A 57,671-nucleotide genomic window follows, 5' to 3' on the forward strand; every position below is an offset into this window, starting at 1 on the left:
TGCGGATGATCGTCGCCAGCTACCTGACCAAGCACATGCGCATGCACTGGGAGCACGGCGCGCGCTGGTTCTGGGACACCCTGGTCGACGCCGACCTGGCCAACAACACGCAGGGCTGGCAGTGGACCGCCGGCACCGGCGCCGACGCCGCGCCGTACTTCCGCGTGTTCAACCCGGTGTCGCAGGCGGAGAAGTTCGACGCGGACGGCGCCTACATCGCGCGCTGGGTGCCGGAGCTCGCGCCGCTGCCGGTGCCGGCCCGGTTCGCGCCGTGGGAGCACCCGGACCTGCTGCGCCGCCATGCGCCCGACTACCCGGGCAAGCCGCTGGTCGATCTCGCCGCCGGGCGCGAGGGGGCGCTGGCCGCGTACTCGAAGGTGTCGGGCCCGCACTGAGACGCGCGCCGGAGCGGCGCCGGCGCGTTGACGCTGTGCACCCGCGATGCTTCACTCGGGCCTCAGCCTGGGAGGGCGCATGGCCACTGCAAAACCCCGCGGCAACGCGCGTCGTGCGCCCCGCGCGCCGCGGCGCGAGCCGATGTCCAAGGTCGACACCGCGTGGCTGCGGATGGAGCGGCCGACCAATCCGATGATGATCACCGGCGTGCTGATGTTCGCCGAGCCGATGTCGATCGACCGCCTGCGCCGCGTCATCAAGGACCGCTTCCTCGCGTACCGGCGGTTCCGGCAGAAGGCGGTCGACACGGCAGCCGGGGCGTCGTGGCAGACCGATGAGCATTTCGACCTCGACTGGCACGTGCAGGAGGCCGCGCTGCCCGGTCGCGGCGGCAAGCGCGCGCTGGAGCGGCACGTCAGCCAGCTCGCGTCGACGCCGCTGAACCACAGCCGCCCGCTGTGGCAGTTCCAGCTGGTCGAGCGATACGGCAGCGGTTCGGCGTTGATCGCGCGCATCCACCACAGCTACGCCGACGGCATGGCGCTGGTGCAGGTGCTGCTGTCGCTGACCGACACGGAACGCAATCCCGCCCGCGACGCCGACCTGGCCAAGACTTGGCTCAAGCACGAGCATGCCCACGTTGCCCGGCGGGTGGGCGCGGTCGACCGCTACATGAAGCTCGGCAGCAAGGTCGTCGAGAAGGGCATGGAGATGTACCGCGACCCGAGCCTGGCGGGCGTGCTGGCGAAGGAAGGCGGCGAGATCGCCCGCGAGCTGCTGCACGCGCTCGCCCTGCCCGACGACCCGCCGTCGCTGCTGCGCGGCAAGCTCGGCGTCAGCAAGCGGGTGGCCTGGGCCGAGCCGCTCGACCTCGAGGAGGTCAAGGCGGTTGGACGCGCGTGCGACTGCACGGTCAACGACATCCTGATGGCGACGGCCGCCGGCGCGCTGCGCGACTACATGATCGAACGCGGCGATGCGGTCGACGGACTGACCCTGCGCGCGACGGTGCCGGTCAACCTGCGGCCGCTCGAGCACGCCCGGCAGCTCGGCAACCATTTCGGGCTGGTGTTCCTCGAGCTGCCGATCGGCGAGGACAACCCGATCCGCCGCGTCGAGCGCGTGGCCGAATGCATGCAGCAGCTGAAGGGCTCGCGCCAGGCGATCGTCGCGTTCGGCCTGCTCGCCGCGCTCGGCATGGCGCCGTCGCCGGTGCAGGGTCTGGCGCTGGAGCTGTTCAGCCGCAAGGCCAGCGCCGTGGCCACCAACGTGCCTGGCCCGCAGCAGCCGCTGTTCATGGCCGGCTGCGAAGTGCGCGAAATGATGTTCTGGGTGCCGCAGACCGGGTCGATCGGGCTGGGCATCTCGATCCTCAGCTACAACGGGCGCGTGCACTTCGGCCTGATCGCCGACGCCAAGCTGATTCCGGATCCGGACGCGGTGATCCGCCGCTTCGGCAGCGAGTTCGACAAACTGCTGTACCTGGCGCTGATGGGTAACTGGGACCACCGGCTCGACGCACGCGGGGCCGCCGCGCTGGTTCCGGCCGCGATGCCTGCCGGAAGCTGAATAGGCCGGCGACCCCGTCACCCGGCCGCGACGGACGCGTGCTTAGCTTGGCGCCACCGCATTCAGCCCGGCTCCAAAAAGCGGGTGGATCGCCCCCAACGAGGAACGCCATGAAGACCCAGATCAAGCTCGCACTCGCCGCCGCCGTCACCTCCGCCATGCTCGTCGGCTGCGCGACCACCGGTGGCTACGGCCAGCAGTACCCGTCCAACCAGGACCCGAACCAGCAGGGCATGAGCAAGACCAGCCGCGGCGCCCTGATCGGCGCGGCCGTCGGCGCAGTGGCCGGCCTGCTCAGCGGCGATGACGCCACCGAGCGCCGCCAGCGCGCGCTGGTCGGCGCCGGCGTCGGCGGCCTTGCCGGCGGCGCGATCGGCAACTACCAGGACCGCCAGGAGCGTGCGCTGCGCGAAAGCATGGCCGGCACCGGCGTCGAGGTCGTGCGGCAGGGCGACAACATCACCCTGAACATGCCGAGCAACATCACCTTCGGCTTCGACAGCGCGCAGCTGCAGCCGCAGTTCTACCCGGTGCTCGACAACGTCGCGCGCACCCTCAACGAGTACAACCAGACGATCGTCGAGGTGGCCGGCCACACCGACAGCGTCGGCACGGATGCCTACAACCAGCGCCTGTCCGAGCAGCGCGCCAACGCGGTCAGCAGCTACCTCGGCTCGAAGGGTCTGATGCGCGACCGCTTCATCGTGGTCGGAGCCGGCGAGAGCCGTCCAGTCGCGAGCAATGAAACCGAATCGGGCCGCGCGCAGAACCGCCGCGTCGAGATCACGCTGGTCCCGATCCGTTCGTAACGGCGGCTGGATCGTCGCGGCGCAGCCGCGACGGTCCGAGGCGCTGCACTACGACGCAATAGACCGAAGGCGAGGCGGGCAACCGCCTCGCCTTCTTCGTTGGCGCGTTCGTCGGAGCGGCCGTGCTGCGTCCGTCACGCGCGCTGTCGCGTAATGCAAGCATGCCCGATGCAAGCCCGCGACCCTGCCGATGCCCGCGCGTTCCGACCTGATCGTGTTGCGCCGCGAGGGTCTCTACTGCCCCGCGGGTGACTTCCACATCGATCCCTGGCTGCCGGTGCCGCGCGCCGTGATCACCCACGGCCACGCCGATCATGCCCGAACCGGAATGGGCGAATACCACGCCAGCGCCGCGTCTCTGCCGATCCTGCGCTGGCGCCTCGGCGACCAGACCGTAAGCGCCCACGAGTACGGGCAGCCGTTCGAACTCGGTGGCGCGCGTGTGTCGCTGCATTCGGCCGGTCACGTGCTCGGCTCGGCGCAAGTGCGCATCGAAGCCGACGGCCAGGTCTGGGTCGCGTCCGGCGACTACAAGCGGCAGCACGACCCGACCTGTGACCCGTTCGAGGTGGTGCCGTGCGACACGTTTATCACCGAAGCCACGTTCGCGCTGCCGGTCTACCGCTGGCCGGACATGCGCGACGTGGTGGGCGAGGTCGCCGTGTGGCGTGAGGAGTGCGCGGCGCGTGGCGACGCGGCGGTGATCTTCTGCTACGCGCTCGGCAAGGCGCAGCGGCTGCTGGCCGAACTGGCGCCCGTGCTCGACGCGCCGGTGCTGCTGCACGGCGCGATCGCGACCGGCGTCGAGGTGTACCGGCAGGCGGGCATCGCGCTGCCGCCGACCGAAACGCTGGCCGAGGCCGGCAAGGCCGCCGACCACGCGGGCCGGCTCGTGCTGGCTCCGCCGTCCGCCGCGGGCAGCGCGTGGATGCGCCGCTTCCGGCGCGCGCAGACCGGGTTCGCGTCCGGGTGGATGCGGGTGCGCGGCAACCGCCGCCGACGTAACGTCGACCGCGGCTTCATCGTCTCCGACCACGCGGACTGGCCGGCGCTGCTGGCGACCGTACGCGATACCGGCGCCTCGCGGGTCATCGCCACGCATGGCAACACCGACGCGATCCTGCGCGCGCTCAACGAGCAGGGCGTCGCTGCGGAGGCGTTCCGCACCGACTACGGCGGCGAGGACTGATGCGCCGTTTTGCCGCCCTGTTCGAGGCGCTCGACCGGAGCACCGCGACGCTGGACAAGCGCGCGGCCCTCGTCGCCTATTTCCGCGACGCGCCGCCGGAGGACGCGGTGTGGGGCCTGTGGCTGCTGTCCGGCGGCAAGCTGGCGCGCATCGCGAACAGCACCGAGCTGCGCGACTGGATCGTCGAGGCCAGCGGCCTGCCGCTGTGGCTGGTCGAGGACAACTACGCGCACGTTGGCGACCTGGCCGAGACGCTCGCGCTGCTGCTCGAGGATCCGGCGACGGCGCCGGTCGACCGGCCGCTGCACGAGTGGGTGGCGCGGCTCCGCGCCGTGGCCGGGGAGGCCGCCGACGTGCGGCGCGACGTGGTCGTCGACGCGTGGCGGACGCTGCCGTACGCGCAGCGGCTGGTGTTCAACAAGCTGATGACCGGCGCGCTGCGCGTCGGCGTGTCGACGCGGGTCGTGCAGCAGGCGCTGGCCGAGTTCTCGGGCCTCGACATCGCACGGATCGCGCAGCGCATGTTCGGCCGCTGGGAGCCGTCGCCGGAATTCCTGCGCGACCTGCTGCATCCCGACGAGCTGCCGTCCGACCGCCAGCAGCCGTACCCGTTTTTCCTGGCGTCGCCGATCGATGGCGAACCGGCCGCGCTCGGTGCGATCGACGACTGGCTGCTCGAGTGGAAGTGGGACGGCATCCGCCTGCAGCTGATCCGCCGCGCCGGCGAAACCGCGCTGTGGTCGCGGGGCGAGGAGCGCCTCGACGGGCGCTTCCCGGAAATCGAACGCGCCGCGCTGCGACTGGCGCGCGACGCGGTCATCGACGGCGAGCTGATGGCGTGGCGCGCAGGCGAAGCGCAGCCGCTGCCGTTCACCGCGCTGCAGACGCGGATCCAGCGGCGCAAGCCCGGGCCGAAGTCGCTGGCCGACGCGCCGGCGAGGGTGCTGGCGTATGACCTGCTCGAGCTGGACGGCGTCGACCTGCGCGAGCGCCCGCTGGACGCGCGGCGCACGGCGCTGGCCGAACTCGTGGACGCGCTGGACGATCCGGCCATCGCGCTGTCGCCGACGGTCCGCGCCGACGACTGGGCGCACGCGGCGCAGCTGCGTGAGGCTTCGCGCGAGCGGGGCGTCGAAGGGCTGATGCTCAAGCGTCGCGCGTCGCCGTACCAGATGGGCCGCAAGCGCGGCGACTGGTGGAAGTGGAAGGTCGACCCGCTGACGATCGACGCCGTGCTGGTCTACGCGCAGTCCGGCCACGGCCGCCGCAGCACGCTGTACACCGACTACACGTTCGCGCTGTGGGACGGCGACGCGCTGGTGCCGGTCGCCAAGGCGTACTCGGGCCTCGACGACAAGGAGATCGCCACGCTCGACCGCTGGATCCGCGCCCACACGCGCGAGCGCTTCGGCCCGGTGCGCTCGGTCGATGCGGTGCAGGTGTTCGAACTCGGATTCGAAGGCGTCAACCGTTCGCCCCGGCACAAGTCCGGGATCGCAGTGCGCTTCCCGCGGATCCTGCGCTGGCGGCACGACAAGCCCGCCGCCGAGGCCGACCGGCTCGAGACCCTGCGGGCGCTGGCGTCGTGAAGGCCGACGCGCCGCCCGTGCGGGCGAGCCGCCGCGGCGTCACCGCGGCCAACGCCACGATGCGGGCGTGGTTCGCCGATCGCGGCTGGAAGCCGCTGGGGTTCCAGCGCGAGGTCTGGCGACGCTACCTCGCCGGCGAATCGGGACTGCTGCACACGCCGACGGGCAGCGGCAAGACGCTCGCGGCGATCGGCGGTCCGCTGATCGAGGCGCTGGCGGCGCCCGGCAAGCCCGGCGTCACGCGTGTGCTGTGGGTCACGCCGCTGCGCGCGCTCGCCAACGACACCGCGCGTGCGCTGCAGGAACCGCTCGACGGGCTCGGGCTCGGCTGGCGCGTCGGCCTGCGCACCGGCGACGCGAGCGCGCGCGACAAGCGGCTGGCGCGCGCCGGCAGGCTCGACGTGTTGGTGATCACCCCCGAGTCGCTCGCGCTGCTGCTGTCGTACCCGGACACCGGCGCGCACCTGGCGTCGCTGCGGTGCGTGGTGGTCGACGAGTGGCACGAACTGATCGGCAGCAAGCGCGGCGTGCTGCTGCAGCTGTGCCTGGCGCGGCTGCGCGCGCTGGCGCCGGCGCTGCGTACGTGGGGGCTGTCGGCGACGATCGGCAACCTCGACCAGGCGCGCGACGTGCTGCTGCCGCACGCGCCCGATTCGGCCGTCGTCTCCGGCGTCGCGCCGCGCGCGTTGACGCTCGAGAGCCTGCTGCCCGACCAGGGTGAGCGGTTCCCGTGGGCGGGCCACCTCGGCCTGTCGCAGCTGCCGCGCGTGGTCGAGCGGGTCATGACCGCCGGCACCAGCCTGCTGTTCACCAACACCCGCGCGCAGGCCGAGCTGTGGCACCGCGCGCTCACCGCGGTGTGGCCCGACGACCCCGCGACTCTGGCGCTGCACCACGGCTCGCTCGATCCGAAGCTGCGGGCCGGCGTGGAGCAGGGCCTTCGCGACGGCACGCTGCGCGCGGTCGTCGCGACGTCGAGCCTCGACCTCGGCGTGGACTTCCCGGCGGTCGACCAGGTGTTCCAGCTCGGCAGCCCGAAGGGCATGGCGCGGCTGCTGCAGCGCGCCGGCCGCGCGCGCCACCGGCCCGGCGAGGCCGGCCACGTGCTGTGCGTGCCGTCGAACACGCTGGAGCTGGTCGAGTACGCCGCCGCGCGCGCGGCCATCGCCAGCGGGCGGATCGAGGCGCGCGAGCCGCCGACGCTGAGCCTCGACGTGCTTGCGCAGCACTGCGTGACGCTGGCGCTCGGCGGCGGCTTCACCGCCGACGCGCTGTTCGACGAGGTCCGCGGCACGCACGCCTTCGCTGCGCTGGAGCGCTCGGAATGGCGGGCGGTGCTCGACTTCATCGTGCAGGGCGGTCGCGCGCTCGAGCACTATCCGGAGTATCGGCGCGTGGTCGTCGACGACCACGGCGTGTACCGGGTCGAGGACCGGCGCATCGCGCTGCGCCACCGGCTCTCGGTCGGCACGATCACCAGCGACGGCGCGATCTCGGTACGCTTCCTGCGCGGTGGCTCGCTCGGCTCGGTCGAGGAGGGCTTCATCGCGCGGCTGCGGCCCCGCGACCGCTTCCAGTTCGCCGGGCGCACGCTGGAGCTGGCGCGGGTCGACCAGATGACCGCGTATGTGCGGCTGGCGAAGGCCGGCGACGGGCAGGTGCCGCGCTGGGTCGGCGGACGCCTGCCGCTGTCGTCGGCGCTCGCGCACGAGGTCGAGCGCCTGCTCGACGAACGCCCCGACGTGCCGGAGCTGCGCGCGGTCGCGCCGCTGCTCGATCTGCAGCAGCGGGCCTCCGCGCTGCCCGGTCCGGGCCGGCTGCTGTGCGAGGTCGTCCGCGCGCGCGACGGCCAGCACGTGTTCGTTTACCCGTTTGCCGGCCGCCAACTGCACGAAGGGCTCGCGGCACTGTTCGCATTGCGCTGGGGTCGCAGCCACCGCACCACGTTCGGCTTCGCCGCGAACGACTACGGCCTGGTGCTGTCGCCGGCCGCGCCGGGCGAACTCGATGAGGCGACCGTGCGCGACTGGCTGCGCGAGGACGGACTGCTCGACGACCTGCGCGAGGGCTTCAACCTCGCCGAGCTCGCGCGCCGCCAGTTCCGCGACATCGCCCGGATCGCCGGCCTGCTGCCGCCGTCGCTGCCGGGCCGCAGCCCGCGCTCGATGCGCCAGCTGCAGGCGTCGAGCGGGCTGATCTTCGACGTGCTGCAGCGGTACGACCCCGACCACGTGCTGCTGGCCTTGGCCGAGCGCGAGGTGCAGGCGCACCACCTCGACGCCGAGCGCATGCGCGCGGCGCTGCGCGACGGCGCGGCGCGCGGGCTGGTGCTGGTCCGGCCGAAATCGCTGACGCCGCTGTCGTTCCCGCTGTGGGCCGAGGGCATGCGCGGCCAGCTCAGCACCGAGGACTGGCAGGCACGTGTCCAGCGCGCGGCGGCGCAGCTCGAGCAGCGGCACGGCGGAGGCGCGCGTGGCCGCTGAACTCCACCTCGCGCTCGCCGGCGAGCCGGTGGTGCTGCACGCCGATCGCGCCCTGTACTGGCCGCGCGGCGGCTCGCTGATGATCGCCGACCTGCACCTGGGCAAGGGCGATGCGTTCCGCCGCGCCGGCGTCGCCGTGCCCAGCGGCGGCACCCGCGACGACCTCGCCCGGCTCGACCGGCTGGTGCGTCATTTCGAACCGCGTTCGCTGTGGATACTCGGCGACGTGCTGCACGGCGCTGTGCACGACGTCGGCTGGCGCGCCACGTGGGCCGCGTGGCGCGACGCGCATACCGCGCTCGACGTGGCCGCGGTGATCGGCAACCACGACCGCGCGCTCGCCGACGCGCGTCTGGGCATCGCGATGCTCGGTCGCGGCATCGACGCCGGCCCGTTCGCCCTGCGCCACGAGCCCGCAGCCTCGCCGCTGCACGTGGTCTGCGGGCACCTGCACCCGTGGGTGCGCCTGCCCGGATTGGGCATGCGGCGCTGGCCGGCGTTCTGGCTCGGCGAGGGCACGACGGTCCTGCCGGCGTTCTCGGCGTTCACCGGCGGCGCGCCGATTCCGGCCGGCGAGGGCACGCGCGTGGTCGTGTGCGCCGATGGGGCGATCGCGGAGGTCGGCGCAAGGGCGTGAAGGCGCGCCGCGCCGATCGCCGGACGTGAACGCACGCCGCAGGCGGGCCCGCGCGCCCTTGTGAACCCCGGTCGCGACCCTATACTGGCTGCGTCAGCGAACAGCTGTCCCCGGGGGTGCACTGGCTTCGACGGGGGTCGCGAAATCGCCTGGCGCATGCCGAGGGGGTAGCTTTCCTCGTAAATCCAGCTGCAAAACTCTAGTTGCCAACGACGACAACTACGCTCTCGCCGCTTAAGGCGTAAGCCCCGAAACAGCTTGTGTCCGTGCTCGCTGCGTAGGGTCATCATCACGGAATCGCCGGGAGTGGTTGCCTGTCAGCGCCCGGTTAACCCAAAACAGGCTGGTCCCTGGATGCGCTTTGCGCGCCGTGCTGTCCGGGGGCGAGATCCAACGGAGCGCTAAGCATGTAGTGCCGGGGATGGAGTGCCTTCGGACGGGGGTTCAATTCCCCCCACCTCCACCATCTTCAACAGAACTGGCCGGGTCCCGCTGCAACGGGGTCCGGCCTTTTTTGTGCGTGCGATCGCCGGTTGACGGCATGCGTGGACAGGTGCGCTCGCGCGCATTGAGTGGTGCGAACGAGCGAGTCGTGAACTGGCGACTCCGCTGCTGCGCGGCCACTGCGCGGGTTCCCGACGCGGCTTGGCATGCCGGGCTGAACCGTTGTCCATTGGTCGCAAACCTACGCCCGCGTACAGACAAATGGGCGCGGCAGGCCTCAAAGTAGAAGGCCTTGCGGGACGCTCCCGCCGCACGTGCAATCAATGAACTCCCCCATGTCGCTTCCGTCTTCGTCGCTCCCGTCCTCCTTCACGCGCGAGCAGCTGCTCGCGGTCGCCCGCGGTGAGGTGTTCGGCCCCGGCAACGCGCGCCTGCCGGCCCCGCCGATGCTGATGTTCGATCGCATCACCCACATCGCCACCGACGGCGGGAAGTACGGCAAGGGCGAGATCCGCGCCGAACTCGACATCACCCCGGACCTGTGGTTCTTCGCCTGCCATTTCGAGGGCGACCCGGTGATGCCCGGCTGCCTCGGGCTGGACGCGATGTGGCAGCTGACCGGCTTCTACCTGCCGTGGCTGGGCGAGGGCGGTCGCGGCCGCGCGCTCGGCGTCGGCGAGGTCAAGTTCACCGGGCAGGTGCTGCCGCACGCGAAGGTGGTCAGCTACCAGATCGACATCCGCCGGGTGATGCGCGGGAAGCTTGCGCTGGTGATCGCCGACGGCACGACCTCGGTCGACGGCCGCGAGATCTACACGGCCAAGGACCTGCGCGTCGGCCTGTTCACTTCGACCGAGGGCTTCTGATGCGCCGCGTCGTCGTCACCGGCCTGGGCATCGTGTCGTGCCTCGGCAATGACGCGGACAGCGTGTCCGCGTCGCTGCGCGAACAGCGCGCCGGCATCACCTTCCGACCCGAACAGGCCGAGCGCGGGCTGCGCAGCCACGTCGCCGGCGTACCGGTGATCGACCTGGACGCCGCGATCGACCGCAAGCAGAAGCGCTTCATGGGCGATGCGGCCGCGTACGCGGCGGTGTCGATGCGCGACGCAATCGCCGATGCGGGCCTGAGCGTCGAGCAGGTCAGCCACCCGCGCACCGGCGTGATCGCCGGTTCGGGCGGCGGCTCGCCGCAGTGGCAGATCGAAACCGCCGACCTGCTGCGCGAGCGCGGCGTGCGCAAGGTCGGCCCGTACATGGTGCCCCGGACGATGTGTTCGACCGTGTCGGCGGCGCTGGCGACGGCGTACGCGATCAAGGGCGTCAGCTATTCGCTGTCGGCCGCGTGCGCGACGTCGGCACACTGCATTGGCGCGGCGGCGGACCTGATCCGCCACGGCGCGCAGGACATCGTGTTCGCCGGCGGCGGCGAGGAAGTCCACTGGGGCATGACCTGCCAGTTCGATGCGATGGGCGCGCTGTCGACCCACTTCAACGACACGCCGGCAGTGGCGTCGCGTCCGTACGACGCCGACCGCGACGGCTTCGTCATCGCCGGCGGCGGCGGCATGCTGGTGCTCGAGGACTACGAGCACGCGCGCGCCCGTGGCGCGACGATCCATGCCGAACTGCTCGGCTATGGCGTGACCTCCGACGGCGCCGACATGGTCGCGCCGAGCGGCGAGGGCGCGGTGCGCTGCATGCGCATGGCGATGGAGGGCGTCGACCGCCGCATCGGCTACCTCAACACGCACGGCACGTCGACGCCGCTCGGCGACGTGACCGAGCTGGAAGCGGTGCGCGCGGTGTTCGGCACCGACGTCCCGCCGCTGTCGTCGACGAAGGCGCTGTCGGGCCACTCGCTCGGCGCGGCCAGCGTGCACGAGGCGATCTACTGCCTGCTGATGATGCGCGGCGGGTTCCTGGCCGGCTCGGCGAACATCACGACGCTGGACGAGCGGGCCGAAGGTTTCCCGATCCTGCGCGAGACCCTCGACGCTCAGGTCGACGCGGTGATGTCGAACAGCTTCGGCTTCGGCGGCACCAACGCCGCGCTGGTGTTCGGCCGCCCCGCCTAACCGCGCAGGGCGCCTCCCGGCGTTCGTGCGAGATCGCCGCGGCTTGTATGCTGCGGCGATGGAGCCCACGGACGACACGCTCGATTCGACGGACGACGCTCACGTCGGGATGCCCCGCCGTGGCTACGTGCTCGCGGTCGGCGTCCTGCTGGTGTCGCTCGCGCTGGTGTTCGCCGCGTGGCTGCAGGCGCGCGGCCAGCAGCGACTGGCAGCGGAGGCCGAGTTCGTCGGACGCACCGGCGAGGTCATGGAGCAGCTCCGGCAGCGGCTGGTGAAGTACGAGCTGGTCGCGCGCGGCGGTGCCTCGCTGTTCGCGTCGGTGGCCCGGCCGACGCCGCGCCAGTGGCGGGACTACGTCGACGGCATGGCGATCGGCGATCGCTTCCCGGCGCTGGTCGGACTCGGGTTCGCCGGGTACATCCCCGGGCCGCGGCTCGTCGACCTCCAGCTCGAGTGGCGGAAAGCCGGCTACGGCGAGCTCGACGTGCGCCCGCACGGCATTCGTCCCGTCTACGGTCCGGTCCTCTACCTCGAACCGCGGACGATCGAGAACGTCGCCGCGCTCGGCTATGACATGTACGCCGAGCCAGTGCGCCGCGCCGCGATGGCCGCCGCGATCGAAACCGGTACAGCGCAGCTGACCGGACCCGTCGAGCTGGTGCAGGACATCGGGCGCGATCGCGTCGGCCTGCTGATGTACCTGCCGGTGTACGCCGGGGGCGGGGTGCCGCGAGCAGCCGCGGCGCGCCGCGCGCAGGCGCAGGGGTGGGTGTACCTGCCGTTCCATCCCGACACGTTCGTGGAGACCTCGCTGGGCGGACTGCACGGGGACATGCGCTTCCGCATCATCGACGTCTCCGACGGCGGCACGGCGACGCTGATAGAGCACGGCCCACCGCCGGTAGCCGGCGAGCCGCCGGCCTTCCACCACAGCGCACCGCTCGACGCCTATGGGCGCGCGTGGCGCGTCGAGTTCGAATCTCCGCCACTGGCAAGCGCGGCGCCGCAGATCGGCGAGCTGCGAAACCTGTTGCTGCTGGGAATCTTCGTTTCGCTGCTGCTGTTCGCACTGGCGTGGACGCTCGCGCAGACGGAATTCCGGGCCAATCGCATCGCCCGGCGCATGACCGAGGACTACCGGCGCAGCGAGCGCCGCTTCCGCAGCGCGATGCACTACTCGGCCATCGGCAAGGCGCTGCTCGACAGCGATGGCCGCATCGTCGAGGCCAACCCGGCGCTGGGGCGCATCGTCGGGCGCGCGCCGGAGTCGATGGTCGGCCTGCGTTTCGATCGGCTGTTCGAGGACGACACCGGCGAGCGGCCGCCTGCCGAACGCGAGCGCGTCGATGCCGAGGGCGCGCGTCGCGTGACCCGGAGGCTGCGCCACCAGCACGGTGCACCGCGGCAGGCCCAGCTGACGTTCGCGCCGGTGCCCGGCAACGTCGGCCAGGACATCGCCGAGCTGGTCCAAGTCGAGGACGTGACCGAGCGGCTGCGCGCGGAGGCGCGCGTGCACGCGCTCAACCGCACGCTCGAGGCGCGCGTCGCCCTGCGCACGCGCGAGCTCAGCCACGCCAACCAGGAGCTGGAAACGTTCGCCTACAGCGTGTCGCACGACCTGCGCGCGCCGCTGCGCGCGATCGACGGGTTCAGCCGCATCCTCGCCGAGCGCTACGACGCGCTGCTCGACGACGCCGGCCGCGATTACCTCGCGCGTGTCCGTGGCGCGGCGGGGCGCATGGCCGAGCTGATCGAGGCGATGCTGAAGATGTCGCGCGTCGGCCGTTCGGCGATCAATCCCGAACCGGTCGATCTCGGACGCATCGCGCAGGAGCTCATCGACGAGCTGCGGATGGGCGAGCCGGACCGCGAGGTGGAGGCGCGCATCGCCACCGGACTGCACGTGCATGGCGATCCGACGCTGCTGCGCAACCTGCTCGGCAACCTCATCGAGAACGCGTGGAAGTTCACCCGCGACCGGCGGCCGGCGGTGATCGAAGTGGGGCAGCGCACGGAACGGGGCGGGGTCACCGAGTATTTCGTCCGCGACAACGGCGCCGGGTTTCCCCAGGCGTACGTCGAGAAGCTGTTCCGCCCGTTCCAGCGCCTGCACGCACAGGGCGAGTTCGCCGGCCACGGGATCGGGCTGGCATCGGTGCGGCGGATCGTCGAGCGCCACGGCGGCACGATCCGCGCCGAGGGCCAGGAAGGCGAGGGCGCGACGTTCTGGTTCACCCTGCCGGGGCCCGACATCGGGCCCTGACGCCAGCGTCGGCCCGCCGGCGGGGATCGCGTCCTAATCAGGCGTTCTTGTTGTGCCGGCGCATCACGCGCTGCTTCTCGATGGCCCAGTCGCGGTCCTTGCTGGTCGCGCGCTTGTCGTGGGTCTGCTTGCCCTTGGCCAGCGCGATCTCCGCCTTGACCTTGTTGGCCTTCCAGTACAGCGCGGTCGGCACGATCGTGTAGCCGTCGCGCTGGACGCGGCCGATCAGGTTGTCGATCTCGTGCCGGTGCAGCAGCAGCTTGCGGGTGCGGCGCTCCTCGGCGACCACGTGCGACGAGGCCGAGATCAGCGGCGTGATCTGCGCGCCGAACAGGAACAGCTCGCCGTTGCGGATCACGGCGTAGGCTTCGGTGATGTTGGCGCGCCCGGCGCGGATCGACTTCAGCTCCCAGCCCTGCAGCGACAGCCCGGCTTCGTACTTCTCCTCGAAGTGGTAGTCGTGGCGCGCGCGCTTGTTCAGCGCGATGGTGCCGCCGCCCCCCGCCTTTCCTTTATCCTTGCCGCCTTTACCGCTGGAAGTCTTTGCCATCGCGCCATTGTCCCCGATCGACGGGGCGAGGGCGAGCCGGCCAACCCCCATGCCCACGATCCGTCGCTCCGCGCTCGTCGAGCACTCCGCCGCGCGCATGTTCGCGCTGGTCAACGACGTGGCCGCCTACCCGCGGCGCTTCGACTGGTGCGATGCCGCCGAGGTGCTCGAATCGAGCGAGTCGCGGATGGTGGCCCGCCTCGAGCTCGGGCTGGGGTCGTTGCGCACCTGGTTCACGACCGAGAACACGCTGGTGCCGCCGCACCACATCGACCTGAAGCTCGTCGACGGGCCGTTCCGCAGCCTGACCGGGCGCTGGCAGTTCCACGCGCTCGACGAGTCCGCATGCAAGGTGACGCTGACGCTCGACGTCGAACCGAAGGTCCGGCTGCTGGCGCCGGCCATGGCGCTGGGTTTCCAGGGATTGGCCGATCGCATGGTCGACGACTTCGTCCGGGTCGCCGACCGGGATCCGGACGACGTCGTGGACCGGCCGCTGGCGTGAAGGTGACGCTGATCCGCGCCTGGCCGCGGCGCTTCGAGCAGGTCGAACTCGATCTGCCCGAGGGCGCGCGCCTCGGCGACGCGCTGGCGCAGGCGGGCTGGGACGACGACCCCGCCGTCGACGGCCATGCGGTGTTCGGCGTGCGCGCGACCCGCGACACCGAACTGCGCGACGGCGACCGGATCGAATGCCTGCGGCCGCTCGTGGTCGACCCCAAGGAAGCACGGCGCCGGCGCGCGCAGGCGCGCCCGCTGAAGGCGCCACCGACCCCGCGCTGAGTCGCTGCGCCACGCGCGGCCGCTGTCGCGCCCTAAACGAAAAGCGCGGCCGAAGCCGCGCTGGATGGATCGTCTGGATGGATCGCCGGACGGGGCGTTCAGCGCGCCGGCGGGCGGCGCTTCTTGTCCTTGTCCTTGGCCAGGTTCGGACCGAACTGGCGGACCGACGTGCGGGCCAGTTCCTCGTCCTGCTCGGCGAAGTAATCGCCTTCCCAGCGGGCGAGCGTGTCGCCTTCGAAGAACAGCGTGAAGTTCTTCGTTTCGGTGCGGCCGAGGCGGCCGGTACGCTGCGTCGCGGTGTAGTCCCAGCGCTCCGGGTGGTACGGGTCCTGCACCGACGGTGTGCCGAGCAGCAGCAGCACCTGCTGCTTGTCCATGCCGGCCTGCAGCTGGTCGACGTTGGCCTTCTCCAGCAGGTTGCCCTGGTAGATCGGCTGCTTGTAGACGATGCCGCAACCGGTGGTCACCGAGGCGGCAATGAGGAGCGGCAGGAGCTTCGGCAGGAGCGTGCGCATCGGGGTCCGCAACGGAAGGACAGGGGGCCGATGATACACTGGCGCAGCTTCGCCGCACCCGCGCGCCGCGCGCGTTCATGCGGCGTTGAGCCCCTGGAAGGCGCGCTGCGCCGACCCCGCGCGATGCGTCCGACCGGCGCCGCGCACCGCCAAGGAGCCCCGATGGAATCGCAAGACTTGCGCAATGCCGGCCTCAAGGTGACGCACCCGCGCGTGCGCATCCTCGAGCTGCTGGAGCAGGCCAAGCCGCGGCACATGACGGCCGAGGACATCTACCGCCACCTGCTCGAGCAGGGCGAGGACATCGGGCTGGCGACGGTATACCGCGTGCTCACCCAGTTCGAGGCCGCCGGGCTGGTGCTCAAGCACAACTTCGAGGCCGGGCAGTCGGTGTACGAGCTCGATCGCGGCCACCACCACGACCACATGGTCGACATCGACACCGGCAAGATCATCGAGTTCGAGAGCCCCGAGATCGAGGACCTGCAGCGCAGGATCGCGGCCAAGCACGGCTACGACATCGAAGAGCATTCGCTGGTGCTGTACGTGCGCAAGAAGCGCTGAACGCCGGAGCCGACCGACCATGGGCGAGACGACGATCCGCTGTTCCTGCTGTGGCGAGATGGTGTCGCGCGCCACGTCCGAGTTCGCATTCACGTTCCCGGACGCCTACGCCGCGCTGAAGCCCGCGCAGCGTGCGTCGCCCGACACGTTCTGCGAGCGCCACTTCTGCGCGATCGGGTCGACGCGGCTGTTCGTGCGCGGGCTGCTGCCGATGAAGGTCGTCGACGGCGGCGAAACGTACTGCATCGGCGCGTGGGCCGAGCTGGCCGAGCACGACTGGCGGATGGCCCGGCAGATGTGGGACGGCACCGGCAACGACCGGGTGCCGGCGTTCCCCGGCGTGCTGGCCAACGAGCTGCCGCGGCTGTTCGAGGACAGCACGCGCGGGCTCGAGGTGCTCGTGCAGCTGCACGACGCGACCCGCCCGACCTTCCGGCTGGTCGACACGGGCCATCCACTTGAGGACGAGCAGCGAGCCGGCATCACCGCGCACCGCGCCCTGCAGTTCACCGCGCTCGCCGATCGCTGAGCACGCCGCCGGCGCGCGTGCCGAAATCGGCTAGCTGACGTCCGCGAGCAGGCGCCTGGCCGCCGCGCGCACCTCGCGGCTGAGTTCGACGCCGCCGAGCATCCGCGCGATCTCTTCTTCGCGCTGCTTGCGGTCGAGCGCCTGCACCGAGCTCAGCGTGACGCCCTCGCTCGCGGACTTGCTGACGCGGTAGTGCGCATGGCCCTGCGCGGCGACCTGCGGCAGGTGGGTCACGCACAGGACCTGCCGGCTCTCGCCGAGGGCGCGCAGCTTCTGCCCGACGATGTCGGCGACCGCGCCGCCGATGCCAGTGTCGACCTCGTCGAACACCATCGTCGCAACCGCATCGAGGCCCAGTGCGGCAACTTCGATCGCCAGCGAGATGCGCGACAGTTCGCCGCCGGAGGCGACCTTGCGCAGCGGCTTGGCCGGTTGCCCGGGGTTGGCGGCGACGAGGAACTCCACGCGCTCCCCGCCGGCCGGGTCCGGCCGGTCGGTGTCGAGCGGCTCGATCGCGATCTCGAAGCGACCACCGCCCATGCCTAGCTCGTCGATGAGCGCAGTGGTGGCGTCGGACAGCGCGCGTGCGGCCTCGCGGCGGCGCGCGCCGAGTACATCGGCGGCGCTGCGCCACGCGGAACGCGCGCGCTCCAGCTCGACGTCGAGCGACGCCAGCCGCACGCCCGCGCCGCGCAGCTCGTCGAGCTCGGCGGCGATCGCGTCGCGGCGCTCGGCCAGCTGCTCCGGCGCGACCCGGTGCTTGCGGGCGAGTTCGTGCAGGCGGCCCATCCGCCGTTCGAGGCCGTCGAACGCCTCGGGGTCGACATCGAGGTCGCCGCGCACGCGGTCGAGCAGCACCAGCGCCTCGTCGACCTGGATCGCGGCGGCATCGAGCATGGCGTCGACCTCGAGCAGGCGCGGCTCGTGCTCGGCCACGCGCTGCAGTTCGGCGCGCACCTGCTGCAGCGCGCGCGACAGCGACGGCGCGTCGTCGCCGCCGAGGCGGGCAAACGCGCCCTCGCACGCGGCGATCAGGCCGGCGGCGTGGGCCAGCCGGCGCTGATCGGCGTTGAGCTTGGCAATGGACTCCGGCTCGAGCGTCTCGCGGTCGAGCTCGGCGTGCTGGTGGCCGAGCCAGTCGATGCGCTCGGACACGTCGCCCTGGGCCGACAGGCGCTCGCGCTCGCGCTGCAGCGCCTGCCAGTCGTCGGCGGCGCGGCGGACCGCGGCCAGTTCGACTTCGTTGCGCCCGAACGCGTCGAGGAGCGCGAGCTGGCTCGGCCGCGCCATCAGCGCCTGGTGCTCGTGTTGGCCGTGGATCTCAACGAGGGTCGAGGCGAGCTCCGACAGCTGGCCCAGCGTGACCGGACGCCCGTTGATCCACGCCTTCGAGCCGCCGTCGGCGCGGACGATCCGTCGCAGCTGGCAGTCGCCGTCGTCGTCGAGTTCGTTCTCGGCCAGCCAGGCGCGCGCCGCCGGCACGTCGTCGAGGCGGAACTGCGCGGCGACCTCGGCGCGATCGGCGCCGTGACGGACCACGCCGCTGTCCGCGCGCAGGCCCGACAGCAGCCCGAGCGCGTCGACCAGCAGCGACTTGCCGGCGCCGGTTTCGCCGGAGATGACCGTCAGGCCGGGTCCGAAGGCCAGTTCGGCCTCGCTGACGACGGCGAAGTGCTTGAGGGAGAGATGGACGAGCATTGGGGCGCGATTGTGCCTTGCCGGGGTTGCGGCTTGGTAGCGGCGCGGCGTCTCAGCGGGCGCGACCGGCGCGCGGCGCTTGCGCAGGGCGGGTCGCGGCGCTTAACTCGCCGGCGATGAGCCGCAAACCCGCCGACCCCAGCCTCGACCCGCGCGCGCGCCAGCTGCTGCGCACGCTGATCGGCCGCTACATCCAGAGCGGCGAGCCGGTCGGCTCGCAGACGCTGGCCCGCCACGCCGGGCTGGACGTCAGTGCGGCGACGATCCGCAACATCCTGTCCGACCTCGAGGACGTCGGCCTGCTCAGCGCGCCGCACGCGTCGGCCGGGCGCATCCCGACGGCGCAGGGCTACCGGCTGTTCGTCGATTCGCTGCTGCAGGTGCGCCCGCTGCCGGAAGGCGACCTGGCCCGGCTGCGTGGCGAGCTGCCGACCGGCTCGGGCACCCAGGCGCTGCTCGGCAGCGCGTCCGAGCTGCTGTCGGCGATGACCCACTTCGTCGGCGTGGTCAGCGTGCCGCAGCGCGGGCAGTTCGCGTTCCGCCGGATCGACTTCGTGCCCCTCGATGGCCAGCGGGTGCTGGCGATTCTGGTGTTCGCCGACAACGACGTGCAGAACCGGATGATCCACACCCGCCGCGCGTTCGAGGCCGGCGAGCTCGAGCGGGTCGCCAACTACCTCAACACCCATTTCGCCGGGCGCCCGGTCGCGGAGATCCGCAGCACGCTGCTGAACGACCTGCGCAGCGCGCAGAGCGAGATGGAGACGCTGCTGAGCCATTCGATCGAGCTGGCCGAGCAGGTGCTCGAGCCGGGCGAGGAGGACATGGTGCTGGCCGGGCAGACCCGGCTGATGGGCGTGCAGGAGCTGGCCGACCTCGACCGCCTGCGCGAGCTGTTCGAGGCGTTCGCCCGCAAGCGCGAGATCCTGCAGCTGCTCGAACGGACGGTGCAGGCCCCGGGCGTGCGCATTTTCATCGGCGAGGAAACCGGCCTCGCGCCGCTCGAAGGCGTCTCGCTGGTGACGGCCCCGTACACCGCCGGCGGGCGGGTGCTCGGCGTGCTCGGGGTCATCGGCCCGACCCGGATGGCCTACGACCGGGTGATCCCGGTCGTGCAGGCGGCGGCCGACGCCCTCGGCGCGGCCATCCAGGCGGAATAGGGCAGGCCGGATCGGGCGCCGGCGGACGCACGCCCGCCTTGAAAGCGTTCCACGCGGCCCCATTGCGGTTGGGTTGCGCCCCGATGGCCGGGGCGGGCCAGGACCCCAGGACGCATGACCACCGAACCGATGCAGCAGGCCGCCGACGCGGCCGTCGACGCCGGCGCTGCCGCCAACCCTCTGAACGCCGAACTCGAGGCCGCCCGCGCCGAAGTCGCGCAGCTGCGCGAGGACTCGCTGCGCGAGCGGGCCGAACTGGACAACCAGCGCAAGCGGCTGGCGCGCGACGTCGAGATGGCGCGCAAGTTCGCCAACGAGCGCCTGCTCGGCGACCTGCTGCCGGTGATCGACAGCCTCGAAGCCGGCCTCGGCCTGGCCGGCAACGACGCCGGCGCGGTGCGCGACGGCATGGAGCTGACGCTGCGCCAGCTGCTGAAGGTCGCCGCCGACCACGGGCTGACGCCGATCCAGCCGGTGGGCGAGGCCTTCAACCCCGAACAGCACCAGGCGATGAGCATGGTCGACAGCGCCGAGCACGCGCCCGGCCACGTCGTGCAGGTGTACCAGAAGGGCTGGCTGCTGAACGACCGGCTGCTGCGTCCGGCGCTCGTCGTCGTCGCCAGGCACGACTGAACCCGGCGGCCCGGGGCCCTTGAACCCAAGGGCTTGGGCCCCAGATAGCGCACATCGGCGGCAAGACCGCCCCAGCATTCGAAATCTTGAGGGAGCAGACAATGGGCAAGATCATCGGTATCGACCTCGGCACGACCAACTCGTGCGTGGCGATCATGGAAGGCGGCAACGTCAAGGTCATCGAGAACGCCGAGGGCGACCGCACCACGCCGTCGATCGTCGCGTACACGAAGGACGGCGAGATCCTCGTCGGCGCCTCGGCCAAGCGCCAGGCGGTGACCAATCCGAAGAACACCTTCTTCGCAGTGAAGCGCCTGATCGGCCGCAAGTTCACCGACGCCGAAGTGCAGAAGGACCTCGACCTGGTCCCGTACGGCATCGTCGCGCACGAGAACGGCGACGCGTGGGTCTCGACCGCCGACGGCAAGAAGATGGCGCCGCAGCAGATCTCGGCTGAAGTGCTGGCCAAGATGAAGAAGACCGCCGAGGCCTACCTGGGCGAGACCGTCACCGAGGCGGTCATCACCGTGCCGGCGTACTTCAACGACAGCCAGCGCCAAGCGACCAAGGACGCCGGCAAGATCGCCGGCCTCGACGTCAAGCGCATCATCAACGAGCCGACCGCGGCCGCGCTGGCCTACGGCCTCGACAAGAAGGGCGGCGACCGCAAGGTGGCCGTGTACGACCTCGGCGGCGGCACGTTCGACGTGTCGATCATCGAGATCGCCTCGGTCGACGGCGAGATGCAGGTCGAGGTGCTGTCGACCAACGGCGACACCTTCCTCGGTGGCGAGGACTTCGACAAGCGCGTCATCGACTACCTCGTCGAGGAGTTCCAGCGCGAGCAGGGCATCGACCTGCGCAAGGACCCGCTGGCGCTGCAGCGCCTGAAGGACGCGGCCGAGCGCGCCAAGATCGAGCTGTCGAGCGCCCAGCAGACCGACGTCAACCTGCCGTACGTCACCGCCGACGCGTCGGGCCCGAAGCACCTGAACATCAAGCTGACCCGGGCCAAGCTCGAGGCGCTGGTCGACGACCTGGTCAAGAAGACGATCGAGCCGTGCCGCATCGCGCTCAACGACGCCGGCCTGCGCAACTCCGAGGTCACCGAGGTGATCCTCGTCGGCGGCCAGACCCGCATGCCGAAGGTGCAGCAGGCCGTGGCCGAGTTCTTCGGCAAGGAGCCGCGCAAGGACGTCAACCCGGACGAAGCCGTCGCCGTCGGCGCGGCGATCCAGGGCGGCGTGCTGGCCGGCGACGTCAAGGACGTGCTGCTGCTCGACGTGACCCCGCTGTCGCTCGGCATCGAGACCCTCGGTGGCGTGTTCACCAAGATCATCGAGAAGAACACCACGGTGCCGACCAAGGCGTCGCAGACCTTCTCGACCGCCGAGGACAACCAGTCGGCCGTCACCGTGCACGTGCTGCAGGGTGAGCGCGAGCAGGCCCGCTACAACAAGTCGCTGGCGCGCTTCGACCTGTCGGGCATCGAGCCGGCGCCGCGCGGCATGCCGCAGGTCGAGGTGTCGTTCGACATCGACGCCAACGGCATCGTCCACGTGACCGCCAAGGACAAGAAGACCGGCAAGGAGCAGAAGGTCGAGATCAAGGCCGGCTCGGGCCTGAGCGAGGAAGAGATCGCCAAGATGGTCGCCGATGCCGAGGCCAACCGCGAGGAGGACAAGAAGTTCCACGACCTCGTGCAGGCCCGCAACCTCGCCGACGGCCTGATCCACACCGCGCGCGGTGCGATCAAGGAGCACGGCGACAAGGTGCCGGGCGACGTGATCGGCCGCACCGAGGGCGCGATCGCCGAGCTCGAGACGGCGATGAAGGGCGACGACAAGGGCCAGATCGAGGCCAAGTCGAAGGCGCTCGAGGAAGCGGCGCAGTCGCTGTTCGCCGCCGCGTCGGCCGGCCAGGCATCGGGCGGCGACGACTCCGGCCCGAGCGCGGGCGCGAAGGCCGACGACGTGGTCGACGCGGAGTTCACCGAGGTCAAGGACGACCAGAAGCCGTGATAAGCCCTTAGGGATCGGGGCCTGGAAGGAGCGGGGCGGTCGACCGCTCCTTCCGCCGTTTGGACCCGACCCGCCGTCGTTCCCCGCACCTGACGATCCACGAATCACGAACCCGGCCCGATGAGCAAACGCGACTACTACGAAGTGCTGGGCGTGGCCCGCAATGCCAGCGACGAGGAGCTGAAGAAGGCCTATCGGCGCTGCGCGATGAAGTTCCACCCGGACCGAAACCCGGGCGACGCCTCGGCCGAAGCCTCGTTCAAGGAGTGCAAGGAGGCGTACGAGGTCCTGTCCGACGCGAACAAGCGCCGCGTGTACGACCAGCACGGCCACGCCGCGTTCGAGCACGGCATGGGCGGCGGCGGTGGCGGCGGTGCCGGCTATGCCGACATGGGTGACATCTTCGGCGACATCTTCGGCAACATCTTCGGCGGCGGCGCCCAGCGCGGGCCGCGGCGCGGTGCCGACGTCGGCTACGTGATGGAGCTGTCGCTCGAAGAGGCCGTGGCCGGCATCGAGAAGCAGATCGAGATCCCGACGCTCGACGAGTGCGACGTCTGCGACGGCAGCGGCTCTGCCGACGGCAAGCTCGAGACCTGCAACACCTGTCAGGGGCGCGGCCAGGTCCGCTTCCAGCGCGGCATCTTCTCGATGCAGCAGGGCTGCCCGCACTGCGGCGGGCGCGGCAAGATCATCGCCAACCCGTGCGTGGACTGCCACGGCCAGGGCCGCGTCGAGCGGACCAAGACGCTGCAGGTCAAGATCCCCGCGGGCGTCGACAACGGCGACCGCATCCGCCTCGCGGGTGAAGGCGAGGCCGGCCCGGCCGGGTCGCCACCGGGCGATCTGTACGTCGACGTGCGCGTGCGCGAGCACGAGATCTTCCAGCGCGACGGCGACGACCTGCACTGCGAGGTGCCGGTGCGCATCTCGCAGGCCGCGCTCGGCGATGCCATCCGCGTGCCGACGCTGGGCGGCGACGTCGAGCTGCGGATTCCCGCCGAAACGCAGAGCGGCAAGCTGTTCCGCCTGCGCGACAAGGGCGTCAAGTCGGTGCGCAGCCGCGCGCCGGGCGATCTGTACTGCCGCGTCGTCGTCGAAACCCCGGTCAACCTGACGCCCGAGCAGCGGGACCTGCTCGAGCGGTTCGAGGCGACCTTCATCGGCGACGGCGCCCGGCGCCACTCGCCGCGTTCGTCGACATTCCTCGACGGCGTCAAGGGCTTCTGGGACCGGATGACCTCGCCCTGATCCCGCGCGTCCTGCGATTGAATGCGAAAGAGCCGCGGCATCGACCGCGGCTCTTTCGTTTGCGCAACGCGGTTACGGCGAGGGTTCGTAGAAGTACGTGCTGACGCGTGCGGTGCCGATCGGCAGGCCGGCGGCGAACGCGGTGACGCCGAACACGTCGTTGAGCGCGGCGGCCGCTTCGGCCGACAGCGTCACCGCGACGTCTTCGACCTGCAGCGTTCCGTAGCGCCGCAGCTGCCGGGCCTGCGGCGCGCTGGCCAGGGCCAGGTCGAACAGCGCGATGCGGGCCACGACGCTGTCATTGGCCTTGACCAGGCCGGTCAGCACCGGCGCGTCGCCGGTCGTGTCGATCACGAAGCTGCTGATGTTGACGGTCAACGCGCCGGCCTTCAGGTCGAGCCCGCCGTTGTGGACGATTTCGCCGCGCGCCGACGCCAGGTCGATCTCGCCGGTCGGGATCGGGAACACGGCCTGGCCACGCGCGATGCGCGCCGGGAACGTCGGCGCCACGGCAACGCCGAGGGTGTCGAGGGCGCCGGTGAACTCGCTCGACAGGGTGACGCGGGTGTCGCCGCCGAGCGTGCTGACGGTGGGAGCGGCGGCGGCGGGCAGGGCAGCACAGAGCGCGACGGCGAGCAGCGCGGGGACGGCGAGGCGGGGCAGCTTCATGGCGGCATTCCTTTGGATGGGAGGGGATGTCCGCGCCGCGAGTGGTGATCGGGCCGTCCCAGCGGACGCGCCAGTGAATTCCGGCGGACATCCGGTCGCGGTGAAGGCGCGGTAAAGAACTCGTTCAGGCGGTTGGTGCGGCGAGTCGCATGGAGCTGGCAGCGCACGAGACCGGCTGCCGTAGCCGAGCCGTCAGCGCGTGCCGACCAGGATCGCGGCGCAAACGGAACGGACGCGAGTAGCCGCTGCTCATGGCCCTCGGCGCCGCGCCACGCCGCCGAGCGCGGCCTACGTCGGCTGCGTTCTGGGCGGTCGATCGCACTCTCGAGAAACGCGCGTCGCGGCTGCGCTGCCGGTCGTCGGCCGGCACCGTCCGGTCGGCGCCGCGCGACGTCGACTGTGACGCCGCCCCGGTTCCTGCAGGCCGCGCGCATGGATTACTGCGCGCACGCCACGTGGTCGACCCCATGAACGCATCGGACGCGCACTTCCATCCCATGGACCACGACCCGGCCCTGCTGCTGGCCACGATGCAGCGCCAATCCGTCGAGCCGTTGGTCGCCGCCCTCGACCGCGTGCTGCAGCGCGCCGACGATTTCCTGTTCGACCGCAGCGCCAGCAGCAGCGACGGCATCGAGCTGACGTCGCTGCGCGACCTGCGGCGCGCCCGCGCCGGCATCGCGCGCGATTTCGAGGCCGGGGTGTTGGCCGCCTACCGGCGCCTGTCGCTGTCGGGCGAGGCCGCCGGTGGCGCGCGCGTGGAGCTGTCGCTGGTCGACGAGGAAGCCCTCGAGCAGCAGCTGGCCGACGAGCAGATGGTCGACCGCCTCGGCCGCGCCCATGCGCCCGCCCTCGATTCGCTGCAGCACCGGCTGGGCGCGCTGCTCGGGCGCGCCGCGGTGCCGCCGCGGGACAACCCGGTCGGGCCCCTGGCGCTGGCCAGCGCCCTGCGCGATGCGCTGCGCCCGGCGGCGCTGTCGACGTCGGTGCACATCGTCCTGTTCAAATTCCTCGAGCGCGAGCTCGCCGTCGCGCTGCACCCGCTGTACCAGCGCTTGAACGAACTGCTGGCGGAGGCCGGCGTGCTGCCGGCGTTCACGTCGACCCAGCAGGGCGAGGCACCGCCGTTCGTCGAGGCCGTGCCGACGACGGGCGTCGCGCCGGCGGGGTGGGACCAGGTGCCCGACGCCCCGCGCGAGCAGGCCCTGTTCGCCAGCCTGCTCGGCATGCTGCAGGACTGGCGTCGCGGCAGCGGCGCGGCCGGCGGGCGCGGCGCTGGCCACGGCACCGGCCAGAGCCTGCAGGCCAGCGAGGTGCTGACGGTGCTGACGCGGATGCAGGGCGCGCCGCCGGCCTCGCTCGACCATGTGCTGGAGGAAGGACGCAGTTCCCTCGCCGAGCAGCTGCGCCGCGAGGTGCTGCTGGCCGCCCGCCGCTTCGGCGTCGGCGGCGAGCAGGTGCACCTGTCGGCCGGCGACGAGGACGCGGTCGACCTGGTCGGCATGCTGTTCGACGTGCTGCTCGACGAGCGCGATTTCGAACCCCAGGTCCGCCGAAAGATCGGCCGGCTGCTGGTGCCGTACGTCAAGGTGGCGGTCAAGGACCGCCGGCTGTTCCTGTCGAAGGTCCATCCGGCGCGCAAGCTCCTGAACGTCGTGGCCGAGGCCTGCGAGGGCAACCACGGCGAGGCGCCGCAGGAGCGCGAGCTGCTCGAGCGCGTCGACGGCACGATCGAGCGCCTGGTCGCCGAGTACAACGAGGACGTGGCGATCTTCGAGACCCTCGAGCAGGACCTGCGCGCGTTCATGGCCCAGCACCGCAAGCGCGTGGAGCTGAGCGAACGCCGGGCGGCCGATGCGCAGCGCGGACGCGAACGCCTCGACCAGGCACGCACCGAGGCCGGCGCGGACCTGGCACGGCGCCGCGGCGACCGCGAACTGCCGCAGGCGATCGACGACTTCCTGTCGTCGTATGCCCACCACCACCTGACACAGGTGATCCTGCGCGACACCCGCGATTCGGTCCGCTACGGCGAGGCGCTGCACGCGGTCATGGGCCTGCTGTCCGCGTTCGACCATGCCGACCTCGGCGAGGCGCCGGACCGGCTGCCGGCGCTCGATCGCGCGGCGCTGGTCGACATCCTCGCCAGCTCCGGCTGCGTCGGCGGCAGCGCCGAGCAGGCGGTGTCGATCCTGCACGACACGCTGGTGCAGCTGGCGCTCGGCAACCGGGTCGCCGTCGACGCGGCCCGCCTGCCGGAGCAGCCGGCGGCGCCCGTGGCTGCCGCGCCGGAGCCCGAACTTCCGTTCTCGGTCGCGGCCGACTTCGACTACGACCCGGCGCTGGCCGAGCGGATCCGCACCTTGCCGATCGGCACCTGGGTGCAGCTGACGTCCGACAGCGGCCGCACCGAGCCGGCCAAGGCCTCGTGGGTCAGCCCGATCTCCGGCCGCATCCTGTTCGTCAACCGGCGCGGGATCCGCGTGCTGGTCGCGTCGGCCGAGGAGCTCGCGGCGATGTGCGCCCAGGGGCGGATGAAGCTGCGCGAAGCCGACACCGCGTTCGACGATGCGATGCACCAGATGCTCGGCCGCCTGAAGGCGGCGGCGCCGGCCCAGGCGATCGCGACCGTCGACTGACCTGCGTCGCGGCGTCACGGCGCTTGTCGCCCTGCAGCGCGGTCGCTAGCCTGCCGCGATGACCCAGGCATCGAACGTTCCCCGCGTCGTGATTCACGGCGCCCGCGGCCGCATGGGCCAGGCGCTGCTGCTCCTGGCGCCCGAGCGCAGCGACCTGCAGCTGGTGGCGGCGGTGTCGCGCAGCTCGCCCGCGCAGCGCGTCGTCGACGGGGTGCCGCACTTCGCCAGCAGTGAGCTCGACGGGCTGCCGGCGTTCGACGTCGCGATCGACTTCAGCCTGCCCGACGGCTTCAACGCGATCCTGGCGCTGTGCCAGTCGCGCGGCGCGGCGCTGGTGTCCGGCACGACCGGGCTCGATCCGGCGCAGCGCGACGCGATGGCCGCCGCGGCCGGCCGCATCCCGCTGCTGTGGGCATCGAATTTCAGCCTAGGCGTGGCCGTGCTCAGCGAGCTGGTCGAGCGCGCGGCCGCCGCGCTGCCGGGCTGGGACTGCGACATCGTCGAGTCGCACCACGTGCACAAGCAGGATGCGCCGTCGGGCACGGCCCTGACGCTCGGCGCGTGCGCGGAGCAGGGCGGGGCGAACCCGCGCTACGCCTCGCTGCGCGCCGGCGACATCGTCGGCGAGCACCTGGTCCAGTTCACGTCGCTCGGCGAACGCATCGAACTGACGCACCGGGCGACCAACCGCGACATTTTCGCGCGCGGTGCGCTGCACGCCGCCGTGCGGCTGGTCGGCCGTCCGCCTGGCCAGTACCGGGTGCGCGACCTGCTCACCTGAACGCGCCGCGTGGCGCTACCCGCCATGCTGCAACCGTATTCAACGCGCCGGCGCGGCGAATCGGCGCGATTTCCCCAGTCGAAGCCGGCCGCGAGGTGAACGCGCGGCTGGCGCTGGGCGCGCCCGGTCGCTAGAATTCCCGCTCGCCTGAACCCCATCCGCTGGACCGGTCCCGCACCGCGTCCGCGCTTTGCTGCAGCCCGGTTTTTCGATGGCGCTGCGCTTCGGACGGGGTCAGCACCCCCCGGCAGCCAAGGCGAACCCCGTGACCCAAACCGCAATCCTCGCGCTCGAAGACGGCACCGTTTTCGAGGGCGTATCCGTCGGCGCGCCCGGCCTCTCGGTCGGTGAGGTGGTGTTCAACACCGCGATCACCGGCTACCAGGAAGTCCTGACCGACCCGTCGTACGCCCGCCAGCTGGTCACGTTGACGTACCCGCACGTCGGCAACACCGGCGTCACCGGCGACGACGACGAGGCCCGCCAGCTGTTCGCGGCCGGCCTGATCGTCCGCGACGTGCCGCGCCGCCACAGCAACTGGCGCGCGCAGGAATCGCTGCCGGCGTGGCTGCAGCGCCGCGGCGTCATCGCGATCGCCGGCATCGACACCCGCAAGCTGACGCGCCTGCTGCGCGACCGTGGCGCGCAGAACGGCGCGCTGATGGCCGGCGAGATCGAGGTCGACCGCGCACTCGAGGCCGCGCGCAAGTTCCCGGGCCTCAAGGGCATGGACCTCGCGAAGGAGGTCTGCACGCGCGAACGCTACGAGTGGACCGAGGGCCAGCTCGACCTCGACCGCAGCGCGTTCGCCAGCGCGCCGCCGCACGCGTCGGGCCGGCATTTCCACGTGGTCGCCTACGACTTCGGCGTCAAGCTCAACATCCTGCGCATGATCGCCGAGCGCGGCTGCCGGGTGACCGTGGTGCCGGCGCAGACTCCGGCTGCCGAAGTCCTGGCGATGCAGCCCGACGGTGTGTTCCTGTCCAACGGCCCGGGCGACCCCGCGCCGTGCGACTACGCGATCGCCGCGATCCGCGAGTTCGTCGCCGCGAAGGTGCCGACGTTCGGCATCTGCCTCGGCCACCAGCTCCTCGGCCTCGCGGCCGGCGCGCAGACGCTGAAGATGAAGTTCGGCCACCACGGCGCCAACCACCCCGTGCAGGACCTGGAGACCGGCCGGGTGATGATCACCTCGCAGAACCACGGCTTCGCTGTCGACGAGGCCACGCTGCCGGCCAATGTGCGCGTGACGCACCGCTCGCTGTTCGACGGCTCCAACCAGGGCATCGAGCTGGCCGACGCGCCGGCCTTCAGCTTCCAGGGCCACCCCGAAGCCAGTCCCGGCCCGCACGACGTTTCACCGCTGTTCGATCGTTTCGTTGCGCTGATGGAGCGCGCTTCCATGGAGAGCCGCTGACATGCCCAAGCGCACTGACATCAAGACCGTCCTGATCATCGGCGCCGGTCCGATCGTGATCGGCCAGGCCTGCGAGTTCGACTATTCCGGCGCGCAGGCGTGCAAGGCGCTGCGGGACGAGGGCTACCGCGTGGTCCTGGTCAACTCGAACCCGGCGACGATCATGACCGACCCGGACATGGCCGACGCCGTCTACATCGAGCCGATCAACTGGCAGACGGTCGAGAAGATCATCGCCAAGGAGAAGCCCGACGCGCTGCTGCCGACCATGGGCGGACAGACCGCGCTGAACTGCGCGCTGGACCTGGCCGACCACGGCGTGCTCGAGAAGTACGGCGTCGAGCTGATCGGCGCCTCGCGCGAGGCCATCCGCATGGCCGAGGACCGCGAGCTGTTCCGCGTCGCGATGGCCGAGATCGGTCTGGAGTGCCCGAAGGCCGCGGTCGCCAAGACGCTCGAGGAGGCGCTGGAGATCCAGACCCGCGTCGGCTACCCGACGATCATCCGGCCCAGCTTCACCCTCGGCGGCAGCGGTGGCGGCATCGCCTACAACCGCGAGGAGCTGGTCGAGATCGTGACCCGCGGCCTAGAGCTGTCGCCGACGACCGAGGTGCTGGTCGAGGAATCGGTGCTGGGCTGGAAGGAATTCGAGATGGAGGTGGTCCGCGACACCAAGGACAACTGCATCATCGTCTGCTCGATCGAGAACTTCGACGCGATGGGCGTGCACACCGGCGACTCGATCACCGTCGCGCCTGCCCAGACCCTGACCGACAAGGAATACCAGCGGCTGCGGGACGCGTCGATCGCGGTCCTGCGCAAGATCGGCGTCGATACCGGCGGGTCGAACGTACAATTCGGCATCAACGCCCAGAACGGCCGGGTCGTCGTCATCGAGATGAACCCGCGCGTATCGCGCTCGTCGGCGCTGGCGTCGAAGGCGACCGGCTTCCCGATCGCCAAGATCGCCGCCAAGCTCGCCGTCGGCTACACGCTCGACGAGCTGCGCAACGAGATCACCGGTGGCGCCACGCCGGCGTCGTTCGAGCCGACGATCGACTACGTCGTCACCAAGATCCCGCGCTTCGCGTTCGAGAAGTTCCCGCAGGCCGACGCGCGCCTGACCACGCAGATGAAATCGGTCGGCGAGGTCATGGCGATGGGCCGCACGTTCCAGGAGTCGCTGCAGAAGGCCCTGCGCGGGCTGGAGACCGGCAAGGTCGGCCTCGACCCGACCGGCCTGGACCTCGCCAGCGAAGAGGGCCTGACCGCGCTGAAGCGCGAGCTGAAGGAGCCGGGCCCGGAGCGGATGTTCCACATCGGCGACGCGTTCCGCGCCGGCCTGTCGGTCGACGACGTCCACGCGCTGTCGTTCGTCGATCCGTGGTTCCTCGACCAGATCGAGCAGATCGTCGCCACCGAGCAGGCCGTCGCCGACGCCGGCCTCGGCGCACTCGACGCCCGCCGCATGCGCGCGCTCAAGCGCATGGGCTTCTCCGACGCGCGCCTCGCGCAGCTGACCGGCACCGACGAGACCGCGGTGCGCACGCTGCGCCGCGCGTTCGGCGTGCGCCCGGTGTACAAGCGCGTGGACAGCTGCGCAGCCGAATTCGCGACCACCACCGCCTACATGTACTCGACCTACGAGGACGAGTGCGAGGCGCAGCCGACCGACCGCGACAAGATCATCGTGCTCGGCGGCGGGCCGAACCGCATCGGCCAGGGCATCGAGTTCGACTACTGCTGCGTGCACGCCGCGCTCGCCCTGCGCGAGGACGGCTACGAAACGATCATGGTCAATTGCAACCCGGAGACCGTGTCGACCGATTACGACACCTCCGACCGGCTGTACTTCGAGCCGCTGACGCTCGAGGACGTGCTCGAGATCTGCGACCTGGAGAAGCCCAAGGGCGTGATCGTGCAGTACGGCGGCCAGACCCCGCTGAAGCTGGCGCGCGCGCTCGAGGCCAACGGGGTGCCGATCATCGGCACGTCGCCGGACAGCATCGACCTGGCCGAGGACCGCGAGCGCTTCCAGCAGCTGGTGCAGGACCTGGGCCTGGCGCAGCCGCTGAACCGCACCGCGCGCAATCCGGAGGACGCGCTGCGCCTGGCGTCGCAGATCGGCTACCCGCTGGTGGTGCGCCCGAGCTACGTGCTCGGCGGCCGCGCGATGGAGATCGTGCACTCCGACGCCGACCTGACGCGCTACATCCGCGATGCGGTCAAGGTGTCGAACGACTCGCCGGTGCTGCTCGACCGGTTCCTCGACAACGCGGTCGAGGTCGACGTCGACGTGATCGCCGACAAGGACGGCAACGTGCTGATCGGCGGCGTCATGGAGCACATCGAGGAAGCCGGCGTGCACTCGGGCGACTCGTCGTGCTCGCTGCCGCCGTACTCGCTCACCCCGGCCGTGCAGGAGAAGCTGCGCACGCAGGTGGTCGCGCTGGCCAAGGCGCTGAAGGTGGTCGGGCTGATGAACACCCAGTTCGCGGTCACCTTCGACGCCGACGGCAACGACACCGTGTACCTGATCGAGGTCAACCCGCGCGCCTCGCGCACCGTGCCGTTCGTGTCGAAGGCCACCGGAATGGCGCTGGCGAAGATCGCCGCGCGCTGCATGGTCGGCCAGACGCTGGCCGGGCAGGGCGCGAACCGCGAGATCATCCCCGACTACTACTCGGTCAAGGAAGCGATCTTCCCGTTCGCGAAGTTCCAGGGGGTCGATCCGATCCTCGGCCCGGAGATGCGCTCCACCGGCGAGGTCATGGGCGTCGGCCGCAACTTCGGCGCCGCGATGGCGCGCGCTCAGGAGGCCGGCGGCATCAAGGCGCTGCCCGCCGGCGGCAAGGTGTTCGTCTCGGTTCGAGACCCCGACAAGCATCGGGTGCTCGACGTCGCGCGCGACCTGGTCGCGCGCGGGTATTCGATCGTCGCCACCGCCGGCACGCACGCCTTCCTGACCGAGCACGGCCTGGCCTGCGAGCGGATCAACAAGGTCACGGAGGGCCGGCCGCACATCGTCGACCTGATCAAGAACGGCGAGATCGTCTACCTGATCAACACGACCGAAGGCCGCCAGGCGATCAACGACTCGTTCTCAATCCGCCGCGAGGCGCTGCAGCAGCGGCTGACATACTCGACGACGGTGTCGGGCGCACGGGCGCTGGTGAACTCACTCGACTACCGCGGCACGGGTCCGGTGTGGTCGCTGCAGGAGCTGCACGCGCAGGTCAACGGCGCGGCGTAGCGATCAACGAACGGGGCGGGATCCGGTGCATGCCGGATCTCGCGCGACCGTCATCGCATGACGCGTGGGCCCCTCCGGGGCACAATCGCGTCCAGACCAGTCAGTACCGGCGTCGAGCCGGAGCAAGGAATCCGCAATGCGAGCACCCATCACCTCGAAAGGCGCGCAGCGCCTGCGCGCCGAGCTCGAGGAGCTCAAGTCGGTCAAGCGGCCGGCCGTGATCCACGCGATCGCCGAGGCGCGCGCGCACGGCGACCTCAAGGAGAACGCCGAGTACCACGCCGCACGCGAGCAGCAGGGCTTCATCGAGGGGCGCATCAAGCAGCTCGAGGGCGAGCTGTCGCACGCGCAGGTCATCGACGTGTCGTCGCTCAATGCCGGCTCGCGCGTGGTGTTCGGCGCGACGGTGCAGCTGGCCGACGTCGAAACCGACGAAGAGAAGACCTACCAGATCGTTGGCGACTTGGAGGCCGACATCAAGCAGGGACTGATCGCGATCTCGTCGCCGGTGGCGCGCGCGCTGATCGGCAAGCACGAGGGCGACAGCGTGACCATCGAGGCCCCGGGCGGCACCCGCGAGTACGAGATCATCGGCGTCCGCTACGAGGGCTGACCGATGGCGACCGCCACGCTGCTGCTCCCGCACCGCGACGCGTTCGACGGGCAGGGGCTGTCGCAGCCGCTGGCGCAGGCGCTCGGCCGCGCCGACCGCACCATCGCCGACGGCGACCAGCGCACGCGCATCCTCGACGTGCTGCCGCGCGGCTGGCCGGCTGCCGCGGCCACGCGCCAGCGTGACGTCGGCGATGCCGCGCACGGCGCGTGGCTGCGCGCCGATCCGGCGCACGTGCGCGCCGACATCAACGGGGCGCGACTGCTCGGCTACGGCGCGGCGCTGTCGCTGACGCCGGAGGACAGCGCAGCGTTCCTGCCGGCGCTGCGACCGCTGTTCGGCGACGCCGGCTTCCAGCTCGACGCGCCGACGCCCACGCGCTGGTACCTGCGCCTGGCGCACGGGGCGCGGCTGCCGGCGTTCACGGCGCCGGAGGACGCGCTCGGCGCGGACGTGTTCGACCACCTGCCGGGGAGTGCCGACAGCAGCCCCGAGGCGCGTCGATGGCGGGCGCTGGCCAGCGAAGCGCAGGTCGTGCTGCACAACCACCCGCGCAACGCCGAGCGTGCCCAGGCCGGCCTGCCGGCGATCAACTCGCTGTGGTTCTGGGGCGCCAGCCAACTGCCGGACCACGTGCGCAGCGCGTTCTCGCAGGTCGTCACGCGCGACGACGCGCTCGACGCGATCGCCGCGCTCGCCGGCGTGACCGCATCCGCACCGGGCGACGGCTGGGCGCCGGTGGAAGCCGACACCGCGATCGACCTGCGCGACGCGCGCCAGTGGCGGAACGTCGAGGCGCCCTGGATTACGCCCGCGCTCGCCGACCTGCGCAGCGGCCGGCTGGAGGCGCTGATCCTCGACTTCGCCGACGGGGTGCGGTTCACGCTGGCGCACCGGCAGCGCTGGCGCTTCTGGCGGCGTCCGCTGCGCGCGCTGGCGCCGGCGCCATGACGCCCGACGGGCGCGGCCCCGTGGCGTCACCGGTCCTGCGGCGGCGCCCGGTTCCCGATTCGGCGCAGTGGCCGCCAGGGCTGCCGCCGCTGCTGGCGCGGGTCTACGCCGCGCGCGGCGCGACGACGCTCGAGACGGCGCAGCCGAAACTGACCCACCTGCTGCCGCCGGACACGCTCGGCGGCCTCGACGTCGCCGTCGCGCTGCTCGCGGACGCCATCGCCGATGGCCGCCGCATCGTCGTCGTCGGCGACTTCGACTGCGACGGCGCGACCGCGTGCGCGGTGGGCGTTCGCGGCCTGCGCCTGCTCGGCGCGCGCAACGTCGCCCACGCGGTGCCGAACCGGATGGTGCACGGCTACGGCTTGTCGCCGGCGCTGGTGGAGGACCTGGCCGCCCTGCAGCCCGACCTGATCGTGACCGTCGACCACGGCATCGCCTGCCACGCCGGCATCGCCGCGGCCAAGGCGAAGGGGTGGCAGGTGCTGGTGACCGACCACCACCTGCCTGGCGAGACCCTGCCGCCGGCGGACGCGATCGTCGACCCGAACCAGCGCGGCGACGCGTTCCCGAGCAAGGCGCTGGCCGGCGTCGGCGTGATGTTCTACGTGCTGCTGGCGCTACGCCGGCACCTCCGGTCGCTCGGTCGCCTTCCGGAGCCGCAGCCGGACCTGTCGGTGCTGCTCGACCTGGTGGCCGTGGGCACCGTCGCGGACCTGGTTCCGCTCGACGCCAACAACCGTGCGCTGGTGTCGGCCGGCCTGCGCCGGCTGCGCGCCGGTCACGGCTGCGCCGGGCTGCGCGCGCTGGTCGAGGTCGCCGGCCGCGACGCGGCGCGGCTGACCGCGTCCGACATCGGCTTTGCGATCGGGCCGCGCCTCAACGCCGCCGGCCGGCTGGAGGACATGGCGCTGGGCATCGAGTGCCTGCTGACGGACGACCTGGCGCAGGCGCGCGAGATCGCCGCGCTGCTCAACGAGATCAACGGTGAACGCCGCGCCGTGCAGCAGCAGATGACCGACGAGGCCGAGGCGGCGCTGGCGCGGGTTGCGCTGGGCGATGCCGCGCCGCCGCTGGCCGTGTGCCTGTTCGACGCGCAGTGGCATCCGGGCGTGGTCGGTCTGGTGGCGTCGAAAATCAAGGAGCGGCTGCACCGTCCGGTGATCGCGTTCGCCCCGGCCGAGCCCGGCGCGACGACCCTGCGTGGCTCGGCGCGCTCGATTCCCGGGTTCCACATCCGCGACGCGCTGGCCGATGTCGCCGCCCGCCATCCCGACCTGATCGAGCGCTTCGGCGGGCACGCGATGGCGGCGGGCATGAGCCTGCGCCTCGACGCGCTGGACGCGTTCCGCGCGGCGTTCGAGTCGGCCGCCGCGCGGCTGCTGACGCCGGAGCTGCTGCAGGCCGACGTGCCGAGCGATGGCGCGCTGGCCCGCGACGAGTTCCATCGCGCGTCGGCGCAGGCGCTGCGCGACGGCGGGCCGTGGGGGCAGGCGTTCCCGGAACCGCAGTTCGACGGCGAGTTCGACGTGCTCGGCTGGCGGGTCGTCGGCGAGCGTCACCTGAAGCTGGAGCTCGGCCTCGACGGCCTGAGGCTCAACGCGATCGAGTTCGGCGGGTGGCGCGGGATCGCGCCGCCGGATCGGGTGCGCATCGCCTACCGGCTGGAGCCCGACGACTACCGCGGCGGCGACGCCGTCCAGCTGGTCGTGACCCACCGCGAGGCCGTGGACTGACCGCGGCCGGCACGCGCTACGGCGCGGGCTCGGTCTGCAGTCGGGCCGATGGCGCCGCAGCGGCGCGCTTGAGTCCGAACAGCGGCCGCAGCCAGCCGACGCGCCGGATGACCTCGTAGGCGCCGAAGCACGCCGCGAATGTGAGCGCCACCAGCAGCAGTCCCTCCAGCAGCGGCGGCATCGCCAGCGGCCGCAGCCGGTAGGCGGCCACGACGATCACCGTCTGGTGGAGGATGTAGACCGGGAACACCGCCGGCACGAGGTAGCGCAGCGTCCCGCTGTTGGCGTTGCGGAAGCGGTACGCGAAGCCGCAGACCGCCGCGATCGCGCTCCACTGGTTGACCGCCCAGACCGCGCGTTGCACCCCGCGCAGCAGGTGCGGGACGTTGTCGCCGTAGCCGGACCCGTAGAAGTACCAGGCCAGGAACGCGTAGCTTGCGCCCGCGAGCCCCAGCGACAGCCAGCGCAGGCGCTGCAGCCGCTGCCAGAAGCCGTCGGCCCGCGCGAGCAGGAAGCCGAGCAGGAACACCGGCAGGTACTGGGCGTGGTTGTACCAGTCGTCGACGAGGCCGTGCGTCGACTCGAAGCGGCCCACCAGCGCGATCCGCGCGATCGCCACCAGCGCGATCGGCGCCCACAGCGCCGCCGGGCCGGCGAGCCACCGGCCGACACGGGACCGCAACCCGGACACGGCGCGAGGCGCCAGCCGCGCGAGCGCCCACGCGATCACGGTGTATACCCACAGGTACGCGACGAACCACAGGTGGTTCCAGGTCGGCACGTCCAGGCACCCGTCGTCGTCGCAGAACCCCGGGTCCGCCTGCAGGTACCGCCCCCAGAAGGCGAGGTAGCCGTCGTGGTAGCCGCCCGGGATGCGCGAGTCCATCACCTCGTAGTAGGCCTGCGGCGGCACGACCACCAGCATGCCGAACAGCAGCGGGACCAGCAGGCGCCACGAGCGCGCGCCGATGAAGCCGCGCGTGCCACGGTCTAGCAGGAACGCCGTGGCCGCGCCCGAGACCAAGAACAGCAGGGCCAGCCGCCACGGCGCGGTCAGCAGCATCAGCGGCTCCAGCGTCTCGCCCGCGGCCGGGCTTTTGACGTGCCAGTCCCAGCTCACGTAGTACATGCCGACGTGGTAGAGCACGAGCAGCCCGAAGGCGGCGACGCGGATCGCGTCGAGGTCGTGGCGGCGTTCCATCGGGCACCTCGGCAGGTCGGATGCAGCCACGCTAGCGCCGTCCCACGCGCCGTTTCGACCGTCGGGTGACGGAGCGGGGGCCGCGCAGGGACGAACCGCGGGCTGCAGGGACGAGCGGAGGCGGGGACCGCGCCCCCGTCCGTACAATCCGCCGATGCGCCCCGCCGACCACTCCGCCTACGAACGCTACCTGCCGTGGAAGCGCACGGTCGAAATCGGCTACTGGGTCGTCCTGACCCTGATCAACGCCATCGGCAACAGCATCACCGTGGCGATGGACGTGCGCCGGGTCGACCTGGATTTCGCGACGTGGGAGCCGGTGGTCTGGGAGACCAGCAGCGGCGTGGTGATGCTGGCGCTGATCCCGGCCGTCGTCTGGTTCAGCCGGCGATTCCCGCTGCACTGGGACACGCTCCGGCGGGTGCTGCCGTGGCACGTGCTCGGCAGCGTCGTGTTCTCGGTGGCGCACGTCCTCGGCATGGTGGCGCTGCGCAAGCTGGCCTACGCGACCCAAGGCCTGGACTACCCGTTCGGGCCGTGGCCGTCGGAGCTGTTCTACGAGTACCTGAAAGATGTGCGCTCCTATGCCGGCATGGTCGCCACGATCGAGATCTACCGGCTGCTGCTGCGGCGGTGGCAGGGCGAGGCCAGCCTGCTGGCGGCGCCGGACGAGGGCGAGCCGCTCGAGCCGGTCGAACGCCCGGAGCGGTTCCTCGTGCGCAAGCTGGGGCGGGAGTTCCTGGTCGCGGCGGCGGACATCGAGTGGGCGCGGGCGTCCGGCAACTACGTCAACCTGCGCGTGCGCGGCCACGACTACCCGCTGCGCAGCACGATCGGCGGCGTCGAGGCCAAGCTCGACCCCGCGCGGTTCGTCCGCATCCATCGCAGCTACATCGTCAACCTCGACCAGATCGGCTCGATCGAGCCGCTCGACAGCGGCGACGCGCGGGTCCACCTGCGCGAGCCCGGCAGCGGGCCGCTGCCGTGCAGCCGCCGCTATCGCGACGGGCTGCGCGGGCGCGCCGGCGTCGGTGGCTGAACGCAGCGGCCAACCGCCGCGCCGGGCTTGCTAGAATCGCCGGTTCATCCGCGCCACGGCAGCCAAACGGACATGATCGAACTCAATCCCGTCCGCCAGCGAATCGCCGACCTGACCGGTCGGCTGGATTCGCTGAGGGGGTACCTTTGACTACGACCAGAAGGTCGAACGTCTCGAGGAAGTAAACCGCGAGCTGGAAAGCCCGGACGTCTGGAACAACGCCGAACGCGCCCAAGCCCTCGGCCGCGAGCGCTCGTCGCTCGAAAAGGTCGTCGACGGCATCCGCACGCTGAAGGAAGGCCTCGTCGGCGCCGGCGAACTGCTCGAGCTGGCCGAAATGGAAGACGACGAGGGCACCGCGCTCGCGGTGGTCGACGACGTCGAGCGCTACGCCAAGGACGTCGAGAAGCTTGAGTTCCGCCGCATGTTCTCCGGCCAGATGGACGGCGCGAACGCGTTCGTCGACATCCAGGCCGGCGCCGGCGGCACCGAGGCCCAGGACTGGGCCGAGATCCTGCTGCGCATGTACCTGCGCTGGTGCGAGTCGCGCGGCTGGAAGACCGAGCTGATGGAAGTCAGCGGCGGTGACGTGGCCGGCATCAAGTCGGCGACGCTCCGGGTCGAGGGCGATTTCGCCTACGGCTGGCTGAAGACCGAGACCGGCGTGCACCGGCTGGTGCGCAAGTCGCCGTTCGACTCCGACAACCGCCGGCACACCAGCTTCACCTCGGTGTTCGTGTCGCCGGAAGTCGACGACAACATCGACATCGAGATCAACCCGGCCGACCTGCGCACCGACGTGTACCGGTCGTCCGGCGCCGGCGGCCAGCACGTCAACAAGACCGAGTCGGCGGTGCGCATCACCCACATCCCGACCAACATCGTGGTCGCGTGCCAGACCGGCCGCAGCCAGCACCAGAACCGCGACAATGCGATGAAGATGCTGGCGGCCAAGCTGTACGAGCTCGAGATCCAGAAGCGCAACGCCGAGCGCGATGCCGTGGAAGCCACCAAGTCCGACATCGGCTGGGGCAGCCAGATCCGCAACTACGTGCTCGACCAGAGCCGCATCAAGGACCTGCGCACCGGCATCGAGCGCAGCGATACGCAGAAGGTGCTCGACGGCGACCTCGACGAGTTCGTCGAGGCCAGCCTGAAGGCCGGCCTCGAGGCCGGCTCGAAACGCAGCGACGCCGTCTGACCCGACGGGCCTCCCGCGGGTGGCCCGCCGCTTCTTTGCCCCGCGCCCGGGCCTCGCCCACACTGCACGCACCGCCTGCCCCGGACCCGGGGCCGCGCCCACCAGACCCGATGCCATGACCGACGACCTCCAGCCGCCGCACGCCGACGAGAACTTCCTGATCGCCGAGCGCCGGGCCAAACTGCGCGCGCTGCGAGGGCAGGGCATCGCGTTCCCGAACGACTTCCGCCGCGCACACTACGCAGGCGACCTGCAGGCCGAATTCGCCGACGCCGACCGCTGGACCGGCGAGGCGCTCGAAGCGGAGGGCCGCCGGGTCGCCGTGGCCGGCCGCGTGCTGCTGAAGCGGGTGATGGGCAAGGCCAGCTTCGTGCAGATCCAGGACGAATCGGGCCGCGTGCAGCTGTTCCTGCAGTCGAACGCGCTCGGCGATACCTACGAGGCCTTCAAGGGCTGGGACGTCGGCGACATCGTCGGCGCCGAAGGCACATTGACCCGCACCCGCACGGGCGAACTGTCGGTGAAGGCCGAGGCGTTGCGCCTGCTGACCAAGGCGCTGCGCCCGCTGCCGGACAAGTTCCACGGGCTCAGCGACGTCGAACAGCGCTACCGCCAGCGCTACGTCGACCTGATCGTCTCGCCCGAGGCGCGCGAGGTGTTCGTCAAGCGCAGCAAGATCATCCGCGCGATGCGGGAGTGGCTCGACACCCGGCGCTTCCTCGAGGTCGAGACGCCGATGATGCATTACATCCCCGGCGGCGCCACGGCCAAGCCGTTCGTGACCCACCACAACGCGCTGGACCTGCAGCTGTACCTGCGCGTCGCGCCGGAGCTGTACCTCAAGCGCCTCGTCGTCGGCGGCCTTGAGCGCGTCTACGAGATCAACCGGAACTTCCGCAACGAGGGCGTGTCGACCCGGCACAACCCCGAGTTCACGATGCTCGAGCTGTACGAGGCGTATGCCACGTACACCGAGATCATGGACCTCACCGAAGGGGTGATCCGCGACGTCGCGGCGCAGGTGCTCGGGTCCACCGCAGTCGAGTGGGACGGCCAGGCGATCGACCTGGGGCCGGCATTCCGGCGCTGGTCGATGATCGACGCGGTGCTCGAACACAATCCGGAGATCGCGCGCGACGACCTGCGCGACCTCGACCGGATGCGCGCCCACTGCGCGCGCCTGAAAATCGGCGTCAAGCCGTCGTACGGCTGGGGCAAGCTGCTGCTGGAGGTGTTCGAGAAGACGGTCGAACACACGCTGGTGCAGCCGACCTTCATCACCGACCACCCGGTCGAGGTCAGTCCGCTGGCCCGCGCCAGCGACCGCGACCCGGAGCTGACCGACCGCTTCGAGCTGTTCATCGGCGGCAAGGAGCTGGCCAACGGCTTCAGCGAGCTCAACGACCCCGAAGACCAGGCCGCGCGGTTCCAGGCGCAGGTCGACGCAAAGGAGGGCGGCGACGACGAGGCCATGCACTTCGACGCCGACTACATCCGCGCGCTCGAGGTCGGGCTGCCGCCGACCGGCGGGCTGGGCATCGGCATCGACCGGCTGGTGATGCTGCTGACCGATTCGGCGTCGATCCGCGACGTGCTGCTGTTCCCCTACATGCGTCCGGAAGCGCACGGCGCCTGAGTTGTCGCAACGCCTTGTGCGACCCGGCGCGACGGGTGCCTATTCACGATTGCGCGCGGTATGCTGCGGGCGAACCCGGTCCTCGCGCCGCTGCATGGTCCAGACGCCCGCGTGAATGTCGTCATAGTTGATGATCAGACTTCGGCGCGCACGATGCTGCGCCACATCATCGAGGACATCGCCTCGGAGCTGAACGTCTTCGACTTCGGCGAGCCCGAGGCGGCGATGGCCTGGTGCGAGTCCAGCCAGCCCGACCTGCTGCTGCTCGACTACCGCATGCCCGGCATCGACGGGCTCGAATTCGCGCGCCGCTTCCGGCGCATGCCGATGCACCGCGACATCCCGATCATCCTGGTCACCGTCGTCGGCGACGAGCCGATCCGTCAGGCCGCGCTCGACGCCGGCGTGATCGACTTCCTCGTCAAGCCGGTGCGCCCGCGCGAACTGCGCGCCCGCTGCCGCAACCTGCTGCAGTTGCGCCAGCAGTCCGAGAACGTCAAGCAGCGTGCGCTGTCGCTCGAGCAGCGCCTGCTGGCGAGCATGCACGAGGTCGAAGAGCGCGAGCGCGAGACGCTGTCGCGGCTGGCGCGCGCGATCGAATACCGCGACGCCGGAACCAGCGCATACCTCGAGCGCATGGCGCGGATCGCGGGCCTGATTGCCGAACAGCTCGGGATGTTCGAGGACGAGGTGCGGATGATCGAGCTGGCCGCGCCGCTGCACGACATCGGCAAGATCGCCATCCCGGACGCGGTGCTGCTGAAGCCGGGCCCGCTCGACGAGGCCGAGACCGCGATCATGCGCCGGCACCCCCGCATCGGCCACGAGCTGCTCAGCGGCAGCCAGAACCGCTTCATCCAGACCGGCGCGACGATCGCGCTGCGCCACCACGAGCGCTACGACGGCAGCGGCTATCCCGACGGGCTGGCCGGCGACGAGATCGCGCTGGAGGCGCGCATCGTCGCGGTCGCCGACGTGCTCGACGCGCTGGTCTCGCCGCGCCCGTACAAGAAGGCGTGGGACCTCGACAGCGCGCTCGGCTACCTCTACGCGCAGCGCGGCCGCCTGTTCGACCCGCGCTGCGTCGATGCGCTGATGCGCGGCCGCTCGCGGCTCGAAGAGATCTGCCTGCAGTTTTCCAAGAGCGTGGCGCGCCCCGGCATCGACTAGCCGATGAGAGAGATCCTCGCCTCCGTCCGTTCGCGCCTGTCGGGCCGGCCCGACACCGAGCATGCGCAGAACATCGTGCGCATCGCGATCGTCTCGCTGTTCATCGCCTACATGGGCTGGAACCTGCTGGGGGTCGAGGACACCGGCACGCTGCTGGTGACGTGGCTGATCCTGGTCGGCGAGCTGCTGGTCTCGGTGACGCTGCTCGCGCTCATCCTTCGCAACCCCGGTGTCTCCCACGCGCGGCGCTGGGTCGGGATGGTCGCCGACTACAGCGCGATCGGCGCGGTGATGATCCTCGAGGGCGAGCCCGCGTCGCCGCTGTACGCCGTGTTCCTGTGGGTGACCATCGGCAACGGTATGCGCTACGGCAACCGCTACCTGCGCATCGCCACCGCGCTGGCGACGCTGTCGTTCCTCAGCGTGATTCGCCTGTCGCCGTACTGGGGCGCGAATCCCTACCTGGCCTGGGGCCTGCTGCTCGGCGTGATCGCCGTGCCGCTGTACTTCGACTCCCTGCTCAATGCGCTCACCGGCGCGATCGAGGAGTCGCGCCGGGCCAACGAGGCCAAGACCCGCTTCGTGGCGAACATGAGCCACGAGCTGCGCACGCCGCTCAACGGCATCATCGGCATGGCCGACCTGCTGGTCACCAGCAAGCTGGACGACTCGCAGCGCGAGTCGGCCGAGATCATCCAGACGTCCGCGCAGACGCTGCTGCTGCTGGTCGACGACATCCTCGACATTTCCGCGATCGAGGCCGGGAAGCTCCGCACCCAGGTGCAGGACTTCGACCCGCGGGCGCTGCTCGAGCGTGTCCGCAAGATGGTCGTGCAGCAGGCGGCGGCCAAGCAGGTCGAGCTGCGGTTCGAGTGCGACCCGTCGGTGCCGATGATCCTGCGCGGGGACTCGCAACACCTGCTGCAGGTGCTGCTGAACCTGGCCAACAACGCGGTGAAGTTCACCCCGAGCGGTCGGGTGAGCGTGCACGTGCGCGAGCTGTCGCGTCGCGGCGACGAGCTGCAGGTGCGGTTCTCGGTGCGCGACACCGGCATCGGCATCCCGCACGAGGCCCGCGCGCGGATTTTCCAGGCGTTCGAGCAGGTCGACAGCGGCCGCGACCGCCGCTACGGCGGCAGCGGCCTCGGCATCACGATCGCCAAGACGCTGACCGAGCTGATGGGCGGCGGGATCGGCTTCGAGGACAACACCGGTGGCGGCACGCACTTCTGGGTCGACCTGCCGCTGACGGCAGTGACCCAGCAGGTGTACCAGACGTCGGCACCGCAGCTCGCGGCCGTGCCGAATCCCAGCGCCGACGCGTCGAAGGTCATCGCATTCGACGATCCGTTCATCCGCCACCGCGCGCGCGTGCGCAGCCTGACGGTGCTGGTCGCCGACGACCAGCCGGCCAACCGCATCGTGCTGCAGCGGCTGCTCGAACGCGCCGGCCATCGCGTGGTGTTCGCCGAAGACGGCGAGCAGGCGCTCGACCGCATCGAGACCAGCCAGCTCGACGCGGTCGTGCTCGACCTGCACATGCCCGGCATGAGCGGGTTCGACGTGATCCGGCAGGCGAGGGTGCTCCAGGCGGGCGGTCCACGCACGCCGATCATCGTGCTGTCCGCCGACGCGACGGTGCAGGCACTGGAGGAGGCCGAGCGCGCGGGCTCGTTCGCGTTCCTGACCAAGCCGGTCGTGGTGGCGCGGCTGCTCGAGACGCTGGCGCGGGCCGCCTCCGGCGCAACGGCGCGCGAGGCCGAGCGGGTGAAATCGGTGGGGCCAGCGACACCCCTGTCGGAAAGCGGCGGCGTGCTGCAGGAGCTGGCGTCGATGCAGCTCGGCGACGCGTTCCTGCGCCAGTTCGTCGAACAGTGCCTGCGCGACATGACCCGCTGCATGGGCATGATTCAGCAGGCGGCACAGGACAACGACGGCGAAGCGCTGCACGAGGCGGCGCATGCGATGCGCGGCGTGGCGGGGAACCTCGGTGCCGCGGCGCTGGCCGAACGCTGCCAGCAACTGATGCGCCACGGCGTCGCCGCGCTGTCGCGCGACGGCAAACGGCTGACCGGCGACCTCGAGCGGATGGTCGAAACCACCGCCCACCAGGCGCGGTCGGAACTGCGGGGACTGCTGTCGCAGGACGCCGGGCAGGGCGATACGCACCCCGGCCCGGAGTGATCCAGCGTCAGCGCGGGCCGATCAGGCCCCGCAGGCGGCACCCTGGCGGCGGTACTGCGCGCGCACCAGCCGTTCCATCGTGCGCAGCGACTTCTCGCCCAGGCGCAGCGCCGTGTCGACCCACACCTCGGTGATGTCCATCATTTCCTGCAGCGTCACCGGCTGCGCCATGTCGCGGACGCGGTGCATCGCGGCGCGGGCGTGCGGGATGCGACGGTTGGCGCGGATGACCTCGTCGACCGCGTCCATGCCCTGGCCCTTCGGAGCGAGAACGTCGACCAGCCCCATCTTGTAGAGCTCTTCGGCGGCGAACACGTTGCCCTCGAGCATCAGCTTTTCTGCCTGGCGCGGCGCGATGCGCTTGCACAGGAACGAATACGCGCCCATGCCCGGGAACAGGTCGAACAGCACCTCCGGCAGGCCCATCAGCGCGCCTTCCTCGGCGACGATCGTGTGGCAGCTGAGCGCCGCCTCGAACCCGCCGCCGAGCGCGTCGCCCTGGACCAAGGCGATGCTGTGTGCACCGGCGTCGATGCCGACGTGGAACGCGTGCACGCCGCGGACGCACTGGCGTGCGTAGGCCATCAGGCCCTCGCGGTCGCCGCGACGGATCAGCTGGCAGAACAGCTCGAGGTCGCCGCCGAGGTTGAACACGTCGTTGTCCGACGCCAGCACGACGTGCGGCAGCTTGTCGCCGCGGCGCAGGTTGGACTCCAGGCGCAGCCGCGCGCCGAGGTTGCGCTGGTAGTCGAGGATGTCGTCGACCAGCTGGGTCGAGAAGCAGGCGCGGCCCGGGGACGCCACGAGGTTGGCGTGCATGTGGCACCAGAACACGCTGCGCTCGGTGTCTTCGGTGGTGCGCAGGGTGTCGTAGGACTCGGTGCGGTAGAACGGCTGAACGACTGACATGGCGAAGTCTCCGTAGGGAAGTGCCGTCCCGGCCGGTCGCTGCTACGGGACGACAAAGGGGTGCTGCTCTGGGCGTCCGACAATCGATTCTATGCGCCTAAAAGGAAACGCCCGCAAGGCGCGGGGCCTGGCGGGCGCGGGCAGGTCGGTCGGGCCGGGGCAGCTGCCCCTGGGCGTCACCCTGCGGCGGGCGGGTCCCGGAGCTCGCGGCGCAGGATCTTGCCGACGTTGGTCTTGGGCAGTTCGGTCCGGAACTCGACGAATTTCGGGTGCTTGTAGCCGGTCAGGTTCTCGCGGGCGTGGGCGCGGACCTGGTCGGCCGTCAGCGCCGGGTCCTTCTTGACGATGACCACCTTGACGGCCTCGCCCGACTTCTCATCCGGCACGCCGACCGCGGCCACCTCGAGGACCCCCGGCATCATCGCGATGACGTCCTCGATCTCGTTCGGGTACACGTTGAAGCCCGAGACCAGGATCATGTCCTTCTTGCGGTCGACGATATAGAAGAAGCCCTGCTCATCCATGCGGGCCATGTCGCCGGTGTGCAGCCAGCCTTCGTTATCGATGACGTTGGCCGTTTCTTCGGGCCGGTTCCAGTAGCCCTTCATGACCTGCGGGCCCTTGATGCACAGCTCGCCGACTTCGCCGACCGGCAGCATCCGGCCGTCCTCGTCCTTGACGCAGGCGTCGGTCGACGGGATCGGCAGGCCGATGGCGCCGTTGTAGTCCGGCAGGTCCATCGGGTTGATGCACGCGGCGGGCGAGGTCTCGGTCAGGCCGTAGGCCTCGACGAGGGTCACGCCGGTGACCTGCTTCCAGCGCTCGGCCACCGCGCGCTGCACGGCCATGCCGCCGCCGAGGGTGAGGTGCAGGTGGGAGAAATCGACCTCGTCGAAGCCCGGGGTGTTGAGCAGGCCGTTGAACAGCGTATTGACGCCGGTGATGGCCGTGAAGGGGATCTTCTTGAGCTCCTTGACGAAGCCCGGCATGTCGCGCGGATTGGTGATCAGGTAGTTCAGTCCGCCGAACTTCATGAAGACCAGTCCGTTCGCCGTCAACGCGAAGATGTGGTACAGCGGCAGCGCGGTGACGATGATCTCCTCGCCCAGCTTGACGTTGGTGCCGACCCACGCCGCAGCCTGCTGCATGTTCGCCACCATGTTGCGGTGGGTCAGCATCGCGCCCTTGGCCACGCCGGTGGTGCCGCCGGTGTACTGCAGGAACGCCACGTCCTCCGGCGCGCTCTGCACGTCGGGCAGGGCATGCATCTGCCCGAGGGTCAGCGCGTCGCGGAACCGGATCGCGCCCGGGATGTCGTAGTCGGGCACCATCTTCTTCACGTGCTTGAGCACGAAGTTGACGATCGAGCCCTTCGGGAAGCCGAGCATGTCGCCCAGGCCGGTGGTGATGACCTGCTTGATCTGCGTGTCGGCGACGACTTCCTGCACCGTCGTGCCGAAGTTGTCGAGGACCAGGATGGCGCTGGCGCCGGAATCGACGAGCTGGTGCTTGAGCTCGCGCGCGGTGTACATCGGATTGACGTTGACGACCGTCAGACCCGCTCGCAGCACGCCGAACGTGGCGATCGGGTACTGCAGGCAGTTGGGCATCATGATCGCGACGCGATCGCCCTTCTTGAGCTTGAGCTCGCCGAGCAGGTAGGCCGCGAACTGCCGGCTGAGGCGGTCGACCTCACCGTAGGTCAGCACCTTGCCGAGGTTGGCGAAGGCGGGGCGATCGCGGTACTTCTCGATCGCGTTCTCGAGCACCGACACGATCGACGGGAACTCCTCGACGTCGATCGTCGGCGACACGCTCGCCGGGTACTGCGCCAACCACGGACGTTCCAGACTCATCGAGATCCCCTCTCCCTAGCGCGTTTCGGGCCGCCCGCGTGCCGATGCGGAGGCGTACGTTGTCGGTTCGATTGGAGCATAGGCTCTAGGGGCTGGCAAGGCAGAACGATCGCGTGGCGAGGCCTCGCTGCGGCTTCCGTGGATGGCGCGGCGCGCGGTAGCGTGGCGGCCTCGCCTCGAGTTGGAACGCCCATGCCGCCGATCGGTCTTCGTTGCTTCCTCCTTGCGCTCGCCTTCGCCATCGCCGGCCTTTCAGGGTGCCGCGGCACGCCGCCCGAGGCGCAGCTGCGGGCGCAGATGCAGCGCGTGCAGGACGCGCTCGAAGCGCGTGACGTCGGCGGCCTGCGCGCCGTGCTCGCCGACGACTTCGTCGGACCCGAGGGCCTCGACCGTGCGGGTGCCGCACGCCTCGCCCAGGGCGCGTTCCTGCGCTACCGCGACGTCGGGCTGACCATTGGGCCGCTCGACATCATGCTGCGCGACGACTTCGCGACCGTCCGGTTCACTGCGGCGGCGCGCGGCGGGGCCGGTGGCCTGCTCGAGCAGTCCGCGCAGGTGTACGACGTCGAGACCGGCTGGCGCCGCATCGACGACGAGTGGCTTCTGACCAGCGCCCGGTGGGAGCCCAAGCTCTAGGCGAGCGGCGTCGGTTTGCGGCCTTTCTTGGTTCCGGTTGGGTGACGGCGGACCGGAGCGACCCGCAGCCTACCGGCCCGCGCCGGCGCGAACGCCCTCGCGCACTGCGCGAGGGCAGGGCGTCCGCCGCTCGCGAAACTCAGGCGATGCTGCGGCTGGCCAGCTGACGCAACACGTAGTGCAGCAGGCCGCCGTGGCGGGTGAGGCCCGGCGCTTGCGGACCATCGGTCCGCGCCGGCGCGAACGCCCTCGCGCACTGCGCGAGGGCACGGCTTCTGCAGCTCCCGAAACTCAGGCGAGGCTGCGGCTGGCCAGCTGACGCAACACGTAGTGCAGCAGGCCGCCGTGGCGGGTGAGGGACGGCGCTTGCGGACCATCGGTCCGCGCCGGCGCGAACGCCCTCGCGCACTGCGCGAGGGCAGGGCTTCAGCTGCTCGCGAAACTCAGGCGATGCTGCGGCTGGCCAGCTGACGCAACACGTAGTGCAGCAGGCCGCCGTGGCGGGTGAGGGAGGGCGCTTGCGGACCATCGGTCCGCGCCGGCGCGAACGCCCTCGCGCACTGCGCGAGGGCAGGGCTTCAGCTGCTCGCGAAACTCAGGCGATGCTGCGGCTGGCCAGCTGACGCAACACGTAGTGCAGCAGGCCGCCGTGGCGGGTGAGGGAGGGCGCTTGCGGACCATCGGTCCGCGCCGGCGCGAACGCCCTCGCGCACTGCGCGAGGGCAGGGCTTCCGCCGCTCCCGAAACTCAGGCGATGCTGCGGCTGGCCAGCTGACGCAACACGTAGTGGAGCAGGCCGCCATGGCGGAAGTACTCCACTTCCTTCGGCGTCAGCAGAAGCACCGCCGCCTCGAAGCGGATCTCGCGCCCGTCGGACTTGCGCGCGACGACCGTCGCGGTGCGCGCGGCGCCGTCGTCGAGCCCGGTGATGTCGATCACCTCGCTGCCGTCGAGGCCGAGCGTTCCTGCGTTCTGTCCGGGCTTGAACTGCATCGGCAGCACGCCCATGCCGACCAGGTTGGACCGGTGGATGCGCTCGAAGCTCTCGGCGATCACCGCCTTCACGCCGAGCAGGTTGGTGCCCTTGGCGGCCCAGTCGCGCGACGAGCCGGTGCCGTACTCCTTGCCCGCCATCACCACCAGCGGCACCCCCTCGTCCTTGTAGCGCATCGCCGCGTCGTAGATCGGCAGCTTCTCGCCGGAGGGCTGGTGCAACGTGTTGCCGCCCTCCTCGCCGCCGAGCATCAGGTTCTTGATGCGGATATTGGCGAACGTGCCGCGGACCATCACGTCGTCGTTGCCGCGCCGGCTGCCGTAGCTGTTGAAGTCCGCCGGCTGCACTCCGCGCGACTGCAGGAAACGCCCGGCCGGCGAGTCCTTCTTGATGTTGCCGGCCGGCGAGATGTGGTCGGTGGTGATCGAGTCGCCGAACAGCCCCAGCACGCGCGCGCCGCGGATGTCCCGGATGGTGCCGACGGCCATCGTCATGCCGTCGAAGTACGGCGGATTCTTGATGTACGTAGACGCCTCGTCCCACGCGTACGACTCGCCGTCGGGCGATTCGATCTGGTTCCAGCGGGTGTCGCCCTTGAACACGTCGGCGTAATTCTGCGCGAACAGCTCCGGCCCGACGGTCGCCGCGATCGTGTCGCCGATTTCCTTGTTGCTCGGCCAGATGTCGCGCAGGAACACCGGCTTGCCGTCAGGCGTGTGGCCGAGCGGGTCGCGGGTGAGGTCGATGTCGACCGTGCCGGCGATCGCGTAGGCGACCACCAGCGGCGGCGACGCCAGGTAGTTCATCTTGACCTCGGGGTGCACGCGGCCCTCGAAGTTGCGGTTGCCCGACAGGACCGAGGCGACGGCCAAGTCGTTCTCGGCGATGCCGCGCGACACTTCGTCGGGCAGCGGGCCGGAGTTGCCGATGCAGGTCGTGCAGCCATAGCCGACGACGTAGAAGCCGAGCGTCTCGAGATCGTCGAGCACGCCGGCCTTCTTCAGGTAGTCGGTGACCACCAGCGAGCCCGGGCCCAGCGAGGTCTTGACCCACGGCTTGGCCTTGAGGCCGAGCCGCGCGGCGTTTCGCGCGAGTAGGCCGGCACCGAGCATCACCGCCGGATTGGACGTGTTGGTGCACGAGGTGATCGCGGCGATCACCACCGAGCCGTCGCACAGGTCGGCGTCCTGGTCGTGGATGCGGATCCGCGACGTCGGGCGCGCGGCGAGGTGTTCGGCCTGCGGCTGGTCGCCGCCCTCGGCGTCCATGCGCTTGACCTCGCCCCGGCGGGCCTGGCGCCCGGCCGTGAGCCCCTCGAGGCTGGCGTGGAAGTTCTCCTGGACCTTCTCGAGCAGCACGCGGTCCTGCGGCCGCTTCGGGCCGGCAAGCGACGGACGCACATCGCCGAGGTCGAGCTCCAGCGTGGTCGAGTAGTTCGCCTGCGGCGACGCGGCGTCGTGCCACAGGCCCTGCGCCTTGGCGTAGGCCTCGACCAGCGCGATGTGGGCCTCGCTGCGGCCGGACAGGCGCAGGTAGGTCAGTGCCTCGGCATCGATCGGGAAGATGCCGCAGGTGGCGCCGTACTCCGGCGCCATGTTCGCGATCGTCGCGCGGTCGGCCAGCGGCAGGTGCTGCAGGCCGTCGCCGAAGAACTCGACGAACTTGCCGACCACGCCGAGCGAACGGAGCATCTGGGTGACGGTCAGCACCAGGTCGGTCGCGGTCGCGCCTTCGGGCAGGCGACCGGTGAGCCTGAAGCCGACCACCTGCGGAATCAGCATCGACGACGGCTGGCCGAGCATCGCGGCCTCGGCCTCGATGCCGCCGACGCCCCAGCCGAGCACGCCGATGCCGTTGATCATCGTGGTGTGGCTGTCGGTGCCGAACACGGTGTCCGGGAACGCCTGCAGCTCCACGCGGCCGTCCGGCAGCGTCACCTCGCGCTCCATCACGACGCGGGCAAGGTGTTCGAGGTTGACCTGGTGGACGATGCCGGTGTTCGGCGGCACCACCTTGAAGTCGGCGAATGCCTTCTGGCCCCAGCGCAGGAACGCGTAGCGCTCCTTGTTGCGCTCGAACTCGATCTTGCCGTTGAGGTCGAGCGCGTCGGCGCGCCCGAATACGTCGACCTGCACCGAGTGGTCGATGACCAGCTCGGACGGGATCAGCGGGTTGATCTGGGACGGCTTGCCGCCGAGGCGGGCGACGGCGTCGCGCATGGCCGCCAGGTCGACCACGCACGGCACGCCGGTGAAGTCCTGCAGGACCACGCGCGCCGGCATGAAGGCAATCTCGGTGTCCGGCTCGGCCTTCGGGTCCCACTGGGCGACCGCCTCGATGTGCGCCGGCAGCACGCTGACGCCGTCCTCGTGCCGAAGCAGGTTCTCCAGCAGGATCTTCATCGAATACGGCAGGCGGGCGAGGTCGTAGCGCTCGCCGAGCACCGGCAGGCTGAAGTAGGTCAGGGCGCGACCGCCGAGTTCGAGCTGGCGGCGGGTCGAGAAGGAGTCGGACATGGGGGGGGGCTCCCTGTGTGCGGGGACGGACGGCACCTGCGCAGGGCCGGGCGGGCGCTGCCGGTGGCAAGGGACATGGGGCCACGGGATTATCACGAAATCGCATTCAGGTCGCGTGTAACCACGACCAAGGTCGAAGGCTCCGCGTTTCGAAACGGGCCGCAAACCCTTGTCGCAGAAGGCCTGCGGGCATGGCTCGGGTTTGCCCGCAGGCCCGTCGTCGGGCAAAATACGCACCCGGGATTGGCCGCCCTCCGAACGCACGCGCGTCGGCCGGCGTGGCTCCCGGTTCCTGTGTCGCCCTGTCTCCCGCGCACGCGGCCTCGCGGCCGCGCGTGGCGATGCGACGGGTGCCCTTCCGCCTCACCTGACGGGATTTCCATGCTCTCCAGCTACCGCCAACACGTTGCCGAGCGCGCCGCGCTGGGCATCCCGCCGCTGCCGCTGACCGCACAGCAGACCGCCGAGGTCATCGAGCTGCTGAAGCAGCCGCCGGCGGGCGAGGAGGGCTTCCTGCTCGACCTGATCACCCATCGCGTACCGGCCGGCGTCGACGACGCCGCCAAGGTCAAGGCCTCGTACCTGGCCGCGGTCGCGTTCGGCACCGAAGCGAGCCCGCTGCTGAGCCGCGAGCGCGCGACGGAGCTGCTGGGGACCATGCTCGGCGGCTACAACGTGCACCCGCTGGTCGAACTGCTCGACGACGCCGTCGTCGGCGGCATCGCCGCGAACGCCCTGAAGAACACCCTGCTGGTGTTCGACGCTTTCCACGACGTCCAGGAGAAAGCCGAGCGCGGCAACGCCAACGCCGAGTCCGTGCTGCGCAGCTGGGCCGAGGCCGAGTGGTTCACCAGCCGCCCGCCGGTGCCGCAGAGCCTCACCGTCACGGTGTTCAAGGTGACCGGCGAAACCAACACCGACGATCTGTCGCCGGCACCCGACGCGACCACGCGCCCGGACATCCCGCTGCACGCGCTGGCGATGCTGAAGAATGCGCGCGACGGCATCGTCCCCGAGGAGGACGGCAAGCGCGGCCCGGTCCGCTTCATCGAATCGCTGAAGGAGCGCGGCCACCTCGTGGCCTACGTCGGCGACGTGGTCGGCACGGGCTCGAGCCGCAAGTCGGCGACCAACTCGGTGCTGTGGTTCACCGGCGAGGACATCCCGTACATCCCGAACAAGCGCTTCGGCGGCGTGTGCCTGGGCTCCAAGATCGCGCCGATCTTCTACAACACGATGGAGGACGCCGGTGCGCTGCCGATCGAACTCGACGTGTCGCAGATGCACATGGGCGACGTGGTCGAGCTGCGCCCGTACGATGGCAAGGCGCTGAAGAACGGCGAAGTGATCGCCGAGTTCCAGGTCAAGTCGGACGTGCTGTTCGATGAGGTCCGCGCCGGCGGCCGGATCCCGCTGATCGTCGGCCGCGGCCTGACCGCCAAGGCGCGCGAGGCGCTGGGCCTGCCGCCGTCGACGCTGTTCCGGCTGCCGCAGAACCCGGCCGACACCGGCAAGGGGTACTCGCTGGCGCAGAAGATGGTCGGCCGCGCGTGCGGCCTGCCCGAGGGCACCGGCGTGCGCCCGGGCACGTACTGCGAGCCGAAGATGACGTCCGTGGGTTCGCAGGACACCACCGGCCCGATGACCCGCGACGAGCTCAAGGACCTGGCCTGCCTGGGCTTCTCGGCCGACCTGGTCATGCAGTCGTTCTGCCACACCGCGGCGTATCCGAAGCCGGTCGACGTCAAGACCCACCACACGCTGCCGGAATTCATCTCCAACCGCGGCGGCATCTCGCTGCGCCCGGGCGACGGCGTGATCCACAGCTGGCTCAACCGCATGCTGCTTCCCGACACCGTCGGCACCGGTGGCGACTCGCACACCCGCTTCCCGGTGGGCATCTCGTTCCCGGCCGGTTCGGGCCTGGTCGCGTTCGCCGCGGCCACCGGCGTGATGCCGCTGGACATGCCGGAATCGGTGCTGGTGCGCTTCAAGGGCGAGATGCAGCCGGGCGTAACCCTGCGTGACCTGGTCAACGCGATCCCGCTGTACGCGATCAAGTCCGGCCTGTTGACGGTCGCCAAGCAGGGCAAGAAGAACATCTTCTCTGGCCGCATCCTGGAGATCGAAGGCCTGCCGCAGCTGAAGGTCGAGCAGGCGTTCGAGCTGTCCGACGCCTCGGCCGAGCGCTCCGCGGCCGGCTGCACGGTCAAGCTCGACAAGGAGCCGATCGTCGAGTACCTGACCAGCAACATCACGCTGCTGAAGTGGATGATCGCCGAGGGCTATGCCGACGCGCGATCGCTGTCGCGGCGCATCCGCAAGATGGAGGAGTGGCTGGCCAACCCGCAGCTGCTCGAGGGCGACGCCGACGCCGAGTACGCGGCGGTGATCGAGATCGACCTCAACGAGATCGTCGAGCCGATCGTCGCGTGCCCGAACGATCCGGATGACGTCAAGACGCTGTCGGACGTCGCCGGCGCGCACATCGACGAAGTGTTCATCGGCTCGTGCATGACCAATATCGGCCACTTCCGTGCGGCTGCGAAGCTGCTCGAAGGCAAGCGCGACATCCCGACCCGCCTGTGGGTCGCACCGCCGACCAAGATGGATGCGTCCGAACTGACCAAGGAAGGCCACTACGGCACCTTCGGCACCGCCGGTGCGCGGATGGAAATGCCCGGGTGCTCGCTGTGCATGGGCAACCAGGCCCAGGCGCGCGAGGGCGCGACGGTGTTCTCGACGTCGACCCGCAACTTCCCCAATCGCCTCGGCCGCAACACCAACGTGTACCTGGGGTCGGCGGAACTGGCGGCGATCTGTTCGCGCCTCGGCCGCATCCCGACCCGCGAGGAGTACATGGCGGACATCGGCGTGATCAACACCAACGGCGCGCAGATCTACCGCTACATGAACTTCGACCAGATCGAGGAGTACCAGCAGGCGGCGGACACCGTCGCGGCCTGATCGGGCACCGCGCCGAATGAAAACCCCGGCTCCGGCCGGGGTTTTTTGTGTCCGCGCTCAAGACTTGGCCGGCGCGCCATGCGCCTTTGGTCGAGTGCGTGACCGACCTCTCAGACGCTGCGGCAGCGTCGGCGTCTCATCCGCCGCACAGGGGGCACCATGAAAATGCACAGGACCAGCCGGTCGGACCGGCTAGAGCATCTGCTGCGGTGGATGATGGGCGTCGCGCTGGCCGCCGCGGTCGGCTGGGCGTGGATGGACAACGTGCACGGCACCGCGGGCGGCGCCCCCGGCACCGCGTTCGTTCAGCGCAGCTGATCCTCGATCGCCGCGAGCATCTGCCGGCGGCGCAGCAGGAAATCCCACAGGCTGCCGCCGAGCTGGCGCCACAGCACGGCCGAGCGCACCGCGGACAGCAGCACCGCGCGCACTTCGGCGACGACCTGGGCCTGTCCGAGGTAGTGCGGATTGCCCTGAACCAGCACGCGCGGCCGTAGGTGGCTCAGCGATTCGGAATACAGCGCGCCGAGCGCGGACAGGACGTCGGGGTGGGTGCTGCCGAGCCGCTCCGCGACCGGCGCCTGCGCTTCGATGCCGGCGCGCACGTGCGCGGACATCTCGTCGTCGCGAACGAAGCGGCGCTCCAGCTGCACGACCGCCAGCGCCAGACGGGGCAGCTGCTCGTCCTTGGCCTGGCTGGTGAAGTAGTCGCGCAGCAGCGTCAGGCCGGGCCGCAGCGAGCCGGGGCTGCCGTACACCTCGGCGGCGCTGGCGGCCTCGATGCGGAACACCGAGTCGATGCAGGCCTTCAGCATCTCTTCGTTGGCCTGGCCGGTGTCGGCCAGGCGGCGGACCTGCGCGAGCGCCTGGGCGAGGCCGGCGAGGGCGAGCACCCGCCCGTGCATCGGATCGGCGGTGTTGGAGCGTTCGGTCATGCGGCGTGGGCCCGGTGGCGTCGTTCGAGGGGGGCGTCGGTGGACGCGATCACCGCGCCACCCAGGCAGGTGTCGCCGTCATACAGCACCAGCGATTGCCCTGGCGTGACCGCGCGCTGGTCGCGTCCGAACGCGACCGACAGCGAACCGTCGTCGCGGACCTCGACCTCGCACGGTTCGTCGGGCTGGCGGTAGCGGGTCTGCGCGGTGCAGCTGAAACGCGCGGCCGGCGGCCCGCCGGCGATCCAGTGCGCGCCTTCCGACCACAGGCAGCGCGACTGCAGCCACGGCGTGTCGACGCCCTGGTCGACATACAGCACGTTGCCGGCGACGTCCTTGCCGACCACGTACCACGGCGCGGCATCGAAGCCCCGCACGCCGCCGATCTGCAGGCCTTCCCGCTGTCCGAGGGTGAAGTAGAAGACACCGGGATGCTCGCCGACCACGCGCCCGTCGGGGGTGCGGATCTCGCCGCTGCGCGCGGGCAGGTACCGACCGAGGAACTCGCGGAAGTCGCGCTCGCCGATGAAGCAGATGCCGGTGGAATCCTTCTTGGCCGCCGTCGGCAGCCCGGCGTCGGCGGCGATCCGCCGGACCTGCGACTTGGCCAGTTCGCCGAGCGGGAAGCGCGTCGCCGCCAGCTGCTGCTGCCCGAGCTGGTGCAGGAAGTAGCTCTGGTCCTTGCTGCGGTCGGCTGCGCGCAGCAGGCGCACGCGATTGCCGTCGCGTGCGACGCGCGCGTAGTGGCCGGTCGCGATGAACTCCGCGCCGATGCCGTGCGCGGCGTCGAGGAAGTGCTTGAACTTGATCTCGCGGTTGCACAGGACGTCGGGATTCGGCGTGCGCCCGGCCGCGTACTCGGCGAGGAAGTGCTCGAACACGCCGGCCCAGTATTCGCTGGAGAAGTCACGGAAGTGGATCGGAATGCCCAGGCGCCCGCAGACCGCCACCGCGTCGCGGCGGTCATCTTCGGCACGGCAGTCGCCGCTGCCGTCGTCGGCCCAGTTCTGCATGAACAGTCCGGCCAGCGGCTCGCAGGCGTCGCGCAGCAGCAGTGCCGCCACCGACGAGTCCACGCCGCCGGACACGCCGACCACGGTGCGCGGGGCGCTCATGCCAGGTGCTGGGCGAGCTGCAGCGGGTGGCGGCTGCCGGCCAGGAAGTCCGACACGGCGCGCCACACCAGCGGGCTGCGGTGGCGTGCGACATCGGCCTGCAGTTCGCCCGGGGTCATCCACACGGCGCGAACGATGCCGTCGTCGAGCGGCTGCGACGGGTCATGCTTTACCGGCTCGGCGCAGAACGCGAACCGCAGGTAGTGGCGTCCGCCGGTGCCGTCGGCCTGCAACGGTGCTTTCCACTGGTAGGCACCGACGAACCCGGTCAGGCGCACGTCCCAGCCGGTTTCCTCGCGGGTTTCGCGCAGGGCCGCGTCGACCAGGCTCTCGTCCGGCTCCAGGTGCCCGGCCGGCTGGTTCAGCACCAGTCGTCCGCCGGCGCTTTCCTCGACCATCAGCAGCCGTCCGTCGGCGACGACGATCGTCGCCACGGTCACATCCGGTTGCCAGAACTGGCCCTGCCGATAGCTCACTTACAGATCGTCCCGGTCGCCGGAAAGCTTGATTTCCATGTCGTCGGCGGTCTCGGCGGCGATGTCCATCGCCGATTCGAGCGCGGTGGCGTCGAGGCTGTCGGGCAGCTTGATGACGAAGTACAGCGCGTCCCCGTTGATCTCCCAGCTGCCCAGCTTGTTCTTGCGGCTCTCGGCCAGAAGCTCCAGCGCCTTGGCGCCATTGATCCCGTCCTTGCCGATGCGCGCCGCCGGCGCGAACACCTCGCGGACCTTGAAGCCGCCGACACTTTCGGTCGAGCCGGACACGAAGACCAGCTGCGAGCGGCCTTCGGCCTCGTAGTTGTAGGTGACCTTGTAGTCGCCGTCGTCGTCGACGACGTACTTGACCCCGCGCGCGTCCAGGCGAGCCTCGACCGAGGCGTCGGCCGCGTGGGCGGCGGGTGCGAGCAGCGCGCAGGCAAGCAGGAACAGCAGCGGTGACGCGATCGGGGCAGGGCGCATGGAGGCCTCGGAAGTGGATGGGTTGCCGCACGTTCATTCTGGAGCGCGGCGGGCAGGACGTCCATGCAATGCAGGCAGGGCCGCGCCGCGGGTGCGTCTGGCCGACGACGATCCAGCGCGTGCACCGCTGAAAGTACAATGGCCCGATGGCCTCCAACCCCGAATCCGACCACCAGCACGGCGTCGCCGTACAGACCGGCACGCCCGAAGTCGCGCGGCCGCCGCTGTACTCGGTGATGCTGCTCAACGACGACTACACGCCCATGGACTTCGTGGTGGAAGTGCTGATGCGCTTCTTCCCGATGAGCGCCGAGAAGGCGACCCAGATCATGCTGCACGTCCACACCCGGGGCCGGGGGGTGTGCGGGGTCTACACCCGGGAAGTCGCTGAATCCAAGGTGGCCCAGGTGAACGAATACTCAAGGCTCAACCAGCATCCCTTGCTGTGCACGATGGAAAAGGCCTAATAGTCCGGCGTAGGACGTCCTACTCGGCGAGGGGGTGGAACCCGACCCGACCGGGGCGGTCCAACCCGCATGATCGGCCTGCACGGGACTTGCATGGAAAAGGCCAGGCACGTCCCCATCTAGGACAGCAGTCGCTTTCCGGAGGCTTCCGCCCCATGTTCAGCAAGGACCTCGAATTCAGCATCGGCCAGTGCTACAAGCGCGCCCGCGAGGCGCGCCACGAGTACATGACGGTCGAACACCTGCTGCTGGCGCTGCTCGACAACCCGTCGGCCGAGGCGGTGCTCAAGGCCTGCAGCGCCGATTTCCCCCGACTGCGGTCCGACCTGGAGCAGGCGATCGCGACGTCCGTGTCGGTCCTGCCGGTCGACATCGACCGCGACACCCAGCCGACGCTCGGGTTCCAGCGCGTGTTGCAGCGCGCCGTCTACCACGTCCAGTCCTCGGGCAAGAAGGAAGTGACCGGCGCCAACGTGCTGGTCGCGATCTTCGGCGAAAAGGACAGCCACGCGGTGTACTTCCTCAACCAGCAGGATATCGCCCGGCTCGACGTCGTCAACTACATCTCCCACGGCATCGCCAAGCACGGCGACGAGGGTGGCTCGTCGTCCGACGAGTCGGAGTCGAAGGGCACCGAAGGCGAGGGTGGCGACGGTAAGTCCGATGC

47 protein-coding genes and 1 other RNA gene (2 of these 48 cut by a window edge) are annotated in these 57,671 nt (G+C 70.7%); 36 read left to right on the top strand and 12 right to left on the bottom strand.

Annotated features, from left to right (window positions below; translation table 11 throughout):
- The 11 genes from D3A60_RS07905 to D3A60_RS07955 all read left to right on the top strand — a co-directional run.
- Window positions 1–395 carry the end of a cryptochrome/photolyase family protein gene (locus D3A60_RS07905; RefSeq protein ID WP_119718155.1) on the top strand. 1,033 nt of this gene lie to the left of the window's left edge, so only the last 395 of its 1,428 coding nucleotides appear in the window; the start codon falls outside the window, past its left edge; the stop codon is at window positions 393–395.
- A 142-nt stretch (window positions 396–537) separates the two neighbouring features.
- On the top strand, window positions 538–1,965 hold the full coding sequence (locus D3A60_RS07910; RefSeq protein WP_231120439.1) for a WS/DGAT/MGAT family O-acyltransferase: 1,428 nt from the start codon (window positions 538–540) through the stop codon (window positions 1,963–1,965).
- Window positions 1,966–2,075: 110 nt separating this feature from the next.
- Window positions 2,076–2,774: a YiaD family glycine zipper/OmpA-like lipoprotein gene (locus tag D3A60_RS07915; protein ID WP_119718157.1), complete on the top strand. Its 699-nt coding sequence runs from the start codon at window positions 2,076–2,078 to the stop codon at window positions 2,772–2,774.
- 190 nt (window positions 2,775–2,964) lie between these two features.
- Entirely contained in the window at window positions 2,965–3,963 is a 999-nt protein-coding gene (locus tag D3A60_RS07920; RefSeq protein WP_119718158.1) for a ligase-associated DNA damage response exonuclease, read from the top strand.
- Window positions 3,963–5,552, top strand: a complete 1,590-nt coding sequence (locus D3A60_RS07925; RefSeq protein ID WP_119718159.1) for an ATP-dependent DNA ligase — start codon at window positions 3,963–3,965, stop codon at window positions 5,550–5,552. Before D3A60_RS07920 ends, D3A60_RS07925 begins: the two co-directional genes overlap by 1 nt.
- A gap of 59 nt (window positions 5,553–5,611) precedes the next feature.
- Window positions 5,612–8,035: a ligase-associated DNA damage response DEXH box helicase gene (locus D3A60_RS07930; RefSeq protein ID WP_119719032.1), complete on the top strand. Its 2,424-nt coding sequence runs from the start codon at window positions 5,612–5,614 to the stop codon at window positions 8,033–8,035.
- A complete protein-coding gene (pdeM, locus tag D3A60_RS07935; RefSeq protein WP_119719033.1) occupies window positions 8,025–8,672 on the top strand; it encodes a ligase-associated DNA damage response endonuclease PdeM in 648 nt (215 codons plus the stop codon). The genes D3A60_RS07930 and pdeM overlap by 11 nt, the downstream gene beginning before the upstream one ends.
- Before the next feature lie 112 nt (window positions 8,673–8,784).
- Window positions 8,785–9,138, top strand: a transfer-messenger RNA (tmRNA) gene (gene ssrA / locus D3A60_RS07940).
- A 313-nt stretch (window positions 9,139–9,451) separates the two neighbouring features.
- Window positions 9,452–9,982 (top strand): 3-hydroxyacyl-[acyl-carrier-protein] dehydratase FabA, encoded by a 531-nt coding sequence (fabA, locus tag D3A60_RS07945; RefSeq protein WP_119718160.1) that lies wholly within the window; start codon window positions 9,452–9,454, stop codon window positions 9,980–9,982.
- Entirely contained in the window at window positions 9,982–11,193 is a 1,212-nt protein-coding gene (fabB, locus tag D3A60_RS07950) for a beta-ketoacyl-ACP synthase I (protein WP_119718161.1), read from the top strand. Before fabA ends, fabB begins: the two co-directional genes overlap by 1 nt.
- Window positions 11,194–11,251: 58 nt before the next feature.
- A complete protein-coding gene (locus D3A60_RS07955; protein ID WP_119718162.1) occupies window positions 11,252–13,456 on the top strand; it encodes a CHASE domain-containing protein in 2,205 nt (734 codons plus the stop codon).
- Between the two features lie 37 nt (window positions 13,457–13,493).
- Here D3A60_RS07955 and smpB read toward each other — a convergent pair whose 3' ends face one another.
- Complete coding sequence (gene smpB / locus D3A60_RS07960) at window positions 13,494–14,006, bottom strand: SsrA-binding protein SmpB (protein WP_119718163.1); 513 nt, start codon at window positions 14,004–14,006, stop codon at window positions 13,494–13,496.
- Window positions 14,007–14,055: 49 nt separating this feature from the next.
- Between smpB and D3A60_RS07965 the strand changes: the two genes are divergently transcribed.
- Together D3A60_RS07965 and D3A60_RS07970 are read left to right on the top strand one after the other, a co-directional pair.
- Complete coding sequence (locus D3A60_RS07965; RefSeq protein WP_119718164.1) at window positions 14,056–14,511, top strand: type II toxin-antitoxin system RatA family toxin; 456 nt, start codon at window positions 14,056–14,058, stop codon at window positions 14,509–14,511.
- The gene (locus D3A60_RS07970) at window positions 14,508–14,789 is read left to right on the top strand and encodes an RnfH family protein (RefSeq protein WP_119718165.1); all 282 of its coding nucleotides are present in this window, start codon (window positions 14,508–14,510) and stop codon (window positions 14,787–14,789) included. The genes D3A60_RS07965 and D3A60_RS07970 overlap by 4 nt, the downstream gene beginning before the upstream one ends.
- A gap of 98 nt (window positions 14,790–14,887) precedes the next feature.
- On the opposite strand, the gene D3A60_RS07975 is transcribed toward D3A60_RS07970, so the two are convergent.
- Entirely contained in the window at window positions 14,888–15,304 is a 417-nt protein-coding gene (locus D3A60_RS07975; RefSeq protein ID WP_119718166.1) for an outer membrane protein assembly factor BamE, read from the bottom strand.
- Window positions 15,305–15,466: 162 nt separating this feature from the next.
- Between D3A60_RS07975 and fur the strand changes: the two genes are divergently transcribed.
- Window positions 15,467–15,868, top strand: a complete 402-nt coding sequence (gene fur, locus D3A60_RS07980) for a ferric iron uptake transcriptional regulator (RefSeq protein WP_119718167.1) — start codon at window positions 15,467–15,469, stop codon at window positions 15,866–15,868.
- Window positions 15,869–15,887: 19 nt separating this feature from the next.
- Window positions 15,888–16,397, top strand: coding sequence for a DUF2199 domain-containing protein (locus D3A60_RS07985; RefSeq protein WP_119718168.1), 510 nt, complete (start codon window positions 15,888–15,890; stop codon window positions 16,395–16,397).
- 30 nt (window positions 16,398–16,427) lie between these two features.
- On the opposite strand, the gene recN is transcribed toward D3A60_RS07985, so the two are convergent.
- Entirely contained in the window at window positions 16,428–18,095 is a 1,668-nt protein-coding gene (gene recN / locus D3A60_RS07990; protein ID WP_119718169.1) for a DNA repair protein RecN, read from the bottom strand.
- 116 nt (window positions 18,096–18,211) lie between these two features.
- Here recN and hrcA point away from each other — a divergent pair, with 116 nt between their 5' ends.
- From hrcA to dnaJ, 4 genes are all read left to right on the top strand, one after another.
- Complete coding sequence (hrcA, locus tag D3A60_RS07995; RefSeq protein WP_119718170.1) at window positions 18,212–19,255, top strand: heat-inducible transcriptional repressor HrcA; 1,044 nt, start codon at window positions 18,212–18,214, stop codon at window positions 19,253–19,255.
- Window positions 19,256–19,369: 114 nt separating this feature from the next.
- On the top strand, window positions 19,370–19,888 hold the full coding sequence (grpE, locus tag D3A60_RS08000; protein WP_119718171.1) for a nucleotide exchange factor GrpE: 519 nt from the start codon (window positions 19,370–19,372) through the stop codon (window positions 19,886–19,888).
- A gap of 101 nt (window positions 19,889–19,989) precedes the next feature.
- Entirely contained in the window at window positions 19,990–21,909 is a 1,920-nt protein-coding gene (dnaK, locus tag D3A60_RS08005; protein WP_119718172.1) for a molecular chaperone DnaK, read from the top strand.
- A 120-nt stretch (window positions 21,910–22,029) separates the two neighbouring features.
- On the top strand, window positions 22,030–23,160 hold the full coding sequence (dnaJ, locus tag D3A60_RS08010; RefSeq protein WP_119718173.1) for a molecular chaperone DnaJ: 1,131 nt from the start codon (window positions 22,030–22,032) through the stop codon (window positions 23,158–23,160).
- 72 nt (window positions 23,161–23,232) lie between these two features.
- Here the strand turns inward: dnaJ and D3A60_RS08015 are convergent, their stop codons facing one another.
- Window positions 23,233–23,829: a hypothetical protein gene (locus D3A60_RS08015; RefSeq protein WP_119718174.1), complete on the bottom strand. Its 597-nt coding sequence runs from the start codon at window positions 23,827–23,829 to the stop codon at window positions 23,233–23,235.
- Between the two features lie 467 nt (window positions 23,830–24,296).
- Between D3A60_RS08015 and D3A60_RS08020 the strand changes: the two genes are divergently transcribed.
- The 7 genes from D3A60_RS08020 (at window position 24,297) to recJ (ending at window position 35,219) form a co-directional block, all read left to right on the top strand.
- Window positions 24,297–26,468: a DUF1631 family protein gene (locus tag D3A60_RS08020; RefSeq protein WP_157981431.1), complete on the top strand. Its 2,172-nt coding sequence runs from the start codon at window positions 24,297–24,299 to the stop codon at window positions 26,466–26,468.
- 58 nt (window positions 26,469–26,526) lie between these two features.
- Window positions 26,527–27,249, top strand: a complete 723-nt coding sequence (dapB, locus tag D3A60_RS08025; protein ID WP_119718176.1) for a 4-hydroxy-tetrahydrodipicolinate reductase — start codon at window positions 26,527–26,529, stop codon at window positions 27,247–27,249.
- A gap of 265 nt (window positions 27,250–27,514) precedes the next feature.
- Window positions 27,515–28,666 (top strand): glutamine-hydrolyzing carbamoyl-phosphate synthase small subunit, encoded by a 1,152-nt coding sequence (carA, locus tag D3A60_RS08030; protein WP_119719034.1) that lies wholly within the window; start codon window positions 27,515–27,517, stop codon window positions 28,664–28,666.
- A 1-nt stretch (window position 28,667) separates the two neighbouring features.
- Window positions 28,668–31,919 (top strand): carbamoyl-phosphate synthase large subunit, encoded by a 3,252-nt coding sequence (gene carB / locus D3A60_RS08035; protein ID WP_119718177.1) that lies wholly within the window; start codon window positions 28,668–28,670, stop codon window positions 31,917–31,919.
- Between the two features lie 136 nt (window positions 31,920–32,055).
- Entirely contained in the window at window positions 32,056–32,532 is a 477-nt protein-coding gene (gene greA, locus D3A60_RS08040; RefSeq protein ID WP_119718178.1) for a transcription elongation factor GreA, read from the top strand.
- 3 nt (window positions 32,533–32,535) lie between these two features.
- The gene (locus D3A60_RS08045; RefSeq protein WP_119718179.1) at window positions 32,536–33,483 is read left to right on the top strand and encodes a phosphoglycerate mutase; all 948 of its coding nucleotides are present in this window, start codon (window positions 32,536–32,538) and stop codon (window positions 33,481–33,483) included.
- Entirely contained in the window at window positions 33,480–35,219 is a 1,740-nt protein-coding gene (gene recJ, locus D3A60_RS08050) for a single-stranded-DNA-specific exonuclease RecJ (RefSeq protein WP_119718180.1), read from the top strand. The genes D3A60_RS08045 and recJ overlap by 4 nt, the downstream gene beginning before the upstream one ends.
- Window positions 35,220–35,235: 16 nt before the next feature.
- Here recJ and D3A60_RS08055 read toward each other — a convergent pair whose 3' ends face one another.
- Complete coding sequence (locus D3A60_RS08055; protein WP_119718181.1) at window positions 35,236–36,420, bottom strand: acyltransferase family protein; 1,185 nt, start codon at window positions 36,418–36,420, stop codon at window positions 35,236–35,238.
- A gap of 154 nt (window positions 36,421–36,574) precedes the next feature.
- Between D3A60_RS08055 and D3A60_RS08060 the strand changes: the two genes are divergently transcribed.
- The 5 genes from D3A60_RS08060 (at window position 36,575) to D3A60_RS08080 (ending at window position 43,650) form a co-directional block, all read left to right on the top strand.
- Window positions 36,575–37,459 (top strand): LytTR family DNA-binding domain-containing protein, encoded by an 885-nt coding sequence (locus tag D3A60_RS08060; RefSeq protein WP_119718182.1) that lies wholly within the window; start codon window positions 36,575–36,577, stop codon window positions 37,457–37,459.
- A gap of 72 nt (window positions 37,460–37,531) precedes the next feature.
- Window positions 37,532–38,660 (top strand): peptide chain release factor 2 gene (gene prfB / locus D3A60_RS08065; protein ID WP_119718183.1). Its coding sequence is split into 2 segments (ribosomal slippage): window positions 37,532–37,606 and window positions 37,608–38,660, totalling 1,128 coding nucleotides; the frame shifts between segments, so codons are not numbered across the junction.
- 115 nt (window positions 38,661–38,775) lie between these two features.
- Window positions 38,776–40,296, top strand: a complete 1,521-nt coding sequence (gene lysS, locus D3A60_RS08070; protein ID WP_119718184.1) for a lysine--tRNA ligase — start codon at window positions 38,776–38,778, stop codon at window positions 40,294–40,296.
- Window positions 40,297–40,356: 60 nt separating this feature from the next.
- Window positions 40,357–41,466: a response regulator gene (locus D3A60_RS08075; RefSeq protein WP_119718185.1), complete on the top strand. Its 1,110-nt coding sequence runs from the start codon at window positions 40,357–40,359 to the stop codon at window positions 41,464–41,466.
- 3 nt (window positions 41,467–41,469) lie between these two features.
- Window positions 41,470–43,650, top strand: coding sequence for an ATP-binding protein (locus D3A60_RS08080; protein ID WP_119718186.1), 2,181 nt, complete (start codon window positions 41,470–41,472; stop codon window positions 43,648–43,650).
- Between the two features lie 21 nt (window positions 43,651–43,671).
- Here D3A60_RS08080 and D3A60_RS08085 read toward each other — a convergent pair whose 3' ends face one another.
- Together D3A60_RS08085 and D3A60_RS08090 are read right to left on the bottom strand one after the other, a co-directional pair.
- Complete coding sequence (locus tag D3A60_RS08085; RefSeq protein WP_119718187.1) at window positions 43,672–44,559, bottom strand: crotonase/enoyl-CoA hydratase family protein; 888 nt, start codon at window positions 44,557–44,559, stop codon at window positions 43,672–43,674.
- Between the two features lie 176 nt (window positions 44,560–44,735).
- Window positions 44,736–46,415 (bottom strand): long-chain fatty acid--CoA ligase, encoded by a 1,680-nt coding sequence (locus tag D3A60_RS08090; RefSeq protein WP_119718188.1) that lies wholly within the window; start codon window positions 46,413–46,415, stop codon window positions 44,736–44,738.
- A 192-nt stretch (window positions 46,416–46,607) separates the two neighbouring features.
- Between D3A60_RS08090 and D3A60_RS08095 the strand changes: the two genes are divergently transcribed.
- Window positions 46,608–47,051: a nuclear transport factor 2 family protein gene (locus D3A60_RS08095; RefSeq protein WP_119718189.1), complete on the top strand. Its 444-nt coding sequence runs from the start codon at window positions 46,608–46,610 to the stop codon at window positions 47,049–47,051.
- Window positions 47,052–47,798: 747 nt separating this feature from the next.
- Here the strand turns inward: D3A60_RS08095 and acnA are convergent.
- Window positions 47,799–50,561: an aconitate hydratase AcnA gene (acnA, locus tag D3A60_RS08100; protein WP_119718190.1), complete on the bottom strand. Its 2,763-nt coding sequence runs from the start codon at window positions 50,559–50,561 to the stop codon at window positions 47,799–47,801.
- A 381-nt stretch (window positions 50,562–50,942) separates the two neighbouring features.
- Between acnA and acnB the strand changes: the two genes are divergently transcribed.
- On the top strand, window positions 50,943–53,528 hold the full coding sequence (gene acnB / locus D3A60_RS08105) for a bifunctional aconitate hydratase 2/2-methylisocitrate dehydratase (RefSeq protein WP_119718191.1): 2,586 nt from the start codon (window positions 50,943–50,945) through the stop codon (window positions 53,526–53,528).
- A 159-nt stretch (window positions 53,529–53,687) separates the two neighbouring features.
- Complete coding sequence (locus D3A60_RS14505; protein WP_157981432.1) at window positions 53,688–53,846, top strand: hypothetical protein; 159 nt, start codon at window positions 53,688–53,690, stop codon at window positions 53,844–53,846.
- Here D3A60_RS14505 and hflD read toward each other — a convergent pair.
- From hflD to D3A60_RS08125, 4 genes are read right to left on the bottom strand one after another with little or no spacing between them, the layout of a single operon-like run.
- Window positions 53,834–54,433, bottom strand: a complete 600-nt coding sequence (gene hflD, locus D3A60_RS08110) for a high frequency lysogenization protein HflD (protein ID WP_119719035.1) — start codon at window positions 54,431–54,433, stop codon at window positions 53,834–53,836. The two genes, D3A60_RS14505 and hflD, sit on opposite strands and share 13 nt — an antisense overlap.
- Before the next feature lie 26 nt (window positions 54,434–54,459).
- Window positions 54,460–55,578: a tRNA 2-thiouridine(34) synthase MnmA gene (gene mnmA / locus D3A60_RS08115; protein WP_119718192.1), complete on the bottom strand. Its 1,119-nt coding sequence runs from the start codon at window positions 55,576–55,578 to the stop codon at window positions 54,460–54,462.
- Window positions 55,575–56,054, bottom strand: a complete 480-nt coding sequence (locus D3A60_RS08120) for an NUDIX hydrolase (protein WP_119718193.1) — start codon at window positions 56,052–56,054, stop codon at window positions 55,575–55,577. Before D3A60_RS08120 ends, mnmA begins: the two co-directional genes overlap by 4 nt.
- Window positions 56,055–56,537: a hypothetical protein gene (locus D3A60_RS08125; RefSeq protein ID WP_119718194.1), complete on the bottom strand. Its 483-nt coding sequence runs from the start codon at window positions 56,535–56,537 to the stop codon at window positions 56,055–56,057.
- Between the two features lie 146 nt (window positions 56,538–56,683).
- On the opposite strand from D3A60_RS08125, the gene clpS reads away from it, so the two are divergent.
- On the top strand, window positions 56,684–57,004 hold the full coding sequence (gene clpS / locus D3A60_RS08130; RefSeq protein WP_119718195.1) for an ATP-dependent Clp protease adapter ClpS: 321 nt from the start codon (window positions 56,684–56,686) through the stop codon (window positions 57,002–57,004).
- A 155-nt stretch (window positions 57,005–57,159) separates the two neighbouring features.
- Window positions 57,160–57,671: the start of an ATP-dependent Clp protease ATP-binding subunit ClpA gene (clpA, locus tag D3A60_RS08135; RefSeq protein WP_119718196.1), read on the top strand. 1,768 nt of this gene lie beyond the right edge of the window; the window shows 512 of its 2,280 coding nt (coding positions 1–512); the start codon lies at window positions 57,160–57,162; its stop codon lies off the right edge, out of view.

Origin of the sequence: Cognatilysobacter tabacisoli (genome assembly GCF_003586305.1) — a bacterium.
GTDB classification, from domain to species: domain Bacteria; phylum Pseudomonadota; class Gammaproteobacteria; order Xanthomonadales; family Xanthomonadaceae; genus Cognatilysobacter_A; species Cognatilysobacter_A tabacisoli.

Coding starts and splice junctions, on each gene's coding strand:
- D3A60_RS08015 (WP_119718174.1), bottom strand. CDS start 23,829: ATGAAGCTGCCCCGCCTCGCCGTCCCCGCGCTGCTCGCCGTCGCGCTC.
- D3A60_RS08085 (WP_119718187.1), bottom strand. CDS start 44,559: ATGTCAGTCGTTCAGCCGTTCTACCGCACCGAGTCCTACGACACCCTG.
- D3A60_RS07985 (WP_119718168.1), top strand. CDS start 15,888: ATGGGCGAGACGACGATCCGCTGTTCCTGCTGTGGCGAGATGGTGTCG.
- D3A60_RS07955 (WP_119718162.1), top strand. CDS start 11,252: ATGGAGCCCACGGACGACACGCTCGATTCGACGGACGACGCTCACGTC.
- recJ (WP_119718180.1), top strand. CDS start 33,480: ATGACGCCCGACGGGCGCGGCCCCGTGGCGTCACCGGTCCTGCGGCGG.
- dnaK (WP_119718172.1), top strand. CDS start 19,990: ATGGGCAAGATCATCGGTATCGACCTCGGCACGACCAACTCGTGCGTG.
- D3A60_RS07925 (WP_119718159.1), top strand. CDS start 3,963: ATGCGCCGTTTTGCCGCCCTGTTCGAGGCGCTCGACCGGAGCACCGCG.
- D3A60_RS08080 (WP_119718186.1), top strand. CDS start 41,470: ATGAGAGAGATCCTCGCCTCCGTCCGTTCGCGCCTGTCGGGCCGGCCC.
- D3A60_RS08090 (WP_119718188.1), bottom strand. CDS start 46,415: ATGAGTCTGGAACGTCCGTGGTTGGCGCAGTACCCGGCGAGCGTGTCG.
- hflD (WP_119719035.1), bottom strand. CDS start 54,433: ATGCACGGGCGGGTGCTCGCCCTCGCCGGCCTCGCCCAGGCGCTCGCG.
- greA (WP_119718178.1), top strand. CDS start 32,056: ATGCGAGCACCCATCACCTCGAAAGGCGCGCAGCGCCTGCGCGCCGAG.
- D3A60_RS14505 (WP_157981432.1), top strand. CDS start 53,688: ATGAAAATGCACAGGACCAGCCGGTCGGACCGGCTAGAGCATCTGCTG.
- dapB (WP_119718176.1), top strand. CDS start 26,527: ATGACCCAGGCATCGAACGTTCCCCGCGTCGTGATTCACGGCGCCCGC.
- recN (WP_119718169.1), bottom strand. CDS start 18,095: ATGCTCGTCCATCTCTCCCTCAAGCACTTCGCCGTCGTCAGCGAGGCC.
- hrcA (WP_119718170.1), top strand. CDS start 18,212: ATGAGCCGCAAACCCGCCGACCCCAGCCTCGACCCGCGCGCGCGCCAG.
- acnA (WP_119718190.1), bottom strand. CDS start 50,561: ATGTCCGACTCCTTCTCGACCCGCCGCCAGCTCGAACTCGGCGGTCGC.
- D3A60_RS08125 (WP_119718194.1), bottom strand. CDS start 56,537: ATGCGCCCTGCCCCGATCGCGTCACCGCTGCTGTTCCTGCTTGCCTGC.
- dnaJ (WP_119718173.1), top strand. CDS start 22,030: ATGAGCAAACGCGACTACTACGAAGTGCTGGGCGTGGCCCGCAATGCC.
- D3A60_RS07915 (WP_119718157.1), top strand. CDS start 2,076: ATGAAGACCCAGATCAAGCTCGCACTCGCCGCCGCCGTCACCTCCGCC.
- D3A60_RS08075 (WP_119718185.1), top strand. CDS start 40,357: ATGCTGCGGGCGAACCCGGTCCTCGCGCCGCTGCATGGTCCAGACGCC.
- fabA (WP_119718160.1), top strand. CDS start 9,452: ATGTCGCTTCCGTCTTCGTCGCTCCCGTCCTCCTTCACGCGCGAGCAG.
- mnmA (WP_119718192.1), bottom strand. CDS start 55,578: ATGAGCGCCCCGCGCACCGTGGTCGGCGTGTCCGGCGGCGTGGACTCG.
- D3A60_RS07910 (WP_231120439.1), top strand. CDS start 538: ATGTCCAAGGTCGACACCGCGTGGCTGCGGATGGAGCGGCCGACCAAT.
- clpS (WP_119718195.1), top strand. CDS start 56,684: ATGGCCTCCAACCCCGAATCCGACCACCAGCACGGCGTCGCCGTACAG.
- D3A60_RS08060 (WP_119718182.1), top strand. CDS start 36,575: ATGCGCCCCGCCGACCACTCCGCCTACGAACGCTACCTGCCGTGGAAG.
- smpB (WP_119718163.1), bottom strand. CDS start 14,006: ATGGCAAAGACTTCCAGCGGTAAAGGCGGCAAGGATAAAGGAAAGGCG.
- fur (WP_119718167.1), top strand. CDS start 15,467: ATGGAATCGCAAGACTTGCGCAATGCCGGCCTCAAGGTGACGCACCCG.
- D3A60_RS08020 (WP_157981431.1), top strand. CDS start 24,297: ATGAACGCATCGGACGCGCACTTCCATCCCATGGACCACGACCCGGCC.
- acnB (WP_119718191.1), top strand. CDS start 50,943: ATGCTCTCCAGCTACCGCCAACACGTTGCCGAGCGCGCCGCGCTGGGC.
- D3A60_RS08055 (WP_119718181.1), bottom strand. CDS start 36,420: ATGGAACGCCGCCACGACCTCGACGCGATCCGCGTCGCCGCCTTCGGG.
- grpE (WP_119718171.1), top strand. CDS start 19,370: ATGACCACCGAACCGATGCAGCAGGCCGCCGACGCGGCCGTCGACGCC.
- D3A60_RS07920 (WP_119718158.1), top strand. CDS start 2,965: ATGCCCGCGCGTTCCGACCTGATCGTGTTGCGCCGCGAGGGTCTCTAC.
- lysS (WP_119718184.1), top strand. CDS start 38,776: ATGACCGACGACCTCCAGCCGCCGCACGCCGACGAGAACTTCCTGATC.
- D3A60_RS08045 (WP_119718179.1), top strand. CDS start 32,536: ATGGCGACCGCCACGCTGCTGCTCCCGCACCGCGACGCGTTCGACGGG.
- carB (WP_119718177.1), top strand. CDS start 28,668: ATGCCCAAGCGCACTGACATCAAGACCGTCCTGATCATCGGCGCCGGT.
- D3A60_RS07975 (WP_119718166.1), bottom strand. CDS start 15,304: ATGCGCACGCTCCTGCCGAAGCTCCTGCCGCTCCTCATTGCCGCCTCG.
- D3A60_RS07930 (WP_119719032.1), top strand. CDS start 5,612: ATGCGGGCGTGGTTCGCCGATCGCGGCTGGAAGCCGCTGGGGTTCCAG.
- D3A60_RS08095 (WP_119718189.1), top strand. CDS start 46,608: ATGCCGCCGATCGGTCTTCGTTGCTTCCTCCTTGCGCTCGCCTTCGCC.
- fabB (WP_119718161.1), top strand. CDS start 9,982: ATGCGCCGCGTCGTCGTCACCGGCCTGGGCATCGTGTCGTGCCTCGGC.
- D3A60_RS07965 (WP_119718164.1), top strand. CDS start 14,056: ATGCCCACGATCCGTCGCTCCGCGCTCGTCGAGCACTCCGCCGCGCGC.